The following is a 51912-nucleotide window of genomic DNA, read 5'->3' as shown; positions in this document are numbered from 1 at the left end:
GGCCAGACCCGCCCGGGTGCCCGCGTGCAGCCAGAGGCGCGGGCGCCCCGCCGGGGCCACCGGGTTGTCCAGCGCCCTGCGACGGTCCCCGGCGCCGGGCCACCGCGGCACCAGCCGGCGCAGCAGGCCGTAGGCTGCTTCGCAAAGGCGGGCGGTTACGGGCAGATTCGGCATGGGGTTCATGGGGCTCCTTTGAGCGCCGTGCAAGTAGGGTACAATGCGCGCCTCCGCCAAGCCTCGAGAAGCCCATGGAAGCCCAGAATCCACCCACCCTCCGCCATCGCCTGGAGGCCGCCGCCCTGGGCGGTCTGCTGCGCCTGCTTCGCTCTTTGCCGGTTCGGTTCCGCTACGCCCTGGCGGGACGTGTGGGCGAATGGGCCCGGTTCGTGGATCGCCGCCACGCCCGCATCGCCCGGGAGTCGCTGGCCCTGCGCTATGGGGAGGAGGGCGCAGCGGAAAAGGTGCGCGAGGTGTTCCGGGAGCTGGGCCACTTGGCCGGGGAGATCCCGCTTCTGGAGACCCTGTCCCTGGAGGGGCTGCAGGAGATGGTCCGGGCCGTGGAGGGCCGCGAGCATCTGGAGGCGGTCGCCGCCGATCCCAGGGGCGTGCTTTTGCTGAGCGTGCACGCGGGGAACTGGGAGCTCATGGGGCAGATCCTGCCCCAATACGGTCTGAACCCGCTTAACGGGGTCTACCGGCCCCTGGACAACCCCATCCTGGAGGAGCGCCTGCGCGCCGCCCGCGGTCGCCACGGGGTTCAGCCCATCGACCGACGCCGGGCCAGCCGACAGGTCATGGCCGCCCTGCGGCGGGGGGAGACGGTGGCCATGCTCGTGGACCAGCACCTGCGCGGCACCGAGCGCATCCCCCTGCCCTTCCTCGGCGAGGTAGCCCGCGTCCCCACCACTCTCGCCCGCTTCGCCAAGAAGTCCGGGGCCCCCATCCTGCCCGCCTTCCTGGTGCGGGAGGCCCCCGAGCGGTTCCGCATGGTGGTCCTGCCGCCCATCGAGCCGGGTGCCTTCGGCGACGACGAGGCGGGCATCCGCGACCTCACCGCCGAGACGGTGGCGGCCATGGAGGCCGGCATCGCTTTGGCCCCCGCCCAGTGGTTCTGGGTGCATCGCCGCTGGCGTCGGGAGCCCCGCGAGCTGGTGGCCGGCCTGCGTCCGCCCCCGTGGTCGGGGGCCATCCGACCCTGAGGGGGGCCGGGCTCAGCTGGCCTTTGACTCCCGCCGCTTGAGGTGGTAGAGGATCCCGCAGTACGGGCAGAGTGCCTCGCCGTCCTCGCTTTCCTCGATGGGCAGGAAGACCCGGGGATGGGAGTCCCAGGTGGTCATCTCGGGAGTGGGGCAATGCAGCGGCAGGTCGTCCTCGGTCACCTCGACGACGCGGTATTGATTGGCGGTCACGGTGAGTCCCCTTAGTCCTGGTAGACGAAATCGAGCCAGTCGGTGTGCCGGGCATCGCGGCCGGCAACCACGTCGAAGTAGCGGGCCTGCAGCCGCTGGGTAACCGGCCCTGCGCTGCCGGACCCGATGGTGCGGTTGTCCATCTCCCGGATGGGCACCACTTCCGCGGCCGTGCCGCAGAAGAAGGCCTCGTCGGCGATGTAGAAGGTGTCCCGGGACAGGGGCTTCTCCTGGACCTCGATGCCCTCCTCCCGGGCCAGCTCCAGCACCGTCTTGCGGGTGATGCCGTCCAGGGCCGTGGACAACGGCGGCGTGTAGAGGACGCCGTCGCGCACCATGAAGATGTTCTCGCCGGGCCCTTCCGCCACGAAGCCGTAGGGGTCGAGCAGCACCGCCTCGTCGAAGCCCGCCTCCTGGGCCTCCCGGTGGGCTAGCATGGAGTTGAAGTAGCCGCCGGTAAGCTTGGCCTCGGTCATGGTGATGTTTGGGTGGTGGCGGGTGTAGCTGCTGGTGACCGCCCGGATGCCGTGCTTGAGGCCCTCGTCGCCCAGGTAGGCCCCCCACGGCCAGGCGGCCACCACCACGTGCACCTGCAGGCCCTGGGCGTTCAGCCCCATGGCCTCGGAGCCGTAGAAGGCCAGCGGCCGGATGTAGCAGGAGTCCAGGCCGTTGGCCCGCACCACCTCGCGCTGGGCCGCGATGACGGTCTCCTCGGAGAACGGCATGGGCATCTGCATGATGTGGGCGGAGTTGAACAGCCGGCGGGTGTGCTCCCGGAGCCGGAAGATGGCCGCCCCGCGCTCGGTTCTGTAGGCCCGCACGCCCTCGAACACCCCCATGCCGTAGTGCAGGGTGTGGGTGAGGACATGGGTGGTGGCGTCCCGCCATTCGACGAGCTCGCCGTCCATCCAGATCTTGCCGTCGCGGTCGGCCATGGACATGTTGTTCGCGCTCCCGGTTCGCAAGCTAAGCGGAGATGGGGTTCGGGGATGGGTCGGCGGCGGCTCAGCCGGTGCGCACGGGCGGCCCCAGGATCGCCTCGAAGGCCGCGCGGACCCGGTCCCGGGTGGTTTCCAGGCGCGGCACCACGGGCCGCCAGTCGGAGTCCACCATGCGGTCGAGCTGCTCTCGCCAGGTAGGGTCGGCGGTTACCTCCACCTGGGCGCGGTCCTCGAAGAGCTTGACCCGGTTCTCCAGGGTCCGGAACAGCACGTAGGCCTCGTCGAGGTCCCGGGCGGTGTCCGGCTCGACGAGTCCGTGCCCAGCCAGGGCGCTCAGGGCGGCGCGGTTGCTGGTGGCGAGGATGGCGGGGGTGCGGTGGGCGTGGCGCAGGCACAGGTACTGGATCAGGAACTCGATGTCGATGAGCCCGCCCCGGTCCCGCTTGATGTTGAAGACCCCCGCAGGGGCGGCGTGCTCCGCCAGCATGCGCCCGCGCATGTCCCGGACCGCCTCCGCCAGCGCCTCCTCGTCCCGGGGTCGGGCCAGGATCTCTCTGCGCAGCTCCTGGAAGGTGGCCCCCAGGTCGGAGGACCCGGCCACCGTCCGCCCGCGCAGGAGGGCCTGGTGCTCCCAGACCCAGGCCTGCTCGAGCTGGTATTCCCGGAAATGGTCGATGGAGGCCACCAGCGCCCCGGACTTGCCCCCCGGGCGCAGCCGCATGTCGATGCTATACAGGGCCCCCTCGGCTGTCAACGTGGTCACGAAGTGGATCAGCCGCTGCCCCAGGCGGGCGAAGAAGCGGCCGTTGTCCATGGCCTCGCCCTTGCGCCCGCCCTCCGTGTGCTGGTCCGCGCCGCGGCTGTCGTGCAGGAACAGGAGGTCCAGGTCGGAGCCGTAGCCCAGCTCGGCGCCCCCCAGCTTGCCCAGCCCCGCCACCAGGAAGCCGGCCTCGCGCCGCTCGCCGCCGTCGGTGCACAGGGGTCGGCCGTAGCGCTCGGTGAGCTCGTTCCAGGCCATGGTCAGGGCGCGCTCCAGGGTGAGCTCGGCCACCTCCGTCAGCCCCCGGCTCACCTCGTCCAGCTCCGCCAGCCCCTGCAGGTCGCGGGCCGCCAGATGGAGCACCTCGATGTTCTTGAACCGGCGCAGGCCGTTGAGCCGGTCCTCCAGGTCGTCGGCGTCTTCCAGCTCCCGCTCCAGAGCGGCGGCCCGAGAGGCGCGCAGGCGGCAGGCGTACAGATCCTCGGGGTCGAGCACCTCGTCCAGGAGCATGGGGTGGCGCCCCAGGAAGCGCGCCAGGAAGGGGCTGCCGCCGCACAGCCGCACCACCTGGGCCAGGGCCACCGGGTTCTCGGCGAGCAGGGCGAAGTAGGTGGAGCGCCCGCCGATGGCCTCCAGCACCTCGGCCATGCGCGACAGGGCCACGGCGGGGGCCGGGGTCTTGCCGGCGGCGCCGATGAGCAGCGGCATGAGACGGTCCAGGCGCTCCCGGCCGGTGCGGGTAAGGCGCTGCAGGAAGGCCGCCCCGCGCAGCTGCTCCAGGGTGCCCAGGGCCGCCCCGGGGTGCAGGTAGCCGTGCTCCGCCAGGATGGACCGGGCCTCCTCGCCCTCGGCCTGGCCCTGCCACACCCGCTCCAGGGGCGGCTCCGCCTCCTCGTGTACGGTTTGCGGCGCGGCGAAGGTCTGCTCGAAGGCCTCCTGCACCCGGTCCCGGTGGCTTTCCAGGGCATCGAAGAAGGCCGGGGTGTCCGGGAAATCCAGGCTGCGGGCGAGGCCCTCCAGGGCCTCCGGCTCCTCGGGGAGACGGTGGGTCTGCTCGTCGGCGGCCATCTGGAGGTGGTTCTCCAGGCGCCGCAGGAACAGGTAGGCCGCCTCCAGGTGGTCCAGGTCCCAGGCGGGCAGCAGCTCCAGCTCGCGCAGGGCGGCCATGGTGGCCATGGTGCCGCGGCCCCGCAGCTCACGGTGGCGGCCGCCGTGCAGGAGCTGGAAGGCCTGGACGATGAACTCGATCTCGCGGATGCCGCCCCGGCCCAGCTTGAGGTCGTCGCGGTAGTGGCGGCTCTCCACCTGGCGCTGGATCTGGGTCTTGAGGTCCCGCACCGCCTCCACGGCGCCGAAGTCCAGATAGCGGCGGAAGATGAAGGGCTGCAGGTCGGCTAGCAGGCGCTCGCCCTGGTCCAGGTCCCCGGCGATGGGGCGGGCCTTCACCAGGGCGTAGCGCTCCCACTCGCGGCCGTGAACTTGGTAGTATTCCTCCATCCCATCAAGCGGCTGGGCAAGGGGCCCGCCGTCGCCGTGGGGGCGCAGCCGCATGTCCACCCGGAAGGCGAAGCCATCGGCGGTATGCTCGGAAAGCAGCTGGATGACCGCACGCCCCAGGCGCGTGAAGTAGGTGCTGTTGTCGAGGGCCCGCGGCCCGTCCGTTCCCCCGTCCGCGGTATAGGCGAAGATCAGATCGATATCCGAGGAGAAGTTCAGCTCGCCGCCCCCCAGCTTGCCCATGCCCAGGACGGTGAGGGTGGCCGGGGTGCCGTCCGGGGTACGGGGAGTGCCGAAGCGCGGTTGCAGCTCCTCGCTGGCGAAGCCCAGGGCCGCCTCCACCGCGGCCTCCGCCAGGGCGGTGCTCTCCCGGGCGGTGCGGGGGAAATCCACCCATCCCGCCAGGTCGCGGAAGGCGATGCGCGCCATGAGCCAGTTGCGGGCCCGGCGCAGGGCGGCCAGGAAGTCCGCGCGCTCGGTGCACCCGCGCACCGCCTCCCGGAGGTGGGCCCGCACCTCCTCGGGCGTCCAGTCCTCCCGCAGCCAGTGGGGGTCGGTGACCAGGTCGTGCACCAAGGCCGGATACCGGCGCAGCTCGCGGTGCACGAAGGCGCTGCTGGCCAGGACCCGAATCCAGGCCGCGCGCAGCCGGGGCTCCTCCAGCAGGGCCTCCGCCAGCCGGGCACCGGATGAGCCGCCCATGATCTCGCTGAGGCGCAGGCAGCCCACCGCCTCCAGGGGGCTGCGGCCGGATGGGGATGGGGCGGATGGGGTCATGGCGCCCATCTTGCCCCCCGGGGCCGGCACCGTAAAGCGGGCCCGGGGACCCCGCCGCCCATGACCGAGCCCCGCACCCCCCTGCCCCTCCCCTGGTGGCTGCGCCCGGGCTTCTGGCGCTGGGTGCTACGGGCCGTGGTGGGCCTGCTCCTGCTCCTGACCGCGCTGGTTGCCTGGATCCTCCTCTATCCCCCCTCCCTGGCTCCGGTCCGCGAGGAGCTGCAGGACTTGGCGAGCAGCCGGGTGGACCATCCCGTTGCCTTCGAGGATCTCAGCTGGACCTGGGCTGGGGGGCTGAAGGTCCGGGTCTCCGGGGTGGAGGTGGGCGGCCACAGCTTGCGCGTGGAAAGGGTGCGGGTGGGTGTGGAGCTATTGCCCTTGCTCCGGGGGGAGGTGCGCCTGCAGGAGCTGGAGCTGATAGGGCTGAATCTTGAGATGGAGCACAGTGGGGCGGGCCGGCTCTCGGTTGGCGGCCTTCGGATGGCCCCCGAGGAGAACCGGGTATTCGGTCTGTTGGACCGGTTCCAGCGGATCCGCATCGTGGACAGCCGCCTGCGCTGGAAAGATCAGGGTCCTGCGGAGCCGGTGCGTGTCACCTTGCGGGACTGGCAGGTGGACCTGGAGCGGGAGCCGGGTGGCCATCGCGTGGAGGCCCGCGGCTCCCTGGATCGTGGCGTGGTGGGCGCGCGGGGGCGTATCGGCCGTTTCGGGGCGGGACCGCCGGGATGGCAGCTGGACGCCCGGGTTTTTGGTTCCGCCCTGTCCCCCGAGCCCTTGCGGCCTTATCTGGGCAAGGCGGGGCCGGCGCGCCTCCGCGGGAGCCTCGCCTTCCAGGCGGAGGTGACCGGCAGCGTGGAGAAGGGCTTGCAGGCGGAGGGCAGCGCGCACCTTACGGAGGCCGGCCTCCGCTGGCCCGCCGCCCTGCGCCGCCCCGTAAACGCCCTGCATGCGGAAGGGGGCTTTCGCTACCGCTGGGACCGGGAAGGCCAGGAGGTCACCGTGCGCGACCTGGAACTGGGCCTGGGCGGAGTGCGCCTGGCCGGGGGTGGCGAGCTCCGCATGGACGCGGCTGGCGGGGCCCCGTGGGCAGACCTGGAGCTGGAGGGGGAGTCGGCTTCCCTGGAGGATCTGGCGCCGCTCTTTCGCATCCGCGCCCTGCCCCGCCCGGCCAGCGCTTGGCTGCAGCGGGCCCTGTCCGGGAGCCTGCGTTCCACCCGACTGGTGGTGCGGGGTCCCCTGGAGCGGTTCCCGTTCCCCGAGGGCGAGGGGCAGTTTCGGCTGGAGGCCGAGGTGGCCGAGGCGACCCTGGACTACCGGCCCGGATGGCCGGAGCTGCAGGATGTGGCGGGCACCCTGACCGTGGACGGCCCCCGGCTCGGGTTTGACGCCCACAGGGGGCGGGTCCTGGAGGCGGACCTCGGCGAGCTGGAGGTCTCCGTGCCCGACCTGACCGCCGCCCCACCCCGGCTGCGCCTGAGCGGGGATTTGGACCTGCGCCTCGCCGATGGCATCCGCTTCCTGGAGCGTTCCGGTCTTGCTCAGGCGGGGCTCCCGGAGCCGGGGGGGCTGGCGGGGAGGGGCCGCCTGGACCTAGGCATGGACTTCCCTCTGTCCAGCGGCTCGAAGCCGGAGGTGTTTGGCCAGGTGCGGCTGGATGAAGCCGCCTACCGGCCGGCCCCTGGCCTGCCGGCGCTGGTGGGGGTGGAAGGGCAGGTGGGCTTCCAGGGGCCGCACATCCGGGCTGATGGATTGCAGGGGCGCCTGCTGGGCGAACCGGTTCGTCTGGACCTGGCAAAGGGTCCCGAGGAGGCCCTCCGGGCGCGGGTGGAGGGGACGTTGCCCGCCCGGGCCCTGCAGGAGGCGGCGCGGCGTATCGACCACGGGCATCCCCTGCTCCGGCGGGTAACCGGCGACCTGGGGACCCGCGTGACGCTGGTGGCCGGGGAGGGTCGACGCCGTCTGCGCGCACGCCTGGACCTGGAGGAGGCCGCCCTCGCCTTCCCCGAGCCCCTGTTCAACGGCATCGGCGAGGGGGGATCCCTGGAGCTGTCCGGGGATCTGGGGGGCGTCCCGGAGCTGCGCATCCGCCTGCGCCATGGGGGCCGCGATTGGCGGGCGCGCTGGGTGCGGGACGGCGCCGAAGTGGCGATGGCCGTGGGCTTCGACCGCCCCGCGCCGGAGCCCGAGGAGGGGAGCCTGCGGCTCCGGGGGGAGCTGGGGACCGTGGCCCTGCAGCGCTGGATTCGGCTGGCCAGGGACCTTCACCCGGGCGCCGGGGGCGCCTGGGATCCGCCCCGGCTGGATGCGGACTTGCGGGTAGGGAAGGTCCGTTGGGGCGCCCGGGACCTGTACGCGGGCCGGGTGGAGGCGCGGGGGGATCCCGCTCCTGGTGGGTATCGCCTGCACGGCGCCCTGGAGGGGGACCGCGGGGCGGGCCGGTACTTGTGGCAGCACCGGAGGGAGGGTGTGGACCGGGCCGTGCTGCGGATCGGCCGTCTCACGCTGCCCGGCCTGGGGTCCTGGGGCGGCGGCGGTGGCGGGGGCCTGGGTCCCGCGGACATCCCGCCGGTGGACCTGCAGGTCACCGCCGATCGAATCGCTCTGGACGGTCCGGTGCTGAGGGACCTCCGGATGGAGGCAAGCCTTTCCGCGGAGCGGTGGATGCTTCCCGTGCTGCAGGCCCGTGTCGGCAAGACCGATCTGGGCCTGCAGGGGGCGTGGACGGCGGAGCGGGATCGGACCCTGCTGCAGATGGATCTGGAGACGCAGGACCTCGGCCGCTGGTTGCGGGACGTGGGGATCTATCCGAGCATGAAGGGGGGAGCGGGCGCCGTCGAGGCCGCCCTGGGCTGGCCGAGCCATCCCCTGGCCTACGGGGGCGGTCGTTTGGAGGGAGTGGTGGATGTGGCCGTGGGGGAGGGGGAGATCGAGGAGCTCCACTTCCTCAGCAAGGCCCTGTCCACCCTCAACGTCCTGGACTGGCCCCAGCAGGCGGTGCGCGGATTCCGGGACCTCGGCCGCAGCGGGCTGGTCTACCGGGATCTGGCCGGTGGGGCCGTCATCGACGATGGCGTCCTGACCATCCAGGAGCTGGCCCTGGAGAGCGCGGCCCTGCGGCTGGCGGTGCGGGGTGGCGTAAATCTTGGCGACCGCACCTACGATCTGGGCCTCCACCTCCAGCCCCTGCAGACCGTGGACCGGGTGGTCTCGGCGGTTCCCCTGGTTGGCTACCTCCTGACGGGCCGGGAGAAGGCCTTCGCCACCCTGGACTACCGGGTGGAGGGCCCCTGGGACGACCCCCGGGTGGGCGCCGTGAATCCCTCGGAGGGGCCGGACTTCATGGAGGTCCTCCTGGACCGGATCAAGGAGATGCAATGGGAGGATTTGGCCCCATGGCGCTGATGCGGATAGGGGTCCCGGCGACGCTGCTTCTGCTGGCCGCCCTGCCCGTTCGCGCAGAGGTGACCCTGGAGGAGGACGGCTGGACCGCCCCCGAGGGGCCTGTGGCCGCCGCCCGCCACCCCGCCCTGAACGCCGTGCTGAGCGAATACGCCGCAGCCTCCGAGGCCCGGGTGGAGTTGGCCCACGACGGGGAGTCCGGCGGCACGACCTGGGCCCGCGAGGTCCGGGACTGGCTGGTGGTGCTGGGGATCCCCGGTAGCCGCATCTGGATGGAGGCGGACGCCGCCGAGGGGGGCACCCTGCGCTTGGCGGTCCGGCCGGGGAGCTCGGCACAATGAGCGTGCCCCGCGCGGCCGCGGTTCAGATGGTGTCCACCGACGATGTGGAGGCCAACCTCCGGCGGAGCCGCGCCCTGTTGGAGGACGCTCGGGAGGCGGGGGCGGCCCTGGCCGTCCTGCCCGAGAACTTCCCCCTGATGGCCAAAGATGAACGGGCCAAGCTGGACCACGCCGAACCGGAGGCCGGCGGCCCCCTCACTGCCTTCCTGCGTGAGGAGGCGGCGCGGCTGGGCCTCTGGCTGGTGGGCGGGACGGTTCCCTACGCCGCCGGTTCCGACCGGGTGCGGGCGGCCTGCCTGCTGGTGGACGACCGGGGGGAGGTCCGGGCCCGCTACGACAAAATCCACCTGTTCGATGTCCAACTGGAGAGCGGCGAAAGGTACCGGGAATCGGCCACCATCGTGCCGGGAGACCGTCCCGTGGTGGCAGAAACTCCCTGCGGGCCGGTGGGCCTGGCCGTGTGCTACGATCTCCGCTTTCCCGAGCTGTTCCGTGCCCTGGTGGACGCCGGGGCCGAATGGCTCGCCGTCCCCGCGGCCTTCACCCGCACCACCGGGGCCGCCCACTGGGAGGTTCTGGTGCGGGCGCGGGCCATCGAGGCGCAGGTGACGGTGGTGGCCGCCGACCAGGGTGGTGTGCATCCCGGCGCACGGGAAACCTACGGCCACAGCATGGTGGTGGATCCCTGGGGGGCGGTGCTGGATCGGGTGGAGACCGGCGAAGGCCTCGCCCTGGCCCCCGTGGATCGGGACCACATCGCCCGGGTCCGCCGTCAGCTTCCCGCCCTCGCCCATCGCCGCCTCGGCTGAAGACTCCGTGAATCGCCGCGGGATCCCGGGAGCGGCAGCCCCGCTCTTGCCGTGGCCTCCCAGCGGCAGAAGCGCCCTGAACCTTTCCAGCCTCCCCGCGCGAGGTATCCGCATATGACCGACCAGTGGCAGGTGGCCGAGGAGCTGCTCCTTAGGCCCGCCGACATGGACATGAGCCAGATCCAGTCCGCCCTGGGCCAGATGATGGCCCGGCAGGTGGACTACGCCGACCTGTACTTCGAATACACCCGCCGCGAGGGCTTCAGCCTGGAGGATGGCCGCATCCAGGGGGGCTCCTACGGCATCGACTCCGGGGTGGGGGTGCGCGCGGTGAGCGGTGAGAAGACCGGCTTCGCCTACTCCGACGAGATCGTGCCCGGCGCCCTGCTGGAGTCCGCCAAGGCGGCGCGCGCCATCGCCTCCTCCGGGGGCGAGGGGGGCGCCCCCGCCCTGAGCCGCGGTCAGGGGTCGGCCCCACTGTACACGGCCGTCGACCCCCTGGCCTCCCTCTCCGACGAGGCCAAGGTGAAGATGCTGGAGACCGTGGACGCCGAGGCTCGGGGGGCGGATCCCCGGGTACGGGAGGTGATGGCCAGCCTGTCCGGTGAGTTCAAGACGGTGCTCATCGCCCGCGCCGACGGCCGGCTGGCCACCGATGTGCGTCCCCTGGTCCGGCTCAACGTGCAGGTGCTCGTGGAGCAGGACGGCCGGCGCGAGCAGGGCATGACCGGCGGCGGGGCGCGCACCGGCTACGGCTGGTTCGACGACGCCACCGTGCGCGGCTACGCCCGCGAGGCGGTGCGCCAGGCCCTGGTGAACCTGGAGGCGGTGGAGGCCCCCGCCGGGGCCATGGACGTGGTGCTCGGCCCCGGCTGGCCGGGCATCCTGCTGCACGAGGCCATCGGCCACGGTCTGGAGGGCGACTTCAACCGCAAGGGCACCTCGGCCTTCAGCGGCCGCATTGGCGAACAGGTGGCCTCGGAGCAGTGCACGGTGGTGGACGACGGCACCCTGGCCGACCGGCGCGGCTCGCTCACCGTGGACGACGAGGGGGAGCCCACCCAGCGGACGGTGCTCATCGAGAACGGCATCCTCAAGGGCTACATGCAGGACGCCACCAACGCCCGTCTCATGGGGATGGCGCCCACCGGCAACGGGCGGCGCGAGTCCTACGCCCACCGGCCCATGCCGCGCATGACCAACACCTACATGGAGAACGGCAGCTACGACCCGGCCGAGATCATCGCCTCGGTGGACAAGGGGGTATACGCCACCCAGTTCTCGGGCGGGCAGGTGGACATCACCTCCGGCAAGTTCGTGTTCTCCGCCTCCGAGGCCTACCTCATCGAGAACGGCGAGATCACCCGGCCGGTGAAGGGCGCCACCCTCATCGGCAATGGCCCGGACGTGCTCACCCGGGTGGCCATGGTGGGCAACGACAAGGAGCTCGACACCGGCATCGGCACCTGCGGCAAGGAGGGCCAGTCGGTGCCCGTGGGGGTGGGCCAGCCCACCCTGAAGATCCATGACCTGACCGTGGGAGGCACCCAATGACCGCCGGCATCGATCACGAGGCCCTCGCCGAGCGCATCCTGGAGCGGGCCCGCAGCCACGGGGCCGACCAGGCGGAGGTGGGTGTCCAGACCGCCTCCGGCCTGTCCGCCGAGGTGCGCCTGGGTGAGGTGGACGCCCTGGAGTACCACCGCGACAAGGGCTGCTCGGTGACCGTGTACCTGAACGGAGCCCGCGGCAGTGCCTCCACCTCCGACTTCTCCGACGAGGCGGTGGACAGCACGGTGGCCAAGGCCTGCACGCTGGCCCGCCGGACCTCCCCCGACCCCGCCAACGGCCTGGCGGATCCGGACAAGCTCGCCACCGAGATCCCCGATCTGGACCTCGACCACCCGGCGGAGATGGAGCCCGAGGAGGCCATCGAGCGGGCCCGCGCCTGCGAGGCGGCGGCCCGGGCGGTGGACGGCCGCATCAGCAACTCCGAGGGCGGCGAGTTCTCCTGGAGCCGGGGCACGGTGGTCTACGCCAACAGCCACGGCTTCCTCGGGGGCTACTCCGGCACCCGCTTCGGCGTCTCCGCGGCCGTGGTGGCCGAGGAGGGCGGCTCCATGCAGCGGGACTTCTGGTACGCCACCGCCCGTGACCTCGCGGAGCTGGAGGACGGCGAGGCGGTGGGCCGCCGCGCCGGCGAGCGCACCGCCCGCCGCCTGGGGGCCCGGCGCATCAGCACCGCCCGGGTGCCGGTGCTGTTCGAGGCGCCGGTGGCCTCCAGCCTCCTTGGCCACCTGGTGGGGGCGGTGCGGGGCTCCAACCTCTATCGGCGCAGCTCCTTCCTGGTGGACGCCGCCGGTGAGCAGGTCTTCACTCCCGGCATCACCATCCGCGAGGAGCCCCACCGGCCCAAGGGCCTGGGCTCCGCCCCCTTCGACGGCGAGGGGGTGGGCACCCGGCAGCGCGATCTGGTGGCCGACGGCGTGCTCACCGGCTACTGCCTCGATTCCTACTCCGCCCGCAAGCTCGGCATGGAGACCACCGGCCACGCCGGCGGCGTGCACAACCTCTACCTGCTGCCCGGCGAGCACGATCCGCAGGCGCTCCTGCGGGAGATGGGCACTGGCCTGCTGGTGACCGAGCTCATCGGCATGGGCGTCAACAACGTCACCGGCGACTACTCCCGGGGGGCGGCGGGCTTCTGGGTGGAGGACGGCGAGATCGCCTACCCCGTGGAGGAGATCACCATCGCCGGCAACCTCAAGGACATGTTCAAGGACATCGCCGGGGTGGGCAACGACCTCGAGCTGCGGGGCAACGTCAGCGCGCCCTCCGTGCTCATCGGCGGGATGACCGTGGCCGGCCAGTAAAGGATCGAACCGCCAAGTACGCCAAGTACGCCAAGAGCGCCAAGGAACGGCGGGAAAAAACGCCAAAAAGCCAAGAAGAAGCTAAATACTACTTGGCTATCCGGTTGGCTCAGGAAGACGGCAATTGTGGGAGCGGCTATCAGCCGCGACCTGCCTGAGGGGCTCCATTTGTCGCGGCCAATGGCGCTCCCACAGAAGCCCGGGTCGGATTTCCACTAGCTTCCTGAGCCGGTGTCTGTTTCTTCGATCTTAGTTGGCTTCCTTGGCGGTTCATAATTCTTTTTTTCGGTTTTCTTGGTGCCTTGGCTTCCTTGGCGTTTTCTTGAACTTTTCGAGGAGTGGATTTTGGACGAAGCACAGCTGCCGCAGTTGCTGGAGGACGTGAAGGAGGCGGTGCGCGCCGCCGGCCGCGAGGTGATGCAGTACCAGGGCGGGGCCAACGAGCAGTGGGAAAAGGGGGTGGACGACCCCGTCACCAAGGCGGACCTGGCCTCCGACAAGCTCCTCCGCGAGCGGCTGCTGGGCCTCTGCCCGGAATGCGGCTGGCAGTCCGAGGAGACCGTGGACGACCAGTCCCGGCTGGACAAGGAATGGGTCTGGGTGGTGGACCCCCTGGACGGCACCAAGGAGTTCCTGGAGCAGGTGCCCGAATTCTCCATCGCAGCGGCCCTGGTGCACCACGGCAAGCCCAAGCTCGGCGTGGTGTTCAACCCCGCCACCATGGAGATGATCGCCGGCGCCGAAGGGGCCGGGGTGAGCTACATGGGCGGTCCGGCGCAGGTGAGCGAGGAGCGCTTCCGCGCGGCTGCCTCTGTGGCTGTGAGCCGCAGCGAGTACAAGCGCGGCGAGTTCGACGAGGTGGCGGCCACCATGCACCTGCGGCCCATCGGCTCGGTGGCCTACAAGCTCGCCCTGGTGGCCGCCGGCCAGGTGGATGTCTTCTACACCCTGACCCCCCGCTGCGAGTGGGACATCTGCGCCGGGGTCTACCTGGTGCAGGCGGCCGGCGGGCTGGCCACGGAGAAGGACGGCGCCGAGGTGGTCTTCAACAAGCCCGAGGGCAAGACCCGCAGCCTGGTGGCGGCCAACCCGGCCCTGCACGCCGACCTGCTGGAGGCCCTCAAGGACACGCCGCTGGCCCCCGACCTGCGCGCCTGAGCGAAGCGAACCGCATAGGACGCCTAGCGCGCCAAGGTGCAGCGGGAGAAAACGCCAAGGCACCAAGAAGCCAAGGTGACCCGAGGAAACCGGTTCATTACGGAAATCGGTTGATTCTGTTTTTCCGCGGTTTCTCTCTTGGCGTCCTTGGCGACTAGATTTTTTCCGTTTTTTCTAATTGCCTTGGCTTCTTGGCGTTTTCGGCTCCGTCCGTCGTCTTTTCCACCAGCCGCGGGAAGAAGCCCATGGAGGCCCATTGGCCGCCCCTGATCCGCACCCTGCTGGATCCCGCCCGCTATCCCCACCCCGTGGAGCGGGTGGAGGTGGTGGAGACGCACATCTCCTATGTCCTGCTTACCGGCGATTACGCCTATAAGATCAAGAAGCCCCTCGACCTGGGCTTCCTGGACTTCTCCACCCTCGACAAGCGCCTTCATGCCTGTAGGGAGGAGCTGCGCCTCAACCGGCGTACGGCCCCGGACCTGTACCTGGAAGTGGTCGCCCTTACCGGGAGCCCTGAGAAGCCGGAGCTCGGCGGCGCCGGGGAGCCCTTCGAGTACGCGGTGCGCATGGTGCAGTTCGACCCCGCCCTGCGGGCCGACCGCTGCCTGGAGCGGGGGGAGCTGGGGCCCGCGGAGATGGCGGATCTGGGCAAACGGGTGGCCGACCTCCATGAGGGGGCCCGCCAGCCGGGGCCCGACCAGGGGTACGGCACCCGGGAAGCGGTGGCGCGGGACCAGCGGGAGAACCTGGACCAGATGCGCGCGGAGCTCGGGGGGCTGGGCCTGGGGGAGCAGCGCTTCGAGGGCGTGGCCGCCTGGGTGGAGGGGTTCCTGGAAACCCACGGGGACCTGTTCGCGGAGCGCCGCCGCAGCGGGCGGGTCCGGGAGGGGCACGGCGACCTCCACCTGGCCAACCTGGCCCGCCTGGACGGGGTCCTCACACCCTTCGACGCCATCGAGTTCGACCCCGCCCTGCGCTTCACGGACGTCATGGCGGACGTGGCCTTCACCTGGATGGACCTGCGGTTCCGGGAGCGGCGGGACCTGGCGGTGCCCTTCCTGAACGCCTACCTGGAGACGGGGGGCGATTATCCGGGTCTGCGCCTCCTGCCCTTCTACACCGTCTACCGCGCGCTGGTGCGCGCCAAGGTGGCCGCCCTTCAGGCCCGGGAAACGGAGGACGGGGAGCGGCGGGCGGCCCTGCGGGAGGTGGCCCTGCGCTATTTCGCCCTCGCCGAGCTCACCGCCGGGGAGGACGCCGCCCTGCTCATCGTCGCCCGCGGTGTGACGGGGGTGGGCAAGAGCCTGGTCTCGGTCCCCCTCCTGGCCCGCCTGGGCGGGGTGCGGATCCGCTCGGACGTGGAGCGCAAGCGCCTGGCGGGCCTGGAGCCCGAGGCGGCCAGCGGCTCGGCGGTGGGCGGCGGCATCTACGCCGAGGAGCTGACGGAGCGGACCTATGGGCGCCTGCTGGAGCTCGCCCGCCCCTCGCTGGCGGCCGGCTTTCCGGTCTACCTGGACGCCACCTACCTCGCCGCCGAGCGGCGGCAGGCGGCGCGCGCCCTGGCCGCCGAGCTGGAGGCGCCCTTCGTCATCCTGGACCTGCACGCCCCGGAAAGGGTCATTCGGGGCTGGCTGCGCGAGCGCGCCGGGCAGCAGGGGGTGGTCTCGGAGGGCAACGAGGCGGTCCTGGAGCATCAGTTGGCCCGCCAGGACCCCTTGGACGCCGAGGAGCGGGCGCACGCGGTGCCGGTGGATACCAGCCAGGAGCTGGACTTCGACGCCTTGGCCGCGGAGGTGCGGCGGCGGGCGGCCCTTCCCCCCGGCGGGGCCTAGCGGGCCCGAAGGCCGGCGCGCGGGGTTAGAAGAGGTCGTCCATCATTTCGGAGGATCCGGAGTCCCGGGCTTCCCTGCCCCCGCGTTCACGCTCCCTCTCCTCCTCCTGCCGGGATTCCTCCTGCCGGGATTCGTCGTCGGAAGCCACGGAGGAGGGCCGGGGCGTTGTCTCGGTGGGCGCATTGCCCTCCCGGAAGTACTCGAAGAGGGTCTCCTCGCTCCAGGGGGCGGCCAACTTGCCGGTTTCCGCGTCGATGCGGACGTTCACCACCCCTTCAGGCTGCTCGAATTCCGGCACCTCGCGGCCCTTCAGGGCCTGACGCATGAAGTCCACCCAGATGGGGGCCGCCGCGCGGGAGCCCGTCTCATGACCGCCCAGAGTCTCGGGCTGGTCGTAGCCCACGTATACCCCGCCCACCAGATTGCTGGAGAAACCGAGGAACCACGCATCCCGCTGGTCGTTGCTGGTTCCGGTCTTGCCGGCGAGGGGCAGCCCCAGGCGCTTGGCGCGCCAGCCCGTGCCCCGCTCCACCACGCCGCGCAGCATGCTAACCATCTGGTAGTTTACCTGCGGAGACAGGACCCGCTCAGGCTGGATGGAGGAATGGAAGCGCATCTCCGGATTTTCAACCTGGACCTCGGGGTCTAGCTCCTCCGTGCTGCCGGCGCGGTGGCATTGGGTGCATCCCGAGCGGGCGATGTTCCGAGTGACCGGCTGGCCGTGGCGGTCCTCGATCCGTTCGATGAGGATGGGGTCCACCTGCAGTCCGCCGTTGGCGAATACCGCGTAGCCCCGCACAACGTCCAGTGGCGCGACCGAGGCCGACCCAAGGGAGAGGGACAGGTTCCGCGGCAGGGCATCCCGGTCGAAGCCGAACTGGGAGGCGAAATCCAGGGCGTAATCTGTCCCGAGGTTGCGCATCAGCCGGATGGTCACCAGGTTGCGGGAATGCTCCAGGCCCTGACGCAGGCGCGTGGGGCCGTAGAACTTCTGTGAGAAGTTCTCCGGCCGCCACCGGGTCTCCAGGGCCTCGTCCTCGAAGACGATGGGCGCGTCGTTGATGAGAGTGGCCGGGGTCATGCCCTTGGAAAGGCCGGCGGCATACAGGAAGGGTTTGAAGGAGGAGCCCGGCTGCCGGCGGGCCTGGGTCGCCCGGTTGTACTGGGAGCGCCATTCATCAAAGCCGCCGATCATGGCCCGGATCTGCCCGGAAGGGGGATCCATGGCCACGAACGCCCCCTGTACCTGGGGGACCTGGCTCAGCAACCACGGTCCGTCGGGGCGCTTCTCCACGCGAATCACATCGCCGGGGGAGAGGACGTCTGACGCTGTCTCCGGCTCCGGCCCGACCTCGTTGGGCGCCTTATAGGGTCGTGCCCAGCGCATGCCGTCCCAGGGGATTGTGATCTCGCGGCCATCCGCCAAAAGGATGCGAGCGCTGCGGGGATCCTCTTTCCTGTCGCCTTGCCCTTCCTCCCCTTCCCCGAGATACAGGACCACCCCGGCGCGGAGGGGGCCGATGGGCCGGAATTCGGTCAGGCGCTCAAGCAGCGTCTCGCGGAGCCCCAGGCCGCCGCTGCCGGGAGCGAACGTTAAGGGAGCCTCCCCGTCCCCATCATTGTTGGGGGAATCGGGGAGCGCGGTCTCCCGGACCAGTTCCTCGAGGTCCCAGTGGTCTTCGGGGCCCCGGTAGCCGTGGCGGTAGGTGTAGTCCAAGAGGCCTTTCTGCACGGCTTTGCGTGCCTGTTCCTGCATGTCCGGGTCCACCGTGGTGAATACCCGGAGGCCTTCCGTGTAGGCTCGATCCTCCCCGAAGCGATCCACCATCCGCCGGCGCACCTCCTCGGCCACCTGGGGCATGGGATTGCTAACCGGATTGTGTCGCCGGGCGTGGATGGGGGTGGCCAGGGCCTCTTCCACGGCCTCGGGGCTGGCCTTGCCGGTATCCCGCAGGCGCCTTAGCACGTAGTCCCGACGCTTGCGGGCCCGCTCCGGGTTGTTGATCGGGTTGAAGGCGGAAGGGGCCTTGGGCAGGCCGCTGATCATGGCCCGTTCGGCCAGGGACAGCTCGTGGACGGACTTCCCGTAGTAGTTCTGGGCGGCGGCCTCCACCCCGTAGGCCCCGTTGCCCAGGTAGATCTGGTTCAGGTAGAGGTGCAGGATCTCAGCCTTGGTAAGGCGCTCCTCGATGCGGAAGGCGAGCAGCATCTCCTTGAGCTTCCGCATGATCTTGCGATCGCGAGTCAGCAGAAAGGTCCGGGCCACCTGCTGTGTGATGGTGGAGGCCCCCTGCACCGGGGCCCCCGCCTTGATGTCCGCGATCAGGGCGCGAATGATCCCCGGTACATCGATGCCGGGATGGTCGAAGAAGCTGGAATCCTCCGCCGCAAGGAATGCGTCCTTGAGCTGCTCGGGAATGGCCTCGGGGGGGAGAGGCAGGCGACGCTGGTTGCCGAATTCGCCTATGAGCTGGCCGTCCCGGGCGAAGACCCGCATGGGCGTCTGGGGCTCGTAGTTGGTCAGCTTGGTGATGGGCGGGAGCTGGGAGCTCAGCCAGAGATACCCCCCAAACCCGCTTACCGCCACGATGAGGAGGAAAACCCCTGAAGCGATCAGGATGCGTCTGACGAAAGTGGGCATTATGCGCCTGCGGTTTGATTGTTAATACAAAATAAGTTTGGCTTAGACGCCCATGAGCGGTCCGGGTTCCGGGGTGTGGGTTGTTTCCCTTAAGGGTCTTCCCTGATATAAAGGGCAGGTCCGAATAATACCAAAACGTATTCTCCGGGAAAGCGGCCCGCCCATGGCCAAGCTGTACAACAAACCCCTGTTCGGGCTCGACCTCTCCACCACCGGCGTCAAGGCCGTGGACCTGGAGCGGCGGGGCAGTACCTACCGCCTTCGGGGTTTTGCCGTCGAGCCCCTGCCCTCCGGGGCCATCAGCGACCACGCGGTGGTGGACCCCGAAGCGGTGTCCGCAGCCATCGCCCGGGCACGCAAGGGGGTCAAGGCACGCACCAAGTTCGTTGCGGCCAGCGTAGCGGGTGCGGCCGTTATCACCAAGAAGATTTCCATCCCGGCCGGGCTGGAGGAGTCCGAGCAACAGTCCCAGGTGGAGCTGGAGGCCGACTATCACCTGCCGGCGGGCATCGAATCCATGTACCTGGACTTCCAGGTTCTCGGTCCGGATCCCGACGATGAGGCCAACCAGCTCGAGGTGCTGCTGGTGGCCTGCAAGCGGGACGTGGTGGACGGCCATCTGGAGGCCATCGAGAAGGCGGGCCTGAAGGCCTCCGTCGTCGATGTGGACCCCTTCGCCGTGGAGAACGCCTTCGAGCTGGGCGCCACCGAGGACTACCTGGAGCAGACCGTAGCACTGCTCAACATCGGGGCCCAGGTAACCAACATCAACGTGCTCCAACGCGGCCAGTCCATCTTCACGCGCGACCATTACTTCGGCGGCCAGCAGCTCGTGGAGTCCATCGCCGAGTCCTACGGCTGGCAGGAAAATCAGGCCGAGCAGCGGTTGGCCAGGGGGGACCTGCCCGAGGACTACCCCCAGCGAGTACTGGACCCCTTCCTCCAGAACCTGGCCATGGAGATCGGCCGTAGCCTGGACTTCTACGCCTCCAACCAGCCCGACTATCCGGTGGACCGGGTGGTGGTATCCGGGGGGTGCGCCCTCCTGCCCGGGGTAGCAGAGAGCCTGGAGGGGCAGCTCGACGTCGGGGTGACCGTCGCCAACCCCTTCGCGGACATGAAGGTGGGGGGCGGGCTCAAGCGCAACGGGCTGGAGCAAGTGGCGCCCCGATTGATGGTGGCAACCGGCCTCGCCCTGCGGAGCTTTGACCCGTGATCCGCATCAACCTTCTCCCCCATCGCGAACAGCGCCGCAAGCTCCAGCTGATGCGGGACGGCCTGGGCGCCGGGATCTTCCTGCTGATCGTTCTGGGCCTCCTGGCGGCCGCCTACCTCCACCTGCAGAAGGTGGAGAAGCGGCATCAGGCCCGGGTGGAGTACATGGAGGCGGCTCTGGCCGATATCCGAAACAAGCTGGATGAGGTGGACCAGCTGAAGGAGAAGCGCAAGGACCTGATGAACAAGCTGGAGCAGATCCGCAAGCTCCAGCATGGCCGGGACCTGTCCGTGAGGATTTTCGAGAATCTGGGCGGGGCCGTTCCCGAGGATGTGTCGCTGGACTCCGTAAGCCAGACGGACGAAGGGCTGCAGCTGGAAGGGGCCGCCCGCACCAACAACGATGTTTCCAGCTTCATGCGACGCCTGGAGGCCTCCGCTCTCTTCACCGAGCCCGACCTGGAGGTGATCACCGGCGGAAATCAGGACCAGGGCTCCGTCAAGAGCTTCAAGATGGGCGTGAAGCTGGTGGATCCGGAAGATGGCGAATCGGACGGGGACGAGGGCTAAGGGGGGCACATGGACGTCCAGGACCTGAATCTCGATACCGCCTTGAACGCCCCCGATTGGGTCAAGGCGGTGGTCCTTCTGGTGCTGACCGCTCTTATCGGTGGCGCCTTCTGGTGGTTCGTGTACCTCCCCCACCAGAAGGAAGTGGCGAAGATGGAGAAGCGGGTGGAGAACCTCACTGCCCAGTACCAGAAAAAGAAGCGCCAGGTGGCCAACCTCCCCGTCCTGCGCGAGCAGTACGAAAAGCTGGAGGAACGGATGGAGGGCGCCCTCGAGCAGCTCCCCGACCGTACCGAGGTGGCCGACCTGCTGGACGCCGTGAACGATGTGGGCGTTGCGGAGGGGCTGGACTTCAAGCTGTTCCGCCCCGCGGAAGAGGTTCCGAAGGAATCCTACGCCGCCCTTCCGGTGGAGCTGGAGGTGCGCGGCTCCTTCAACGCCATGGGACGCTTCCTGGCGGCCACCGCCTCCCTGCCCCGGATCGTGAACGTCGAGGACCTGCAACTGAGCGGGGCCAAAGACGGGGAGCTCACCCTGAAGGGTCAGGCCCGGACCTACCGGTTCCTGGGTGAGGATGAGCAGGACGAGGAAAAGAATTGAGCGCGCGCATCGCCCGAGCGGCTGTACTGGGGACGGCCGTCCTGCTGGTGGGCTGTGGCGGCCAGGAAGATCCGGTCGAGGACCTGCGACAGATGGTGGAGAAGCCCCCGCCGTCCCCGGACGAAGAGGAGGTGGCCAAGCCTCTGCCGGATCCGGTGGAGCCCACCGACGTGGCCTTCCAGGAGCCCGATCGTTCCCCCTTCGAAACGCTCCGCCAGGAGCGGGAGGCGCAGGAACAGGAACAGGAACAGGAGAGCCAGGGGCCCCAGCCGGATACTGACCGGCAGCGGGAGCCGCTGGAGGACTTCGACTTGGGCAACCTGCGCGTGGTGGGAGCCATGAAGGTTCCCGGCGAGGGCTGGCAGGCCTATGTGCGCGACCCGGAGGGAATCGTCCATACGGTTACGGTGGGTGACTACATGGGCAAGCAGTACGGAGAGGTGCGAGAGATAGGCCCGGAGAGCCTGACCCTCCGGGAGCTCGTGTCACGCGGTAAGGGCCGCTGGGAACCGCGCACGCGCACCGTGGAGATCGAGTCAAGAGGGGGATGACATAGTGGCTGGGCGGATTTCATGGCGGACCGCCGCGTTTCTGGTGCTCCTGGCGCAGGCCCTGGTCTCCACGGCTGTCGTGGCCGACGTGCGAGTGGGCAAGGTGGAGCTGTATGAGGAAGAGGAAGAAACCGGCCTGCTTCTCACCGGAGACGGTTCCCTTACCTACCGGCTCCTGTCACAGGAGGAGCCCCCCCGGGTACTCGTCCAGCTCCCGGACGCCGCCATCGAGGAATCGGCCCTTCCCGAAACCACCTCCAAGGGGCTGGTGGAAGACCTGAAGGTCCACACCTCCGAGGGCCAGCCTCCGCGTCTGGAGCTCCAGCTGAGCCGGGTGGCGGAGGCCTCGGCCACCCGGGAGGGCTCGGCCCTTGCCGTGACCCTGTCCCCCACCAAGAAGGCCGAGGCGTCCTCCGAGGAGGAGGGCGGGGAGCCGCAGCCGGTTCCGGAGCCCGAGCCCCTGCGGCCCCAGAAGGAATCCGAGGAGGACGAGGGACCGCTTACGCTCCAGGACTTCGAGCTCGAGGAGGACGAGCGAGGGGCCGCCCTGATCCTGAAGACCAGCCGGGAACCTCGGGAGTTCCAATCCTTCCTGTTGGACGATCCACAGCGGCTGGTGGTGGACATGCAGGACGCCAAGCTGGACGTGGGGGAGAAGCGCCAGGCGCAGGACCATCCCCTAATCGAGCGGATCCGCTTCGGCGAGGGCGGTGACCACGCCCGGACTGTCCTGGACCTGAAAGGCCAGGTGACCCACAACCTGGAGCCCACCCCGGAAGGGCTGCGAGTGTCCCTGCGGCCGCCGAGCACAAACAAGGACGGCCGGGAGGTGAAGGATGTGGACTTCACCGTCGGCCCTGAGTCGAATGTGGGCCAGGTGGAGCTGTCGCTGGATAGCACCGGGGCCGAAGCCCAGGTCCAGCGGGAGGAAGGCCGGGTGGTAATGGATCTGCCCAAGACCCAACTGCCCGAGGACCTGGAAAAGCGCCTGCAGGTCACCGATTTTGGGACGGTGGTGGAGAGCGTCGATCTCTACCAGCGGGAGGACGACGTCCGGGTAGTTGCCTCCGGCAAGGGTCCCCTGGAGCCCACTACCTACCAGCTGGACGACAAGCTGGTACTGAACGTCGGCAAGCGCGAATCCCAGGAGGCCAAGAAGGGTCCCGAGGCCACCGGCGAGCCCTACGAGGGCGAGAAGCTGAGCCTCAACTTCCAGAACCTCGAGGTGCGCCAGGCGCTGAACATCCTGGCCGACTTCGCGGACCTCAACATTGTTGCCAGCGACAGCGTGGGCGGCCAGCTTACCCTGCGCCTCAACGACGTGCCCTGGGACCAAGCCCTGGATATCATCCTGAACAGCCAGGGCCTGGGCATGGAGCGCGAGGGCAATGTGATCCGCGTGGCCCCTCAGTCGGAGCTCCAGGAACAGGCCCAGCAGGAGCTGGAAGCCGACCAGAAGCGCCGCGACCTGGTTCCCCTCCAGACCGAGATCCTGCAGATCAACTACGCCAAGGCCGAGGAGGTGAAGACCCTCCTGGAAACCCAGGGCGAGGGCGAGGGCGGCATGCTCTCCGAACGCGGCAGCATCAGCGTGGACAGCCGCACCAACAGCCTTCTGGTGCGGGAGACCCCCGAGCAGCTGCGGGCCGTGCGGCAGATGGTGGAAAAGCTGGACCGGCCCACCCGCCAGGTAATGATCGAGGCCCGCATCGTCAAGGTGAACACCTCCTTCGAGCGGCAGCTGGGCGTGCGCTGGGGCGGCTTCCACACCGACACCACCGGCGTCGAGTTCCCCAACCAGATGGATTTCTCCGGCAGTCTGAGCGGAGCCCAGAACGCCGAGCCGGACCTGGCGGTGGATTTGCCCGCATCCGGTGTGAGTGGGGGATCCGCCGGCAGCCTGGGGATGCGGTTGGGGCATATTGCCAACAACACCACCCTCGATCTGGAGCTGTCGGCCATCGAGGCGGAGGGCAACGGCAAGATCATCTCCAGTCCCCGGGTGGTGACCTCCAATCAGCAGGAGGCCACCATCAAGCAAGGCACGGAGATCCCCTACCAGGAGGCCACATCCTCCGGGGCCACCAACGTCAGCTTCCAGGAGGCGGTGCTGAGCCTCGGGGTCACGCCCCAGATCACGCCCGACGGCAGCCTCATCATGGACGTCGAAGCCAGCAACGACAGCGTGGCGGAGAACACTGCCGCCGGTCCGGCTATCGACACCGAGGAGGTGGAGACCAAGGTGCTGGTGGACGACGGCGAGACCCTTGTGATCGGAGGCATCTACGCCAAGGCGGAGCGGGATGACGAGACCGGGGTGCCCTTCCTGCGGTCGATCCCCCTCATCGGGGCCCTGTTCCGCACCCAAACCACTACCACCCAGAAGGACGAGCTGCTTATTTTCCTGACGCCCCGCGTCGTCGAGGACGAGGCCACGGGCGGCCGCCAGGAACAGCTGGAGCAGGACTGAGCAGGATCGTTTCCAAGTAACCGATTGAAAAAGGGGGGGAACTATGAGATTACGGGGACCACCAGGAACATTTAAAGGGGATCACCATGCGCTTACGGGGAGGCGCCAAGCCCGCTATGGCCGGGGCGGTTGTTAGCGTTCTTATGGGGGCAGGGCTTACGGGCTGCGGGGATGCAGAGGAGACTTCCGGGGATCCTGCGTACATTGTAATGAGCTCCGGAACCAGCGTGGTGAAGGAAGGGTCGGAGGAGAACCTCCGGTACAAGGATCCCTGAAGGATCCCTGGACGGTGCTGGTTACCTCCACGGACGGGCAGCCTGTGGAGGGGGCGGTGATCAATCTGCGCGTGGTCACCACAAGCTATACGAAGGGGATAAGAGAGTGGGACACAGACAAAGGTTTTTGGGCTATTGAGCCAACCGCCGGCCCCTGTGCCAACGAGGACCAGAACCTCAATGGGAAGCTGGATCCCGGGGAGGACGAAAACAAAAACGGAGACCTCGATCCTCGCAATGTGGCCACTTTCTCCGGAAATGTGGAGACGACGGAGGAGAGCAACGATTCGGTGACGGTCGGCCGAATTACCACCGATGAGCGGGGTTATGCGGACTTCTACGTGGTGTACGGCACCGAATTCGGCCACTGGGCCAGCGTGAGCCTGACGGCGGAGACGCAGACCACCGGCACCGAGGGATCGCAGAGCCGGAGCTTTGGGCTTCCGGTGGCGCAGGAAGACGTGGATACCAAGGACGAAACACCGGTTGGAGCTACAAGTCCCTTCGGGGATGGGGCCAGTTGCTGAACCTTTCCCATGGGTGAGTCCGGAAGAGGCAAGGCAATCCTGGTGGGCCCCATGGGCTCGGGCAAGTCCACCGTGGGTCGAGCCCTGGCGCAACGGCTGGGCGCCGAGCTGGTGGACCTGGACGCCGTCATCGTGGAGCGGGCCGGGCGCGCCATCCCGGAGATCTTCGCCGCCGAGGGCGAGGCGGGCTTCCGCGACCGGGAGCAGGCGGCGCTGGAGGAGGTGGCCGCCCGCCCCGGGCCTTTGGTGGTGGCCACCGGCGGCGGCGTGGTGCTGCGGGAGGCCAACCGTCGGACCATGGCGGCGAACGGCACCGTGGTCTACCTGCGCGCCGACGTGGAGACCCTGCTGGAGCGAACCGCCGGGGACGCCAACCGGCCCCTGCTGCAGGTGAACGACCCCCGGGCCAAGCTGGAGGCCCTGCAGGCCGAGCGCGAGCCCCTCTACCGCCAGGCCCACCTGATTGTGGACACCCCCGGCCGCACCGCCCAGGAGGTGGCCGAGGAGATCCTCGCCCGCCTGGATTCCGCCGATCCGGGCGCGGTAGACTAGGCCTCAAACCGGGACATTTCCGGAGGCCGGCCCCTTGGTCGGCCACGGTCCTCCCGACGGGACCGGCCCCGCGGTTCCGGCCACGACGAACCCCCACCCAATCCCTGGTGCCCATGAAGACCCTCACCGTCGACCTCGGCGAGCGCAGCTACCCCATCCACATCGGCCCCGCCCTCCTCGGCGCGGGAGAGCTGATCGCGGCCGCCCTGCCGGCCCCACGAACGGTGATCGTCACCAACGAGACGGTGGGGCCCCTGTACGCGCAGCGGCTGGCCGAGGGGCTGGAGGCCGCCGGGATCGAGGTGGTTACCCGGACGGACCTGCCCGACGGGGAGCGGCACAAGACCCTGGCGACCCTGGAGACCGTGTACGACCGGCTCCTGGAGGGCCGGGCCGACCGGCAGACCGCCATCACCGCCCTGGGCGGCGGCGTGGTGGGCGATTTGGCCGGCTTCGCCGCCGCCACCTACCAGCGCGGGGTACCATTCGTGCAGGTCCCCACCACCCTGCTGGCCCAGGTGGACGCCGCGGTCGGCGGCAAGACGGCGGTGAACCACCCCCGGGGCAAGAACATGATCGGAGCCTTCTATCAGCCCAGGGTGGTGGTGGCCGACACGGACACTTTAAACACCCTGCCGGACCGTGAGCTGCGCGCCGGGTTTGCCGAGGTGGTCAAATACGGCCTGATCCGTGATCCCGCCTTCTTCGCCTATCTGGAGGAGGCGGCCCCCGCCATCCTGGAGCGGGAGCCCGAGGCCCTGACGGAGGCCGTCTACCGCTCCTGCCGCAACAAGGCGGAGGTGGTGGCCGGCGACGAGCGGGAGGCCGGCCAACGGGCCCTGCTCAACCTGGGCCACACCTTCGCCCACGCCATCGAGACGGGGACGGGCTACACCGACTGGCTGCACGGCGAGGCGGTGGCGGCGGGCATGGTAATGGCCGCCGAGACCTCCCGGCGCCTGGGCTTCTTGTCCGGGGAGGCCGTGGACCGCACCCGCGCCCTGCTGGAGCGCTCCGGCCTGCCGGTGACCGGCCCCACCGGACTGGCCACCGACCGCTACCTGGAGATCATGGGGGTAGACAAGAAGGCGGCCGCCGGCAAGGTGCGCTATGTCCTCCTGGAGGACATCGGACGGGCCTTCGTCACGGGGGAGGTCCCCGAGGCCACCGTGCGCGAGGCCATCGAGGCCTGCCGCTGACCATCCGTTCCCGCCTGCCGTGCCTTGACCGCCATCAACGCCCCCCGGCAGAGCAGTGGTAGCCTGGGATTGCGGGCGGTGGAGGAGCGTTGACACCCACCCCCGCTGACCGTAGGTTGAATCGCAAATGATCCAGGAATTCTTTCAAGGCGTCGGCAATGGACTCCTGCTGCTGATCGGCATCGCCCTGACGGCGCTGTTCATCCTCTGGGTGACCCTGCCGTTTCTGGTGCTGCAGCTGGTGCGCTCCAACCGCGCCTTGACCGAGGAGGTTCGCCGCCTGCGCCTCCTGCAGGAAAAAGACGGAGAGGAGGCGGAAGACGGCCCCCAGAGCCACCAATAAGGAGGGTCTAATGGCGACCGAGGTGGACCACCTGGACGAAGAGCTGGCCCGGCAGAACGGGCACTTCCAGAACCTGCTGGAACGCCACCGTAGCCTCGACGATCGGATCGACGAGCTCGAGGATGGGCGCGGGCACGTGGACGACCTGGAGCTGAGCCGCCTCAAGCGCGAACGGTTGTACGTGAAGCAGCAGCTGGAGTTCATGCGAAGTAGGCTGCGGGCACAGGCCCAGTAAAGGCACGAATCCGGAGGAAAAAGGGCGCGTAAAGCGCCCTTTTTTTGTACACTCGGATCCTCGCGGGAGCCTCCCGAGCGATCCGATCACCATGTTTTCGGCAGGGGTGAGCCATGCTGGCGCGCGACGTGATGAGCACCGATTTCTTCATCCTGACTCCGGACGCCCTCGTCCACCAGGCGCTGGAACCGGTATGGGAAAACCGCCGCCGGGAGCTTCCGGTGGTGGAGGAGGGGCGATTTATCGGGGTCCTTACCATGCGCGAGCTGATCCATCGGGCGCTGCCCTCCTACATCCGGAACGACCGCCATTTCGCCAACCTTACCTACGCCCCGGATCTCCACCAGGTGAGCGATCGTCTTCAGGAGATGGGCCAGCGGCCAGTGCGCGAGGTGATGAGCCGGGAGGTGCGAAAGGTGAGCCCCGACACGGCCCTGCTCGCGGTGGCTACGGCCCTCATCCGCGATGAGGACAAGGAGGCGCGCAACGTCTGGGTGGTGGACGACGGCCACAAGCTGGTAGGCCAGATCTCCGAGTGGGAGGTGCTGCGCCACATCTTCGGGAGGCTGGACTTCAGCGGCTAGGGGCCACTGCCCGGCAGGGCGCCCACCAGGAACCACAGAGCTAGGGAATCACCGGCAATGCAAACCAGCCACGGGGGAAGTAACGACGCAACTTCCCAGGTCCTTTTCGGCCTGGATCCGTTCTGGATGGCCACCGCCGTCTTCGTGCTCAGCTACGTGGTCATCATGACCGAGCGCATCAACCGGGCGGTGGTGGCCCTCATCGGCGCGGGACTGTTGATCGTCCTTGGCATCCTGCCGCAGAGCACGGCGGTGGCCGGCATCGACTTCAACACCATCGGCCTGCTCACGGGCATGATGGTGATCGTGGCCATCAGCCGGCAGAGCGGGGTGTTCCAGTACCTCGCCATCAAGTCGGCGAAGTGGGCCCGGGGACGCCCTTGGGGCATCCTGGTGATGCTCTCCATCGTCACGGCGGTCCTGTCGGCCCTGCTCGACAACGTAACCACCGTGCTGCTGATCGTGCCCGTGGCCCTGCTGATCTGCGACGAGCTGGAGATCAACCCCTACCCCATCCTGCTGGCCCTGATCATGGCCTCCAACGTGGGCGGCACCGCCACCCTCATCGGCGATCCGCCCAACATCATGATCGGCACCCAGACCGACCTGACCTTCAACGACTTCCTGTTTAATTTGGCTCCCATCGTGCCACTGATCTTCGTGGCCACCCTGGTTCCCCTGTACCTGATCTACGGGCGCTACATGGGCGCCAGCGAGGAGGGCATGCAGCGGGTCATGGCCTTCCGCGAGCGGGACGCCATCACCGACCCCGGCCTGCTCAAGCGCTCCCTGTTCGTGGTGGGGCTGGTGGTGCTCGGCTTCATCATGCACCACAGCCTGGGCCTGCAGCCCGCCACGGTGGCCATGTTCGGCGCCGCCCTCCTGCTGCTGCTGTACACCGTGGACCTGAGCCCCGACGAGGCCAGCGAGCGGGTGCACAACATCTTCGCCGAGGTGGAATGGGTCACCATCTTCTTCTTCGTGGGCCTGTTCATGCTGGTGGCCGGCATCGAGCACGTGGGCCTGCTGGAGATGCTGGCGGACGAGGTGATGGCCGCCACCGGCGGCGATTTCCAGGCCACCAGCTTCGCCATCATGTGGGTCTCGGCGGTAGCCTCGGCCATCGTCGACAACATCCCCTTCGTGGCCACCCTGATCCCCATGATCAAGTCCATGCTGCCCGCCTTCCAGGAGGCCGGGCTGGAGGGGGCCTCGGTGAACGCCATCTGGTGGTCCCTGGCCCTGGGGGCCTGTTTGGGCGGCAACGGCTCCCTGATCGGGGCCTCGGCGAACCTCATCACCGCGGGCTTCGCGGAGCGGGCGGGCCACCCCATCCGCTTCTTGCCCTTCCTGGCCATCGCCTTCCCCATGATGCTCCTGCAGGTGGCGATCGCCAGCGTCTACGTCTGGTACCGTTACTTCTAGATCTCGGCGCCGGCCGCGGGCCGGTGCCCCTTTCCCGTCCAGGATGCAGCGAATGACGCGCCCCGAGAACGACACCTTCCTGCGCGCCTGCCGGCGCGAGCCCACCCCCTACACCCCGGTCTGGCTCATGCGCCAAGCGGGCCGCTACCTGCCCGAGTACCGACGGGTGCGCGAGCAGGCCGGGGACTTCATGAGCCTGTGCCGCAGCCCGGAGCTGGCCACCGAGGTGACCCTGCAGCCCGTGGACCGGCTGGGGGTGGACGCCGCCATCCTGTTCTCGGACATCCTCACCATCCCCGCCGCCATGGACAGGGGCCTGCGCTTCGCCCCCGGCGAAGGGCCGGTGATCGACCACCCCGTTCGCTCCGCGGCCGATGTGGATGCCCTGCCCATTCCCGACCCCGGCGGGGAGCTACGCTACGTCCCGGATGCGGTGGCCGCCATCCGCAAGGCCCTGAACAACCGCGTGCCGCTCATCGGCTTCGCCGGCTCGCCGTGGACCCTGGCCACCTACATGGTGGAGGGCGGCTCCTCCAAGACCTACGGCACCATCAAGCGGCTCGCCTACGACGAGCCCGCGGTGCTGCACCGCCTGCTCGACAAGCTGGCGGTGGCGGTCACCGACTACCTGAACGCCCAGATCGAGGCCGGCGCCCAGGCGGTGCAGATCTTCGACACCTGGGGCGGCGTGCTCACCCCGCCCGCCTACCGGGAGTTCAGCCTTACCTACATGCAGCGCATCGTGAACGGCTTGCGGGCGGTCAACGACGGCGAGCGGGTGCCCGTGATCCTCTTCACCAAGGGAGGCGGGCCCTGGCTGGAGGACCTGGCCGCCACCGGGGCCGACGTCCTGGGCCTGGACTGGCAGACCGACCCCGCCGACGCCCGCCGCCGGGTGGGGGCCCGGGTGGCCCTGCAGGGCAACCTGGACCCCACGGTGCTCTACGCCCGCCCGGAGCGCATCGAGCGCGAGGTGTCGCGCACCCTGGACGCCTTCGGCCCGGAGCCGGGCCACGTCTTCAACCTGGGCCACGGCGTGAACCCCGACGTGCCGCCGGAGCACGCCGAGGCCTTCGTGGCGGCGGTCCACGAGCTCAGCCGGCGCGACTAGGCGGGCCGCGCGGACGAACCGACGGGGAACGCCCGGCCGCCGCCCGGGTCCATACAGGCGGGTCCCGCACCGCGCAGCGCAGGAGACACGGCCATGGCCGACCAGCAGGTGGAATTCGCCCTCGATCTGATCCGCAAGTACGACAAGAGCGGCCCCCGCTACACCTCCTACCCCACCGCGCCGCAGTTCCACGAGGGGTTCGGCCCGGCGGCCTACACGGAGGTGGCCCGGGCTACCAACGCGGAGACGCCCAAGCGCCCGCTGTCGCTGTACTTCCACATCCCCTTCTGCGACACGCTGTGCTTCTACTGCGCCTGCAACAAGATCGCCACCAAGGACCGCTCCAAGGCGGTGACCTACCTGGACTACCTGTTCCGGGAGATCGAGCTGCAGGGGGCGCTGTTCGACGATGACCGGACGGTGGACCAGCTGCACTGGGGCGGTGGAACGCCTACCTTCCTGAATTCCGACCAGATGCGGGCCCTCATGGCCAAGACCGCCGAGCACTTCCGTCTGCGCGACGACGACAGCGGCGAGTACGGCATTGAGGTGGATCCGCGCGCCGCGGGCTCCGACACCATCGCCGCCCTGCGCGAGGTGGGCTTCAACCGCCTGTCGGTGGGGGTGCAGGACTTCGACCCTCGGGTGCAGGAGGCGGTGAACCGCATCCAGCCGGCGGAGCAGACCTTCGCCGTCATTGACGCCGCCCGGCGGGAAGGCTTCCACTCCCTGTCCCTGGACCTCATGTACGGCCTGCCCTTCCAGTCGCGGGCGACCTTCGCCCACACCCTGGAGCGGGTCATCGAGGCCCGACCGGATCGGCTGGCGGTGTTCAACTACGCCCACCTGCCGGACCTGTTCCCACCCCAGCGCCGCATCCGCGACGAGGACCTGCCGGCGCCGGAGGAGAAGCTGGCCATCCTTGCCGACACCATCGAGCGCCTCACCGCGGCGGGCTACGTCTACATCGGCATGGACCACTTCGCCTTGCCCGACGACGAGCTGACCCGTGCCCAGCAGCAGGGCCAGCTGCACCGCAACTTCCAGGGCTACTCCACCCACGCGGACTGCGACCTGGTGGCCCTGGGCGCCACCGCCATCGGCAGCGTGGGCGCCACCTACAGCCAGAACGTGCGCACCCTGGAGCCCTACTACGAAGCCCTGGATTCCGGCGAGCTGCCGGTGTTCCGCGGCTACGAGCTCACCGCCGAGGACTGCCTGCGCCGCGCGGTGATTACCCGCCTCATGTGCGATTTCGCCCTGGACTTCGACCGGGTCGAGGCGGACTGGGGGGTGGACTTCGCCGAGCACTTCGCCGCCGAGCTGGCGGACCTGGAGGAGATGGCCGCCGACGGGCTCATCGAGCTGGGGGAGCGGGGCCTGACGGTTACGCCGCGCGGCCGGCTGCTGATCCGCAACATCGCCATGGTCTTCGACGCCTACCTGCGCGCCAAGGAAGGCGCCCAGCGCTACTCCAAGGTCATCTGAGCGGACCCTTGGTTCCGCCGATCCCCCGCTCCGTTGGGCGGACCGGGGGTTGCTTCGCCCTTTCCCTTCCCATGCCGAGCGAGCGCGCCTATGGACCTTCCCCTGCAGGCCTTCGTCTTCGATTTCGACGGGGTGATCGTGGACAGCGAGCCGGCCCACTACCGGGCCTTCCAGGCGGTGCTGGAGCCGCTCGGCCTGGGCTACGGCTGGGACGAGTACCTGGCGCACTACATCGGCTTCGACGACCGGGACGGGTTCCGGGAGGCCTTCCGCCGGGGCGGCCGGGAGCTGGCCGAGGCGGATCTGGAAGGGCTGATCGCGGCCAAGAGCGCGGCCTTCGGCCGCGAGCTGGCCGCCGGCCTGGAGCCCATCCCGGGGGCGGTGGAGTGCGTGCGGCGGCTGGGGGCGCTCCTGCCCTTGGCCGTATGCAGCGGGGCGCTGCGCCAGGAGATCGAGCCCACCCTGGCGGCGCTGGGCCTCGCCGAGGAGTTCCGGGTGGTGGTGTCCGCCGAGGACGTGGCCCACAGCAAGCCCGATCCGGCCAGCTACCGTCTGGCCGTGGAGCGCCTGGGGGGGAGCCTGGGACAAACCCTGGAGCCGGCCGCCTGCGCGGCCATCGAGGACACCCCCACGGGGGTGGCCAGCGCCCGGGGCGCCGGCCTGTGGGTGGTGGGCCTGGACCGCGCGGGGGACGCGGGGCTGGAGCAAGCCCACTGCGTGGTGCGGGACCCGGCCGAGGTGGACGCCGCCCTGCTCGCCGCCCTCGTCCGGGGCGGGGAGGCCTAGCCTTCCCCCTCCCCGTGCTCGCGGGGGGCGACCACTAGGTGAAGGGCCTCCAGCTGGCGCTCGGGGCCCTGCTCGTCGGCCACGCCGAAGGGGCGATGCTCCACCTCCTGGTAGATGGCGGCCACCCGGTCACCCGGGCGGATGTCCTCCAGGTGCACGGGGCGGCCATCGGGCTTGCGGATGTCGGCGTTGCTCGGCACGTAAAGGTGGGTGCCGCCCATACCCAGGATCCCCCCGACGGTCAGTTCGTGGGTCAGCGGCCGGATCGTGTGGACCTCCGCGGAACAGGCTTCCACCTTGCCGGTGGCCCGGGTCCAGGTGGTGTCCTCCCCGGCCACCGCATCCCGCCGTACCCCGGCGTTGGGATCGCGGTTCACCTCGAAGCCGGTGCCCCAATGCTCGTTGATGGCCATGCCAGTCCTCCCTGTAGGGTCGGAATCGTCCGAGCTCCGTTGCCGTTCTTGAATTAGACACCGGTTCCAGGGGGAAGCTCCGGGCGGTGCCCCCGCCCGTGCAGGGATAGTACAATCGCCCCAGCAATCCGGAGCCGGGTCAGCGGAGGGAGCCCTTTGAGCGAAGGAGTGGACGTGGCGGTGGTGGGCGGCGGCATGGCCGGCGCGACGCTGGCCTGGGCCCTGCGCCAGCGCGGTCTGGAGGTGGCCCTGGTGGAGCCCGGCGAGCCGCCCGAGCCCGGGCCGGAACCGGCCCCCCTGCGGGCGAGCGCCATCAACGCCGGCTCGCGGGCCATCCTGGAGGAGCTGGGCCTGTGGGCCGGCATCGTGGGCCAGGGGGGCGCCCCCATCGAGCGCATCGAGGTCACCGACGGCGGACGGGGCGGCCGCGCCGTCCTCGACCGGCACGAGGCCGGTGTGGAGGCCCTGGGCCACGTGGTGCCCAACCGCGCGGTGGTGGCCGCCGCCTGGCAGCGCCTGCGACAGGACGGGGGCGTCCGCCTGCTCCAGCCCGGCTCGGTGCGCGGTCTGGAGCGGGACGCCGCCGGAGCCCGGCTCCGGGTGGAGCGCGACGACGGGACGGAGGACCTGGAGGCCCGCCTGGTGGTGGGGGCCGACGGCGAGCACTCCCGCGTCCGGCGCGCCGCCGGCATCGGCACCCATGGTTGGCACCACAACCGCCATGCCCTGGTGGCGGTGGTGGACTGCGGGCGGGACCTGGACGGCTGGGCCTTCGAGCGCTTCCTGCCCGAGGGCCCGTTGGCCTTCCTGCCCCTGGGGGGGCGGCGGGCCTCCATCGTCTGGACCCTGACCCCTTCGGCGGCGGCCGAGGTGGCCGCCCTGGACGATGCGGCCCTCCTGGCCCGGCTGCGCGAGCGCTTCGGGCCGGCCCTCGGGGCCTTGGAGGGGGTGGGCGAGCGGGCCCTGTTCCCCCTGGAGCTGCGCCTCGCCGAGCGCTTCACCGCCCAGCGAACGGCCCTGGTGGCCAACGCCGCCCACCTGGTGCACCCGGTGGCGGGCCAGGGCTTCAACCTCGGCCTGCGCGACCTGGCGGCCCTCGCCGAGGAGCTGGGCAACGCCCGTGCGCGGGGCTGGGACCCCGGCAACCCCGGCGTCCTGCAGCGCTACGAGCGCCGCCGCCGCGGGGACACGGCGCGGGTGGTGGCCTTCACCGAGGGGCTCAACCGCCTGTTCGCCAACGAGGCGGCGCCCCTGGCCCTGGGCCGGCAGCTGGGCCTGCGCCTCCTGGACCGGGTGGGCCCCCTGAAGCGGCTGTTGATGGACCAGGCCCTGGGCCGCAGGCCGGCTGCCCCCGCCCGCCTTCCCCTTCCCCCCTTCATCGAGGAGGCCCGGCCATGAGCGGTAATCCTTCCGGCGGCGACCCCCGTCCCTACGATCTGATCGTCATCGGCGGCGGCATGGTGGGCGCCGCGCTGGCCGCCGCCCTGGCGCCCACGCCGCTGCGGGTGGCGGTGGTGGAGGCCCGTCCGCCGGAGGGCCAGCCCTCCAGCGATGGTCGCCGGGTGAGCGCCCTCACGGCAGGCTCCGTGCGCATCCTGCGCGCCCTGGGGGTCTGGGAGCAGGTGAACGGGGGGGATACCGAGGCCATCCGGGGCATGGTGGTGTGGGACGGCGACCACGCCGGCACCATCGCCTTCTCCGCCGAGGAGGTGGGCCTGGAGTCCCTGGGGGCCATGGCCCCCAACGCCGCCATCGCCGGGGCCCTGCAGGCGGCCACCGCCGAGGCGGAGAACGTGGACTGGTACTGCCCCGCCGCCTGGCAGGCCCTGGAGCGTGAGGGGGACCGGGCGGTGCTCACCCTGACCATGGCCGGGGCAACCCGCCGCCTGAGCGCGCCGTTGGTGGTGGGCGCCGACGGCCGTGACAGCGCCCTGCGGGACGAGGCGGGCATCCCCACGGTGGGGTGGAGCTACGGGCAGAGCGCCGTGGTGGCGGAGTTCCATCCCGAGCGCCCCCACCACGGCCGGGCCTTCCAGCGCTTTCTGCGCGGCGGGCCGGTGGCCCTTCTGCCCCTTTCCGGGGGCCGCAGCTCCCTGGTGTGGTCCGTGCCGCGGGCGCGGGCGGAGGGCCTGCTGGACCTGGACGATGACGCCTTCGCGGACCGCCTGCAGCGGGCCTTCGGCCCGGACCTGGGCCGCCTGGCGGTGGGCGGTCCGCGTGGCGCCTTCCCGCTGCGCCTGGAGCACGCCCGGCGCTACGTGGACCGCCGCCTGGCCCTGGTGGGCGATGCCGCCCACGCCGTCCATCCCCTCGCGGGGCTGGGCCTCAACCTGGGCCTGCGGGACGCCGCCCAGCTCGCCGAAGTCCTCGCCGAGGCCCATCTGGCCGGCGAGGACCTGGGGGGCGAGGCGGTCTTGGGACGCTACCAGCGGGCGCGGCGGCCGGACAACTGGCTGGTCTCCGCCTACACCGATGGCTTCCACCGCCTGTTCGCCAACGACAGCCGGGTCCTGGGCGACCTGCGCAGCCTGGGCCTGGGGCTGGTGGACCGTGCCGGGCCCCTGAAGAAGCTGCTCATGCGCCAGGGCATGGGGGTGCTCGGCGCCCCCAACCGCCTGACGCGGGGCGAGCCGCTCGGGGCCGGCTAGAGGGCGCCCTACGAACAGGGTCCCTAGGCGCCCCCGGCGAAGCCCTGCTGGCGCCAGGCCTCGAACAGGGCGATGGCGATGGAGTTGGACAGGTTCACGCTGCGGTTGCCCGGCACCATGGGGATGCGCAGGCGCTGCTCCGGGGGAAAGGCGTCGCGGGTCGCCGCCGGCAGGCCGCGGGTCTCGGGACCGAACAGCAGGGCGTCGCCGCCCGCGAACCCCGCCTCCGTGTAGCGCCGCCCGGCGTGGGAGCTGAACACCCAGATCCGCTCGGTGCCGAGCGTCTCCAGGCAGCTCTCCAGGTCCGGGTGCTCGTGGACGTGGGCCAGCTCGTGGTAGTCGAGGCCGGCGCGCTTGAGGCGGGTGCTGTCCATGGAGAAGCCTAGCGGGTGCACCAGGTGCAGGCGGGCCCCGGTGTTGGCGGCCAGGCGGATGGCGTTGCCGGTATTTCCGGGGATCTCGGGCTGGTAGAGGACGATATGGAACATGCGTACGATTCTGGAGCGGACAACGTGGTGACCGGAGGGATTCCGAGGCGCCCCCTCGATCGGGGCAGGCGCGAGCAGCCATGACGGCCGGGGCGCAGCACGGCGACGCCCTGCGGGTGCGGTTCGCCGGGATGGACATGGCCAGCCCGGTGGTGCTGCTCTCCGGCTGCGTCGGCTTCGGCGAAGAGTACACCCGGGTGGCGGGCTTTTCCAACGCCGACGTGGGCGGCGTCTGCCTGAAGGGCACCACCCTGGAGCCGCGCCTGGGCAACGCCCCGCACCGGGTCTACGAGACCCCCGCTGGCATGCTCAACGCCATCGGCCTGCAGAACCCCGGGGCGCGGGCGGTGGTGAACGACATCCTGCCGGAGCTGGACCTGGAGGAGACGCGCTACATCGCCAACATCTCCGGCTCCACGCTGGAGGAATACGTGGAAGTGGCGCGCGTCTTCGACACCTCCCCCATCCATGCGGTGGAGATCAACATCTCCTGCCCCAACGTGAAGGCTGGCGGGGCCGCCTTCGGCAACTATCCGGACATGTCGGCGCGGGTGGTGGAGGCGGTGCGGGCGGTCACCGACAAGCCCCTGATCACCAAGCTCTCCCCCAACCAGACCGACATCGCCGAGAACGCCCGGCGCTGCATCGAGGCGGGCAGCGACGCCCTGTCGGTGATCAACACCCTCATGGGCATGGCCGTGGACCTGGAGCGCCGCGTCCCGGTGCTGGGCAACCGCCAGGGCGGGCTCTCCGGGCCGGCCATCAAGCCCCTGGCCCTGCTCAAGGTGCACCAGGTCCATCAGGTGGCCGCCCCGCACGGCGTCCCCATCCTCGGCCAGGGGGGGATCGCCTCGGCGGAAGACGCCCTGGAGTTCCTCGTTGCCGGTGCCACCGCCGTGGGGGTGGGCACCGCCCTGTTCTACGATCCCCTGGTGGTGCCGGACATCAACGCGGGCATCGCCGACTACCTGGCCCGCCACGGCTTCGCCTCGGTCCACGACCTGGTGGGCACCCTCGCCCCGGCGGAATAGGCCCCGAACCTTCAGGCCCGCGCCACCGCCACCACCCCCACCCGCTCCGCCCCCGCCTCGAGCAGCGCCCGCGCCGCCGCGTCGGCGGTGGCGCCGGTGGTGACCACGTCGTCCACCAAGGCCACCCGGCGATCCGCCACCGCCCACGGCCGGGCGTGGAAGGCATCGCGCACGTTGGCGGTGCGGTGCCGGTCGGCGAGCCCCACCTGAGTGGCGGTGGGCCGGGTCCGGGCCAGGCCGCGGGCGCGCACGGGCAGGCGATGGCGGGCGCCGAGGAGCCGGGCGAGCAACAGCGCCTGGTTGAAGCCCCGGTCCGCCAGCCGGTGCCGATGCAACGGCACGGGCACCAGCAGGTCGATACGGTGCAGGTGGAGCCAGTCCGCCAGGCCCTGATCCGCCACCGCAGCCAGCGTTGGAGCCAGGCCCAGGTGCTGCCCGTACTTCAACTCCCGGACCCAGCCCGCCAGGGGCTCCCGGTACGCCCCCGGGGCGTGCACGGCGTGGAAAGCGGGTGGCCGGCGCTGGCAGCGCCCGCAGGGGCGTTCGGGGTCCACGCCGGGGTGCGCGCAGCGGGGGCAGCGGCGCTCCGGGGTCTGCGGCAGCCCGCCCCGGCAGGCCGGGCACAGCCGGACCGGCCCGGGCACCCCCTCCCCGCAGACCAAGCAGTGCACCGGGTAGAGCAGGTCCACAAGATCGCGAAGGCGGGGCGGGAGACCGGAACCGGGAACTTTAAGTTGCATTAAAATTCCAACTTTATTAACGTTAGAAATCCGTTATACTCTTGATCGCCTTTTACTGCTTGGGGGTAGTCCGATGGACCAGGCGAGTCGCGACGATGTCCAGTTCATGTCCTCCTCCCGGATTCGCTTCCGGGCGGCCCTGTTCCACATTGGCAACCTGGTCTGCATGGTGGCGGCCGTCGGCGCCGGGGTGGCCTACTTCGTGGATTCCGGGCTGCTGAGCACCGTGCTCTCGGTGGCCCTGATCCTGCCCTCCATCCTCTGGTTCGGCGCCTCCATGGCCCTGTACTCCTTCTTTGCCGAGGATCCCCACAGTCTGGTGGCCCGCCATACCCGACGGGCTGGCTACCAGTTCTACGGCGCCGCTGGCGCGGGCCTGATGACGGTGGGCTTCCTGCAGAAGGTTAGCATGGCCTACCTGCTGCCCATCCCCGCCCTGGTGGTGGGGATCATCATGGTGATGGGCATCCGGGACCTGTGGGAGATCTGGCAGGCCGACCTGGATAGCGAGACTGTCTCCCTGGATACCGAGGCCGCCTGACGACCCCGGTCGGCGAATCAGCCTCGGTGGAGGGCCCGGCGGCAGCCGGGCCCTTGGCGTTCCGGGGGTTGAACGGGCCATTGGGGGCCCCCATCTATATCCCGTAATGGCCCGAGACGCGCTTATGCCCCCTACCTCAACCGCCGACGCGGAACCCATGCTCGCGGTGGACCCTGCGGCGCTGCGCCGCGCCCTGCGTCGCGCCGCCCCCACCTTTGACCGGGCCGCCCTGCTGGCCCACGAGGTGGAGGGGCGGCTGCTGGAGCGCCTGCAGCTCATGCGGGTGGATCCCGCCCGCATCCTCGTGGTGGACGCCCGCGGCGGGGCCGGGGGGCGGGCGCTTTCCAAGCGCTTTCCCAAGGCGGAAAAGGTGCAAGTGGACCCCGCCCCCGCCATGGTCCGGCAGGCACGCAAGCGCCGCGGCTGGCACCGGCGCCAGCGCTTCTGCGCCGCCTGGAGCGGGGCCCTGCCCTTTCCCGCCGGAACCTTCGATCTGGTCTGGTCCAACCTCGGCCTGCCCTGGGCCAACGATCTGGACGCCGTGCTCGGCGAGCTGCATCGGGTCCTGGCGCCCGAAGGCCTGGTGCTGTTCTCCTCCCTGGGCCCCGACACCCTCGCCGAGCTGCGCGCCGCCCTGCCCGCCGGCTACTCCCGCGCCCCAGACATGCCGGTGTTCCTGGACATGCACGATGTGGGCGATGCCCTATCGCGGACCGGCTTCGAGGGGGTGGTGATGGAGAACGAGACCCTCACCGTTACCTACCCGGACCTCCGGACCCTGCTGGCCGACGGCCGCGCCACCGCCAGCGGGGCGCTCCTGGCCAACCGGCCGCGTGGCCTGCTCACGCCCCGGCGGCTGGCCGCACTGGAGGCGGCGCTCCCCCGGGAGGACGGTCTTTTGCCCGCGCGCTTCGAGGTGGTGTACGGCCACGCCTGGCGCCCGGAGCGCGCCGGGGTGGCCGCCGATGCCTCCGGCACCGCCCGCATCGGCCTGGACCAGATCGGACGGGCGTCGGGAACGCGGTAGGCACGGGTGTAAGGGAATGCTACAAGGATAGGAGGTTCGCGAGCCCACCGCCAACCAGGGGGAGGTAATGAAGGCAGTGATCATGGCGGGCGGACAGGGGTCCCGCCTCCGCCCGCTCACCGAAGGCATGCCCAAGCCGATGATCCCGATCCTGGGCCGGCCCATGATGGAGTACATCCTGGAGGCCGTACGCGACGCCGGGATCACCGACATCCTCGTCACCCTCCACTACCGGCCCAACCTCATCCAGGACTACTTCGGCGACGGCGCCGACTGGGGCGTGAACATCGAGTACGCCATCGAGGAGCAGCCGCTGGGCACCGCCGGCTCGGTAAAGAACGGCGCCCACTTCCTCGACGAGCCCTTCCTGATCATCAGCGGCGATGCCCTGATGGACTACGATCTGCCCGCCCTCATGGACTTCCACCGGCGCAGCGAGGCGCTGGTTACCTTCTGCCTGGCCCGCGTCCAGGATCCCAGCGAGTTCGGCATTGTGGTGACCGACGAGGACGGCCGGGTGCAGCGCTTCCAGGAGAAGCCCGGACCCTCGGAGGTGTTCACCGACACGGTGAACACCGGGATCTACGTGATGGATCCCCGCGTCCTGGAGGACATCCCCGCCGGCGCCGAGTTCGATTTCTCCCACGACCTCTTCCCCGCCCTGCTGGAGCGAGGCGAGCCCCTGTGGGGCCACGTGGCCAAGGGCTACTGGAACGACATCGGCAACGTGGACCAGCTCGCCCAGTCCACCTGGGACCTGCTGGAGGGCCTGGTGGACCTGCCCATCCCCGGCGAGGAGATCCGGCCCAAGGTCTACGTGGAGGGCACCGCCCACGTGGAGGACGGCTGCACCCTGCAGGGGCCCGCGTGGATTGGCCGGGACGCCATCCTTCGCGGCGGCTCGGTGGTGGGCCCCTACGCCGTGGTGGGGCGTCACTCGGAGGTGGACTCGGGGGCGCGGATCCGCCGCTCCATCCTGCTGGATTCCTCCTACGTGGGCGAGCACGCGGAGGTGCGCGGCTCCTTCTGCGGCAATCGCGTCCTTCTGGAGCAGGAAGTGGAGGTGGAGCAGGGCGCCGTGCTCGGCGACGACGTCCACCTGGGCCGGCGGGTCTCCATCGAGGCGGACGTGCGGGTCTGGCCGCACCTGGAGGTGGAGGCCGACAGCCTCATCGACCAGAACGTGGTCTGGGAGTCCGTGGGCCGCCCCGCCCTGTTCAGCGAGTACGGCGTGGCCGGCCTGGCCAACCTCCGCCTGACCCCGGAGACCGCCGCCCGCATCGGCAAGGCCTTCGGCAGCTGGCTGGGGCGCAGCCAGCGCGTGGTGGTGGGCCACGGCTCCCACGCCTTCTCCCACGTGCTGGAGAAGGCGTTCGTCTCCGGGCTGCTCTCCGTGGGCATCGAGGTGGAGCCGCTGGGGGTCTCCAGCCACGCCATCACCCGCTTCGCCGTGGCCCGCAACATCGAGTTCGAGGGCGGGGCCTTCGTGCGCCAGGGCCCGGAGCACGCCCAGGTGGCGGTGATCGAGCTCTACGACCGCAACGGCCATCCCCTGCCCCGCAAGGCCCGGCGCAAGGTGGAGGCCACCTACCGGCGGGCCGACTTCCCCAAGGTGGACGCCGACCACGTGGGCCGGCTGCTCTCCACCGGCGACCACGAGGCCCGCTACGTCAGCGAGCTCATGGCCGAGCTGGATCGCCAGGCCCTGGTGGCCATGGAGCCCAAGCTCGCGGTGCTGTCCCGCAACCGCTGGAGCACCCGGGTCCTCGACATCCTGCTCGACGAGATCCAGACCGAGGCGGTCACCGTCTCCGGGGAGACCGGCCCCCAGGGGCGGGATACCGAGGATCCCGGCCAGCGCCTGCGGGAGATCTACGCCCTGGGCGGCGAGCACCGCCGCATCGGCCTCTACCTCTCCGCCGACGCCCGCAGCATGTGGCTGCTGGACGAGTACGGCCACCTCTACGACCCCAACGCCGCCAACCACCTCCTCACCCTGGCCTACCTCCTCGACGGCCCGCCCCCGGAACAGGAGCGGGGCACGGTCTTCCTGCCGCCGCAGGCCCCCGACGCCATCCGGGACCTGGCCGCGGCTCAGGGCTTCGAGGTGCGCGAGCGCCGGCTGGGCCTGGCCGAGACCATCACGGAGAACCGGGGGCCGCGCCCCTACCGCTGGCTGGACTTCGAGCACTTCTACCTGGGCATGGCGGCGGTGCCGGCCTTCTTCCGCCTGCTCGACTTCCTCGCCCGCCACACCACCGACCTGGCGGACCTGGCCGCCTACCTTCACGACAGCCACACGGGCGCCATCGACGTGGAGTGTCCCTGGCGGGACATGGGCTGGGTCATGCGCCACCTCACCGAAGAATACGCCGACCACCTGGAGGGGGTCTCCGACGGCGTGAAAGTGCGCCACCCCGAAGGCGGCTGGACCTATGTGGTGCCCGCCAGCAGCGAGCCCGTGCTGCGGGTGTACGTGGAGGGGGACAACGAGGCGGAGGTCCAGGAGCGCCTGGAGCGCACTCGGCGCAACCTGGTGCGCATGATCCGGGAGGCTGGATGAGCGCGGCTGGCGATCCCCGCTCCGGGATCTCCGCCGGTGGGGTCCCCAACCCCAAAAGGACGGAGGGCTAGCCCATGGCGGTCGGCCTGCTGGCCACGGACATGGACCGCACTTTGCTTCCCAACGGGCTCCAGGAGGCGGAGCCGGGGGCCCTGGACCGGTTCCGGGACTGGGCCGCCGCCCGCCATCCCCGCCAGCTCGCCTACGTCACCGGACGGCACCACGCCCTGGCTCGGGAGGTGATGGCCGGCTTCCGGCTCTCCGAGCCGGACTGGCTGGTGTGCAACGTGGGCACCGAGATCTACGCCGCGGGGCAGGCCCATCCCCTGCCCGCCTGGGAGAAGGCCCTGGAGCGGGGCTTCGACGCCGGGGCGGTGCGGGACTGGGCCCTGGAAGCCCTGCCCGGGGCCCGGTTGCAGGAGGCCGCCAAGCAGTCGCCGCTCAAGGTGAGCTTCTACCTGGACCGGGAGCCCGATGCCACGGCCCTGCAGGGGCGGCTGGAGGCGGGGCTGCGGGAGGAAAGCCTGGCGGCCCGGGTGGTGGTCTCCTACGACGAGACGGAGGGGCTGGGGCTGGTGGACTTCCTGGCCCCCGGCTCCGGCAAGGCCAACGCCCTGGACTTCCTGCGCCGCCACCTGGAGCTGGACCGCGACCGGACCCTGTTCGCCGGGGACAGCGGCAACGACGCCGACGCCCTCCTCTCTGGGGTGTGCGGGATCCTGGTGGGCAACGCCACGGAGGCGGTGCGCGCGCACCTGCGCGCCGAGCAGGCCCGCCATCCGGGGGCGCGCATCTACTTCGCCCGGCGCCCCTATACCGCCGGCATCCTGGAGGGCATGGCCCACTACGGCTGGAAGGAGCCCTGAGCCCATGAAGATCGCCTTCGTAAGCCCGCACAGCGACCCCCTGGCCGAGCCGGGGGAGCCGGACTCCGGCGGCCAGTGCGTCTACGAGCACCGCCTGGCGGCCACCCTGGGGGAGGCCGGGGATGCAGTGCGGGTCTACACCCGGCGCTGGGGCGGAAAGGAGCCCCGGCGGGAGATCGCGGCCAACGCCGAGGCCCTGCGCGTCGACGCCCACGGCGGGGAGTTCGTGCGCAAGGAGGACATGGCTCCGGTGCTCCCCGCCTTCCTGGAGGAGATGTGGCGGCGCGACGGAGGCTGGCTGGATGGTGCCAAGGTCTTTCACGGGCACTACTGGGACGGCGGGGCTGCCGCGCTCATGGCAAGCCTGCGCACGGGGCGTCCCCTGATCTTCACCTCCCACTCCCTGGGCCGGGAGAAGCGCGACCGGGTGCCGGAGGACGGGAGCCTCAACTACGCCCTGCGCATCGCCAATGAGCACCGCGTCATGGCCGCCGCCGACCGCATCATCGCCCTCACCGAGATGGAGAAGGGCGTCCTGGAGCGGCGCTACGGCGTGGACCCCGCCAAGGTGGCGGTGGTGCCCGCCGGCGTGAATACCGAGGCCTACCGGCCCACCGGGGACCCGGCGGCCCTGCGCAAGAGGCTGGGGCTCGCCGAGGACGAGCGTCTGGTGTTCACCACCGGACGGCTGGACCCGCGCAAGGGCTACGAGCTCCTCCTGGACGCCATCCCCGAGGCCACCCGGCGGCTGGCGGAGCGCGGCATCCGGGCCCGCTTCCTCCTGCCCGCCGGGGGCGAGGAGCTGGACGACAACGAGCGCGCTGTGCGGGCGACCATGGAGGAGCGGATCGCCCGCCACGGCCTGGCGGACCGCGTGATCCTTTTCCCGCACCTGTCCTTCGACGAGCTCCTGGCCCACTACACCGCCGCCGACCTCTTCGTCCTGCCCTCCCCCTACGAGCCCTTCGGCCTGGTGGCGGTGGAGGCCATGGCCTGCGGCACCCCGGTGCTGGCCACGCGCAACGGCGGGCCCCCGGAGATCATCGACCCGGGCCAGGAGGGGGACCTGGTGGATCCCTCCGACGCCGAGGAGTTCGGGCGCGCCCTGGGCGAACTGCTCGGGGACGGGCAACGTCTGGCCCGGATGGGGGAGCAGGCCCGGCGCAAGGCCCGCGAGGTGTTCGACTGGCGGGCCGTTGCCGCCGCCATTCGCGGGGTCTATGCCCAGGCGCTGGAGAACGCCCCGGGCTGATTCCGGCCCGCCAGGGCCGGGCATCGCGCCCGGCCGCATCCCTCCCTCCCGAACCGGGCGCCTCCACCACCGCCTTGCCGTACTTGGTCAGTCATCCCTCCCTCCTGCCCGCCTAGACCGGGAACCGGGCCGGGTACGCTCACCCGGTCCCGTGCGCGGTACCTTCCGACCCCCTTTCGGCTCCGGAAAGGGCCGGCTCCGACCTCCCCTCCTTTTTTTGAACAAAAGCGGACCGTGCTTTGCATTGCCGGACTTTATTAGGGAAAACCCTTACATTGTCCCCCTGAAAAACCGTCAATACAGTTAATCCCTATTTGCTCGTACGATTTGTAGATGTGGCGATTTGAAAAACCGCACGCATTTGGGAGCGGACAGGCGGTATCAGGAAAGTTAGTTGTTTCTAATATTCAAATCGCGTTAATTTACTCTTTAGCTTTTGACTAATTAAAAGTTTTATTATTGTTTTGTTTTGTGTGGACAGCTGAGTTAGGATCGTTTCAAATGAAGGGGAAGAGGGCCTCCGCAATGCCGGGAACGGGAGAACCTCCGTGGGCGAAGGCGAGCATAGTTCGGGACCCGAGGCCCAGCGATTCGTCATTCGACCCAACCGTTCCCTCTCCTGGCGGGGCGCCAAGCGGTATTTCGGGCTTCAGGCCCTGGCCAGCGCCGCGGTGGCGCTTCCTCTTGCCTGGCTCGGGGCGTGGCTGATCCTGCCTTTCACGGCAGTGGCGCTGGTGGCGGTAGGGGTCTGTTTCTACCTGGTGCTGCTGCGGACCAACCGGATCGAGGTGGTCTGGCTGACGGAGGACCAGGTGGCCGTGGAGCGGGGACGGCGGGGCCCCGAGGAGCGCACCGAGTTCCCGCGCAGCTGGGTGCAGGTGGTCCTCGAGCCCGCGGAGAAAAGGCTGGGAACCAATCACCTATTCCTGCGGGCCTACGGGCGGCAAACGGAGATCGGGGCCTTTCTTACCGATGAGGAGCGGGAGCGCCTGGCGCGGGATCTTGTCCGGGCGATCCGGTCGGACCCGAAAGACAGGGGCCCACGGTAGCGGTAAGGAAGGGGAAGCCGCGCAGGAATAGCATCCATCGGAGTGGGGAGGACGCATGTTCAAGATACGCGGAATCGGACGGCTGGGGATCCGGCTGGCGGCGGCCCTGCCGCTGCTGGCCTCCGGACCGGCGACGGCCGGGTGGGACGCCCTCAACATGCCGACGGGGGTCACCCCCCTGAGTGGCGAGGTCTACAACCTGCACATGCTGATCCTGTGGATCTGCGTGGCCATTGGCATCGTGGTCTTCGGGACCATGATCTATTCGATCATCCGCTTTCGGAAGCGGAAGGGGGCCGAGGCCGCCCAGTTCCACGAGAGCACAACGGTGGAGATCATCTGGACGATCATTCCCTTCCTCATCCTCGTGGGCATGGCCATCCCCGCCACCGGGACTCTCATCGATATGGAGGACGCCTCCGGCTCGGACATGACGGTGAAGGTCACGGGCTACCAGTGGAACTGGCACTACGAGTACATGGACGAGGGGGTGGACTTCTACAGCAACCTCACCACCCCGGTGGACGAGATCCAGAACGAGGCCACCAAGTCCGAGGATTATCTCCTGGAGGTGGACAACCGGCTGGTGGTGCCCACCGACACCAAGATTCACTTCCTGATCACCGCCGAGGACGTGATCCACTCCTGGTGGGTGCCGGACCTGGGCATGAAGAAGGACGCCATTCCCGGCTTCGTCAACGAGATGTGGACCCGGATCGACGAGCCCGGCGTCTACCGGGGACAGTGCACCGAGCTATGCGGGCGGGGCCACGCCTTCATGCCGGTGGTGATAGAGGCCAAGACGCCGGAGGAGTACCGGCAGTGGCTGGAGGAGCGGAAGCAGGAAAGCGACCAGGCCAAGGCCGGTTCCCAGGAGCAGGTGGCCCAGGCGGAGAACTGATCACAGGCGGATGAACGTGGCCGGAAGCGGCTGCGCAGGGAGGTTTTCGATCATGAGCGAGGCAGTGGAGCACGGAACCCATCACGGTCCACCGAGCGGGATCCTGCGGTGGGTGTTCACCACCAACCACAAGGACATTGGCACCCTTTACCTGGTGACCTCCTTCCTCATGCTGCTGGTGGGCGGCGTGATGGCCCTGGTGATCCGCACCGAGCTGTTCCAGCCGGGCATGCAGGTGGTGGATCCCATGTTCTTCAACCAGATGACCACCATGCACGGGCTGATCATGATCTTCGGGGCGATCATGCCGGCCTTCGTGGGCCTGGCCAACTGGCAGGTTCCCCTGATGGTGGGGGCGCCCGACATGGCCCTGCCGCGCATGAACAACCTGTCCTTCTGGATCCTGCCCTTCGCCTTCCTGCTGCTGCTGGCCACGCTGTTCATGGAAGGCGGGGCGCCGGCCTCGGGCTGGACCATCTACCCGCCCCTGGTGCTGCAGACCGGAGACGCCTTCCCCTTCCTGATCCTGTCCATCCATCTGATGGGGCTGTCGTCGATCATGGGGGCGATCAATATCATCGCCACCATCCTCAACCTGCGCGCCCCCGGCATGACCCTGATGAAGATGCCGCTGTTCGTCTGGACCTGGCTGATCACCGCCTTCCTGCTGATCGCGGCCATGCCGGTGCTGGCGGGAGCGGTGACCATGCTGCTCACCGACAAGTTCTTCGGCACCAGCTTCTTCAACGCCGCGGGCGGCGGGGACCCGGTGATGTACCAGCACATCTTCTGGTTCTTCGGGCATCCCGAGGTCTACATCATGATCCTGCCGGCCTTCGGCATCGTGTCGCAGATCATCCCCACCTTCGCCCGCAAGCCGCTGTTCGGCTACACCTCCATGGTGTATGCCACGGCGTCCATCGCCTTCCTCTCCTTCATCGTCTGGGCCCACCACATGTTCACGGTGGGCATGCCGCTAGCGGGCCAGCTGTTCTTCATGTACGCCACCATGCTCATCGCCGTGCCCACGGGCGTGAAGGTGTTCAACTGGGTGGCCACCATGTACCGGGGCTCCATGACCTTCGAGACCCCCATGCTGTTCGCCGTGGCCTTCGTGATCCTGTTTACCATCGGCGGCTTCTCCGGGCTCATGCTCGCCATCACGCCGGCGGACTTCCAGTACCACGACACCTACTTCGTGGTAGCCCACTTCCACTACGTGCTGGTGCCGGGCGCCCTGTTCGCCATCATCGGCGGGGTCTACTACTGGCTGCCCAAGTGGACCGGCCACATGTACAACGAAACCCTCGGCAAGTGGCACTTCTGGCTGTCGGCCATCTTCGTCAACCTGCTCTTCTTCCCGCAGCACTTCGTGGGCCTGGCCGGTATGCCGCGGCGGATCCCGGATTACGCCATGCAGTTCACGGAGTGGAACCAGGTTTCCACCATCGGCGCCTTCGGCTTCGGCCTCTCCCAGGTGCTGTTCGGGTACATCGTCTGGCGCACCGTGCGCGGCGGTGAGCAGGCGAAGGCCAAGGTCTGGGAAGGCGCGCGCGGTTTGGAATGGACCGTGCCCTCCCCGGCGCCCTACCACACCTTCGAGGAAGCGCCGGAAGTGAAGTGAATCCGGCAATCGATAAGGACGACCCCATGAGCGCAAGCATGGCCCACAACGACGAAGAGCTCCGGAAGCGCAAACGGGCCGCCGTCCGCACCGCCCTGGTGCTGGCGGGCCTGGCCCTGGCCATCTACGTGGCCTTCTTTCTGAGCATGGGGCTGGATTGAGCTGGGAACGGCCCCGGCCCCCAGCCAAACCGGGCAGGCTCCAGGAAAGGGATGGCTAATGAGTGAAGCACACGGCGGGTACTACGTTCCGCATCAGAGCCACTGGCCGATCGTCGGCTCCATAGGACTGTTCGTGCTGATGGCCGGATTCGCCTCGCTCCTCAACGGGGCGAGCTTCGGTCCCACCCTCATGGTGGCGGGCGGGCTGATCACCGTCCTGATGATGGTGGGATGGTTCGGCACCGTGATCCGGGAGAACCAGCAGGGTATGTACCACGCGCGGGAGGACATGTCCTTCCGCTGGGGCATGGGCTGGTTCATCTTCTCGGAGGTGATGTTCTTCGCCGCCTTCTTCGGCGCCCTGTTCTACGCCCGGGTGCTGTCGGTGCCCTGGCTGGGCGGAGCGGAGCCGGAGCAATGGACCCACCAGCTGCTCTGGCAGGGATTCGAGGCGGGCTGGCCCACGAACGGGCCCGCCGGCGTGGGCGGCGAATTCCAGCCCATGGCGGCCTGGGGGATCCCGGCCCTGAACACCCTCATACTGCTCTCCTCGGGCGTCACGGTCACCTGGGCCCACTGGGGGATCAAGGAAGGCAACCGGCGGAAGCAGATCGGTGGGCTGGCAGCCACGGTGGCCCTGGGCTTCCTCTTCATGGCCTTTCAGGTCTACGAGTACGGCGAGGCCTACTCCCACCTCAACCTGACCCTGCAAAGCGGCATCTACGGCTCCACCTTCTTCATGCTGACCGGATTCCACGGTCTGCATGTGACGGTGGGGGCCATCATGCTCCTGGTTATGCTGGGGCGGGCCATCGCCGGCCACTTCACCGAGGACAACCACTTCGCCTTCGAGGCGGCGGCCTGGTACTGGCACTTCGTGGATGTGGTGTGGCTGGGGCTGTTCGTCTTCGTCTACTGGCTCTAGGGCCGTACGGCCCCGGCCTTACTGGGGCGGAACCGCGGGATGGGGCGAGATGACGCCTGTGGCGAACCCCAGCATGAGCAGGAGGAACAGCGCCACGGAGAGCCCCACCCGCAGGGTCAGGGCACGGACGGTGCGGTCGGACCGGCCATTGTCCCGGAGCAGGTGGAACAGCCCGGAGCCGAGGCTGGCCACGATGAGGAGCAGGATGGCGATGATAAATCCCTTGACCAGCATGGGGCCTCCTGGGCGGGCGCTTGAAGGTGGTTCCAGTATACCCCTGCACCCCAGGGAGACCACACCGGGGGAGCCCCGTGCGCCTCGGGCGGCTTGAATTCCGCCCGCGCCCGGTCCCGGCGCTGGCGACCCTGGTTCTCCTGCCTATTCTTCTGGCCCTCGGTGTCTGGCAGCTGGACCGGGCGGAGCAGAAGCGGGATCTGCTGGCCAGCTGGGAAACGGCCAAAGAGGGAGCCCCCCGCCCACTTTCCCGGGCCCAGGAGGGCAAGGATTCGGCAGGGTTCTCCCGGGTGGCCGCGGAGGGGCGATACGACGGCTCGCGGCAGTTCCTCCTCGACAACCGGATCCGGGACGGCCGGCCCGGGTTCCAGGTCCTGACCCCCCTCCGGCTGGAAGATCGGGAGGGGGCGGTACTGGTCAACCGGGGCTGGGTGCCCATGGGCAAGGACCGGCAGCCCCTTCGGGATCTTACCGTGCCCCAGGAGCCGCAGCGGGTGCAGGGCCTCCTGGCGGATGCTCCCGGGGTGGGACTCCGTCTGGGTCCACCGGACACCGGCAGCGGGGATTGGCCCCGCGTGGTGCAGTACGTGGCCCCGGAGCGCATGGCGGACCAGCTCGGTTATCCGGTAATGGGCAGGGTCCTCCAGCTGGGAGAGGGCCAGCCCAACGGCTACCGGCGGGACTGGGAAGCCCCGGTGTCCTTCGGGCCCCAGCGGCATGTGGGATACGCCGTCCAGTGGTTCGCCCTGGCGGCGGCCCTGGTCACGATCTTTCTGGTGGTGAACACGAAATGGAGCACGTCCCGTGATGCAGACCCAGTCGCCAACCGGGACCACCCCGGCGCCTGAGGGCAGGAACCGTGCGCAGCTCTGGCTGCTGCTGCTGGTCTTCGTCGGCCCGGTGATCGCCGCGGGGGTCCTCTACGCCAACGCCGATCACTGGTTCAATGGCAACGCCACAGGCCACCACGGCCAGCTCGTGGATCCGGCCCGGCCCCTGCAGGGGCTGCCGGTCCTGGATGCCGAGGGCAACCGCCTGGGCCTGGAGGCGGTCCGGGGCAAGTGGACCCTGGTCTACATCGGTTCCGGCCAATGCGGAGCGGACTGCCGGTCGGATCTCTACGGCATGCGCCAGGCCCACAAGGCCCAAGGCAAGAACATCGGCCGGGTCCAGCGCCTCTTCATCGCGCGGGACGGCATCCTCCCGGAAGGGGCCTTCTTGGCCGAGGAGCATCCCAACCTGAAGGTAGGGCGCTTGGCGCCGGGGGCCTCCCTGGAAGCCTTCGACGCCGGCGACAGGGAAAAGCCCCCGGCCGGGATCTACATGGTGGACCCCAACGCCAACCTGGTGCTGCGCTACGAGCCCGGGGCGCCGCCCAAGGGGATCCTCAAGGACCTGGAATCCCTCCTCAAGCACTCCACCATCGGATAGCCATGACCCCGCGATCCCGATTCGCCCTCCTCGCTTTCCTCACCGCCGGCCTGGCCTTCGTGGTGGTTGTGCTTGGCGGGTACGTCCGCCTATCCAACGCCGGCCTGGGATGCCCGGATTGGCCGGGGTGCTACGGCAAGCTCGGGGTGCCTGAGGCGGTGGGTCCGGGGAGCGGCTTCGAGCGGCCCCTGGAGCCGGGCAAGGCCTGGAAGGAGATGGTCCACCGCTATTTCGCCGGGGCGCTGGGCCTTGCGATCGCGGGCCTGGGGCTGCTGGCCTGGCGGCGCCGCCGCGAGCCCGGACAGGCGGTGGGCCTGCCGGCGGCGCTGGTGGCCCTGGTGGTCTTCCAGGCCCTACTGGGCATGTGGACGGTGACTTGGCTGCTCAAGCCGCTGGTGGTGACCGCCCACCTGCTGGGGGGCATGGCCACCCTCGCCTTGCTGGTGTGGCTGGCCCTCCGCCAGGGGAATGTCCCGGCTCCCGTCGAGGAGCCCGGGCCCTGGCGGAAATGGGCCCTGGCGGCCCTCGGAGTGGTGGCCGTCCAGATCGCTCTGGGGGGGTGGACCAGCGCCAATTACGCGGCCCTGGCCTGTCCGGACTTCCCCACCTGCCAGGGGCGGTGGTGGCCGGAGACCGATTTCGGCACCGCCTTCACCCTGTGGCACGGCCTGGGGGTCGACTACGAGGGGGGCATCCTCGACAACACGGCCCGCATGACCGTCCATCTGGTCCATCGGATCGGGGCGGTGGTGACCCTGGTGGCCGTGGGGGGCCTGGTGGTCGCCCTGCTGCGGCGGACCCGCTCCCCGCGGGTGCGCAAGGCCGCCCTCGGGGTGGGGCTGTTGCTCCTGGGCCAGGTGGGGCTGGGGGTGGCCAACGTGGTCCTCGGGCTACCGCTGGCGGTGGCGGTGGCGCACAACGCGGGGGCCGCGGGTCTGCTGCTTTCCGTGGTGGTGCTGAACCACGTCCTGCGTCCGGCGGCCCGCGCCGTTCCCGACAACGCCCCGGCGCCCGCGGCGCATACGGGGCTGGAATCCGCGTAGGGAGGGGAAGAGATGCCGCAAGCGCCGACGAAAATGGCCCTGGTGGGCGGGCAGGTCCGGGCCCACTGGCGGGATTACTATGAGCTCTGCAAGCCCCGAGTAGTGGCCCTGATCGTGTTCACTGCCATGGTGGGCATGTTCCTGGCTTCCCCGGGTGCCGTGGCGCTGGGGACCTTCCTGTTCGGGACCCTGGGCATCGCCCTGTGCGCAGCTTCCGGCGCGGCCATCAACCACGTGGTGGACGAGGAAGTGGACGCGCGCATGGCGCGCACCAAGCGGCGGCCGCTGCCCACCGGCCATCTGAACCGGACGGGGGCCCTCGGCTTCGCCTTCGCGCTGGGCTTGGCCGGAATGGCCCTGCTGATCTGGCTGGTGAACCCCCTGACGGCCTGGCTGACCTTTGCCTCCCTGGTGGGCTACGCGGTGGTCTATACCGTGTTCCTGAAGCGGGCCACGCCCCAGAACATCGTCATCGGCGGCGCGGCGGGCGCGGCGCCCCCGGTGCTGGGCTGGGCGGCGGTGACGGGGGAGGTCCACCCCCACGCCCTGCTGCTGTTCCTGATCATCTTCGCCTGGACCCCGCCCCACTTCTGGGCTCTGGCCA

The 51912-nt window shown here is 69.8% G+C and carries 49 protein-coding genes (1 of these 49 cut by a window edge); 40 read left to right on the top strand and 9 right to left on the bottom strand.

Annotation, left to right across the window (positions count from 1 at the left end):
• Positions 1-183: hypothetical protein (locus ACLFRB_RS01300; protein WP_411067187.1), on the bottom strand; the 183-nt coding region annotated here is incomplete at its 3' end.
• A gap of 65 nt (positions 184-248) precedes the next feature.
• Between ACLFRB_RS01300 and ACLFRB_RS01295 the strand changes: the two genes are divergently transcribed.
• Positions 249-1199 carry a lysophospholipid acyltransferase family protein gene (locus ACLFRB_RS01295; protein WP_411067186.1) on the top strand — a complete coding sequence of 317 codons (951 nt, stop codon included), beginning with the start codon at positions 249-251 and terminating at the stop codon, positions 1197-1199.
• A 12-nt stretch (positions 1200-1211) separates the two neighbouring features.
• Here ACLFRB_RS01295 and ACLFRB_RS01290 read toward each other — a convergent pair whose 3' ends face one another.
• From ACLFRB_RS01290 to glnE, 3 genes are all read right to left on the bottom strand, one after another.
• Complete coding sequence (locus tag ACLFRB_RS01290) at positions 1212-1409, bottom strand: zinc-finger domain-containing protein (RefSeq protein ID WP_411067185.1); 198 nt, start codon at positions 1407-1409, stop codon at positions 1212-1214.
• Between the two features lie 11 nt (positions 1410-1420).
• A complete protein-coding gene (locus ACLFRB_RS01285) occupies positions 1421-2350 on the bottom strand; it encodes a branched-chain amino acid transaminase (protein WP_411067184.1) in 930 nt (309 codons plus the stop codon).
• 64 nt (positions 2351-2414) lie between these two features.
• Positions 2415-5384, bottom strand: coding sequence for a bifunctional [glutamate--ammonia ligase]-adenylyl-L-tyrosine phosphorylase/[glutamate--ammonia-ligase] adenylyltransferase (gene glnE, locus ACLFRB_RS01280; RefSeq protein WP_411067183.1), 2970 nt, complete (start codon positions 5382-5384; stop codon positions 2415-2417).
• 60 nt (positions 5385-5444) lie between these two features.
• Here glnE and ACLFRB_RS01275 point away from each other — a divergent pair, with 60 nt between their 5' ends.
• From ACLFRB_RS01275 to ACLFRB_RS01245, 7 genes are all read left to right on the top strand, one after another.
• Positions 5445-8786, top strand: a complete 3342-nt coding sequence (locus ACLFRB_RS01275) for a YhdP family protein (protein ID WP_411067182.1) — start codon at positions 5445-5447, stop codon at positions 8784-8786.
• A complete protein-coding gene (locus ACLFRB_RS01270) occupies positions 8777-9124 on the top strand; it encodes a hypothetical protein (protein WP_411067181.1) in 348 nt (115 codons plus the stop codon). The genes ACLFRB_RS01275 and ACLFRB_RS01270 overlap by 10 nt, the downstream gene beginning before the upstream one ends.
• Before the next feature lie 2 nt (positions 9125-9126).
• Positions 9127-9933 (top strand): carbon-nitrogen hydrolase family protein, encoded by an 807-nt coding sequence (locus tag ACLFRB_RS01265; protein WP_411067189.1) that lies wholly within the window; start codon positions 9127-9129, stop codon positions 9931-9933.
• 114 nt (positions 9934-10047) lie between these two features.
• Positions 10048-11487, top strand: a complete 1440-nt coding sequence (gene tldD, locus ACLFRB_RS01260) for a metalloprotease TldD (RefSeq protein ID WP_411067180.1) — start codon at positions 10048-10050, stop codon at positions 11485-11487.
• Entirely contained in the window at positions 11484-12806 is a 1323-nt protein-coding gene (pmbA, locus tag ACLFRB_RS01255; RefSeq protein ID WP_411067179.1) for a metalloprotease PmbA, read from the top strand. The genes tldD and pmbA overlap by 4 nt, the downstream gene beginning before the upstream one ends.
• Positions 12807-13151: 345 nt before the next feature.
• Positions 13152-13964, top strand: a complete 813-nt coding sequence (locus ACLFRB_RS01250) for a 3'(2'),5'-bisphosphate nucleotidase CysQ (RefSeq protein WP_411067178.1) — start codon at positions 13152-13154, stop codon at positions 13962-13964.
• Between the two features lie 245 nt (positions 13965-14209).
• The gene (locus ACLFRB_RS01245; protein ID WP_411067177.1) at positions 14210-15799 is read left to right on the top strand and encodes an AAA family ATPase; all 1590 of its coding nucleotides are present in this window, start codon (positions 14210-14212) and stop codon (positions 15797-15799) included.
• A gap of 25 nt (positions 15800-15824) precedes the next feature.
• On the opposite strand, the gene ACLFRB_RS01240 is transcribed toward ACLFRB_RS01245, so the two are convergent.
• Positions 15825-18440, bottom strand: coding sequence for a penicillin-binding protein 1A (locus tag ACLFRB_RS01240; RefSeq protein WP_411067176.1), 2616 nt, complete (start codon positions 18438-18440; stop codon positions 15825-15827).
• A 163-nt stretch (positions 18441-18603) separates the two neighbouring features.
• Between ACLFRB_RS01240 and pilM the strand changes: the two genes are divergently transcribed.
• The 15 genes from pilM (at position 18604) to ACLFRB_RS01165 (ending at position 32371) form a co-directional block, all read left to right on the top strand.
• On the top strand, positions 18604-19656 hold the full coding sequence (gene pilM / locus ACLFRB_RS01235) for a type IV pilus assembly protein PilM (RefSeq protein WP_411067175.1): 1053 nt from the start codon (positions 18604-18606) through the stop codon (positions 19654-19656).
• Positions 19653-20225, top strand: coding sequence for a PilN domain-containing protein (locus tag ACLFRB_RS01230; RefSeq protein ID WP_411067174.1), 573 nt, complete (start codon positions 19653-19655; stop codon positions 20223-20225). Before pilM ends, ACLFRB_RS01230 begins: the two co-directional genes overlap by 4 nt.
• 9 nt (positions 20226-20234) lie before the next feature.
• Complete coding sequence (locus ACLFRB_RS01225) at positions 20235-20825, top strand: type 4a pilus biogenesis protein PilO (protein ID WP_411067173.1); 591 nt, start codon at positions 20235-20237, stop codon at positions 20823-20825.
• Positions 20822-21376 (top strand): pilus assembly protein PilP, encoded by a 555-nt coding sequence (locus tag ACLFRB_RS01220; RefSeq protein ID WP_411067172.1) that lies wholly within the window; start codon positions 20822-20824, stop codon positions 21374-21376. The genes ACLFRB_RS01225 and ACLFRB_RS01220 overlap by 4 nt, the downstream gene beginning before the upstream one ends.
• Before the next feature lie 4 nt (positions 21377-21380).
• Entirely contained in the window at positions 21381-23846 is a 2466-nt protein-coding gene (gene pilQ / locus ACLFRB_RS01215) for a type IV pilus secretin PilQ (protein ID WP_411067171.1), read from the top strand.
• A 331-nt stretch (positions 23847-24177) separates the two neighbouring features.
• Positions 24178-24648 (top strand): hypothetical protein, encoded by a 471-nt coding sequence (locus tag ACLFRB_RS01210; RefSeq protein ID WP_411067170.1) that lies wholly within the window; start codon positions 24178-24180, stop codon positions 24646-24648.
• Between the two features lie 9 nt (positions 24649-24657).
• Positions 24658-25200 carry a shikimate kinase gene (locus ACLFRB_RS01205; protein WP_411067169.1) on the top strand — a complete coding sequence of 181 codons (543 nt, stop codon included), beginning with the start codon at positions 24658-24660 and terminating at the stop codon, positions 25198-25200.
• Positions 25201-25313: 113 nt separating this feature from the next.
• Complete coding sequence (gene aroB, locus ACLFRB_RS01200; protein ID WP_411067168.1) at positions 25314-26399, top strand: 3-dehydroquinate synthase; 1086 nt, start codon at positions 25314-25316, stop codon at positions 26397-26399.
• 127 nt (positions 26400-26526) lie between these two features.
• On the top strand, positions 26527-26742 hold the full coding sequence (locus ACLFRB_RS01195; protein ID WP_411067167.1) for a hypothetical protein: 216 nt from the start codon (positions 26527-26529) through the stop codon (positions 26740-26742).
• A gap of 10 nt (positions 26743-26752) precedes the next feature.
• On the top strand, positions 26753-26977 hold the full coding sequence (locus ACLFRB_RS01190; RefSeq protein WP_411067166.1) for a YdcH family protein: 225 nt from the start codon (positions 26753-26755) through the stop codon (positions 26975-26977).
• 113 nt (positions 26978-27090) lie between these two features.
• Entirely contained in the window at positions 27091-27561 is a 471-nt protein-coding gene (locus ACLFRB_RS01185; protein ID WP_411067165.1) for an HPP family protein, read from the top strand.
• Between the two features lie 57 nt (positions 27562-27618).
• The gene (locus tag ACLFRB_RS01180) at positions 27619-28986 is read left to right on the top strand and encodes an SLC13 family permease (protein WP_411067164.1); all 1368 of its coding nucleotides are present in this window, start codon (positions 27619-27621) and stop codon (positions 28984-28986) included.
• A 52-nt stretch (positions 28987-29038) separates the two neighbouring features.
• Positions 29039-30097: a uroporphyrinogen decarboxylase gene (hemE, locus tag ACLFRB_RS01175; RefSeq protein WP_411067163.1), complete on the top strand. Its 1059-nt coding sequence runs from the start codon at positions 29039-29041 to the stop codon at positions 30095-30097.
• A gap of 93 nt (positions 30098-30190) precedes the next feature.
• Positions 30191-31585, top strand: coding sequence for an oxygen-independent coproporphyrinogen III oxidase (gene hemN, locus ACLFRB_RS01170; protein WP_411067162.1), 1395 nt, complete (start codon positions 30191-30193; stop codon positions 31583-31585).
• A 90-nt stretch (positions 31586-31675) separates the two neighbouring features.
• On the top strand, positions 31676-32371 hold the full coding sequence (locus tag ACLFRB_RS01165; protein ID WP_411067161.1) for an HAD family hydrolase: 696 nt from the start codon (positions 31676-31678) through the stop codon (positions 32369-32371).
• Here the strand turns inward: ACLFRB_RS01165 and ACLFRB_RS01160 are convergent.
• Positions 32368-32784: a hypothetical protein gene (locus tag ACLFRB_RS01160; RefSeq protein WP_411067160.1), complete on the bottom strand. Its 417-nt coding sequence runs from the start codon at positions 32782-32784 to the stop codon at positions 32368-32370. The two genes, ACLFRB_RS01165 and ACLFRB_RS01160, sit on opposite strands and share 4 nt — an antisense overlap.
• Positions 32785-32940: 156 nt before the next feature.
• Here ACLFRB_RS01160 and ACLFRB_RS01155 point away from each other — a divergent pair, with 156 nt between their 5' ends.
• The gene (locus tag ACLFRB_RS01155) at positions 32941-34182 is read left to right on the top strand and encodes an FAD-dependent oxidoreductase (RefSeq protein WP_411067159.1); all 1242 of its coding nucleotides are present in this window, start codon (positions 32941-32943) and stop codon (positions 34180-34182) included.
• Positions 34179-35432, top strand: coding sequence for a UbiH/UbiF/VisC/COQ6 family ubiquinone biosynthesis hydroxylase (locus ACLFRB_RS01150; RefSeq protein ID WP_411067158.1), 1254 nt, complete (start codon positions 34179-34181; stop codon positions 35430-35432). The genes ACLFRB_RS01155 and ACLFRB_RS01150 overlap by 4 nt, the downstream gene beginning before the upstream one ends.
• A gap of 23 nt (positions 35433-35455) precedes the next feature.
• On the opposite strand, the gene ACLFRB_RS01145 is transcribed toward ACLFRB_RS01150, so the two are convergent.
• On the bottom strand, positions 35456-35920 hold the full coding sequence (locus ACLFRB_RS01145; RefSeq protein WP_411067157.1) for a tRNA (cytidine(34)-2'-O)-methyltransferase: 465 nt from the start codon (positions 35918-35920) through the stop codon (positions 35456-35458).
• Positions 35921-36000: 80 nt separating this feature from the next.
• Between ACLFRB_RS01145 and ACLFRB_RS01140 the strand changes: the two genes are divergently transcribed.
• Positions 36001-36951: a dihydroorotate dehydrogenase gene (locus tag ACLFRB_RS01140; RefSeq protein ID WP_411067156.1), complete on the top strand. Its 951-nt coding sequence runs from the start codon at positions 36001-36003 to the stop codon at positions 36949-36951.
• Between the two features lie 11 nt (positions 36952-36962).
• Here ACLFRB_RS01140 and ACLFRB_RS01135 read toward each other — a convergent pair whose 3' ends face one another.
• Positions 36963-37691 carry a ComF family protein gene (locus tag ACLFRB_RS01135; RefSeq protein ID WP_411067155.1) on the bottom strand — a complete coding sequence of 243 codons (729 nt, stop codon included), beginning with the start codon at positions 37689-37691 and terminating at the stop codon, positions 36963-36965.
• Between the two features lie 73 nt (positions 37692-37764).
• Here ACLFRB_RS01135 and ACLFRB_RS01130 point away from each other — a divergent pair, with 73 nt between their 5' ends.
• From ACLFRB_RS01130 to ACLFRB_RS01085, 10 genes are all read left to right on the top strand, one after another.
• Positions 37765-38232 carry a hypothetical protein gene (locus tag ACLFRB_RS01130; RefSeq protein ID WP_411067154.1) on the top strand — a complete coding sequence of 156 codons (468 nt, stop codon included), beginning with the start codon at positions 37765-37767 and terminating at the stop codon, positions 38230-38232.
• A gap of 124 nt (positions 38233-38356) precedes the next feature.
• On the top strand, positions 38357-39259 hold the full coding sequence (locus ACLFRB_RS01125; RefSeq protein ID WP_411067153.1) for a methyltransferase domain-containing protein: 903 nt from the start codon (positions 38357-38359) through the stop codon (positions 39257-39259).
• Between the two features lie 67 nt (positions 39260-39326).
• Complete coding sequence (locus tag ACLFRB_RS01120; RefSeq protein ID WP_411067152.1) at positions 39327-41822, top strand: sugar phosphate nucleotidyltransferase; 2496 nt, start codon at positions 39327-39329, stop codon at positions 41820-41822.
• A 74-nt stretch (positions 41823-41896) separates the two neighbouring features.
• Positions 41897-42688 (top strand): HAD-IIB family hydrolase, encoded by a 792-nt coding sequence (locus ACLFRB_RS01115; RefSeq protein WP_411067151.1) that lies wholly within the window; start codon positions 41897-41899, stop codon positions 42686-42688.
• Between the two features lie 4 nt (positions 42689-42692).
• Positions 42693-43940, top strand: a complete 1248-nt coding sequence (locus ACLFRB_RS01110; protein WP_411067150.1) for a glycosyltransferase — start codon at positions 42693-42695, stop codon at positions 43938-43940.
• Positions 43941-44488: 548 nt separating this feature from the next.
• Positions 44489-44989 (top strand): DUF2244 domain-containing protein, encoded by a 501-nt coding sequence (locus ACLFRB_RS01105; RefSeq protein WP_411067149.1) that lies wholly within the window; start codon positions 44489-44491, stop codon positions 44987-44989.
• A gap of 55 nt (positions 44990-45044) precedes the next feature.
• Positions 45045-45890, top strand: coding sequence for a cytochrome c oxidase subunit II (gene coxB, locus ACLFRB_RS01100; protein WP_411067148.1), 846 nt, complete (start codon positions 45045-45047; stop codon positions 45888-45890).
• 52 nt (positions 45891-45942) lie between these two features.
• Positions 45943-47514, top strand: a complete 1572-nt coding sequence (gene ctaD, locus ACLFRB_RS01095) for a cytochrome c oxidase subunit I (RefSeq protein ID WP_411067147.1) — start codon at positions 45943-45945, stop codon at positions 47512-47514.
• 26 nt (positions 47515-47540) lie between these two features.
• A complete protein-coding gene (locus ACLFRB_RS01090) occupies positions 47541-47675 on the top strand; it encodes a hypothetical protein (protein WP_411067146.1) in 135 nt (44 codons plus the stop codon).
• A 58-nt stretch (positions 47676-47733) separates the two neighbouring features.
• A complete protein-coding gene (locus tag ACLFRB_RS01085; protein WP_411067145.1) occupies positions 47734-48600 on the top strand; it encodes a cytochrome c oxidase subunit 3 in 867 nt (288 codons plus the stop codon).
• A gap of 18 nt (positions 48601-48618) precedes the next feature.
• Here the strand turns inward: ACLFRB_RS01085 and ACLFRB_RS01080 are convergent, their stop codons facing one another.
• Positions 48619-48834: a twin transmembrane helix small protein gene (locus tag ACLFRB_RS01080; protein ID WP_411067144.1), complete on the bottom strand. Its 216-nt coding sequence runs from the start codon at positions 48832-48834 to the stop codon at positions 48619-48621.
• A 77-nt stretch (positions 48835-48911) separates the two neighbouring features.
• On the opposite strand from ACLFRB_RS01080, the gene ACLFRB_RS01075 reads away from it, so the two are divergent.
• The 4 genes in view from ACLFRB_RS01075 to cyoE are tightly spaced (at most 12 nt apart) and all read left to right on the top strand, a layout consistent with a single transcriptional unit that may run on beyond the window.
• A complete protein-coding gene (locus tag ACLFRB_RS01075; protein ID WP_411067143.1) occupies positions 48912-49682 on the top strand; it encodes an SURF1 family protein in 771 nt (256 codons plus the stop codon).
• Positions 49642-50265 (top strand): SCO family protein, encoded by a 624-nt coding sequence (locus ACLFRB_RS01070; RefSeq protein WP_411067142.1) that lies wholly within the window; start codon positions 49642-49644, stop codon positions 50263-50265. Before ACLFRB_RS01075 ends, ACLFRB_RS01070 begins: the two co-directional genes overlap by 41 nt.
• 2 nt (positions 50266-50267) lie before the next feature.
• Positions 50268-51308, top strand: coding sequence for a COX15/CtaA family protein (locus tag ACLFRB_RS01065; RefSeq protein WP_411067141.1), 1041 nt, complete (start codon positions 50268-50270; stop codon positions 51306-51308).
• A gap of 12 nt (positions 51309-51320) precedes the next feature.
• On the top strand, positions 51321-51912 hold the 5' portion of the coding sequence (gene cyoE / locus ACLFRB_RS01060) for a heme o synthase (RefSeq protein WP_411067140.1). It continues 338 nt past the right edge of the window; only the first 592 of its 930 coding nucleotides appear in the window; the start codon lies at positions 51321-51323; its stop codon lies beyond the right edge, outside the window.

This window comes from Thiohalorhabdus sp., from assembly GCF_046545655.1.
GTDB lineage: Bacteria > Pseudomonadota > Gammaproteobacteria > Thiohalorhabdales > Thiohalorhabdaceae > Thiohalorhabdus.
The sequence above is the reverse complement of the archived record's forward strand: the minus strand, read 5'-3'. Positions and strand labels throughout refer to the sequence as shown.

Excerpts from the sequence above, each read along its gene's own strand:
- ACLFRB_RS01295 (WP_411067186.1), top strand. The coding sequence starts at position 249 with ATGGAAGCCCAGAATCCACCCACCCTCCGCCATCGCCTGGAGGCCGCC.
- ACLFRB_RS01285 (WP_411067184.1), bottom strand. The coding sequence starts at position 2,350 with ATGTCCATGGCCGACCGCGACGGCAAGATCTGGATGGACGGCGAGCTC.
- glnE (WP_411067183.1), bottom strand. The coding sequence starts at position 5,384 with ATGACCCCATCCGCCCCATCCCCATCCGGCCGCAGCCCCCTGGAGGCG.
- ACLFRB_RS01275 (WP_411067182.1), top strand. The coding sequence starts at position 5,445 with ATGACCGAGCCCCGCACCCCCCTGCCCCTCCCCTGGTGGCTGCGCCCG.
- ACLFRB_RS01270 (WP_411067181.1), top strand. The coding sequence starts at position 8,777 with ATGGCGCTGATGCGGATAGGGGTCCCGGCGACGCTGCTTCTGCTGGCC.
- tldD (WP_411067180.1), top strand. The coding sequence starts at position 10,048 with ATGACCGACCAGTGGCAGGTGGCCGAGGAGCTGCTCCTTAGGCCCGCC.
- pmbA (WP_411067179.1), top strand. The coding sequence starts at position 11,484 with ATGACCGCCGGCATCGATCACGAGGCCCTCGCCGAGCGCATCCTGGAG.
- ACLFRB_RS01245 (WP_411067177.1), top strand. The coding sequence starts at position 14,210 with ATGGAGGCCCATTGGCCGCCCCTGATCCGCACCCTGCTGGATCCCGCC.
- ACLFRB_RS01240 (WP_411067176.1), bottom strand. The coding sequence starts at position 18,440 with ATGCCCACTTTCGTCAGACGCATCCTGATCGCTTCAGGGGTTTTCCTC.
- pilM (WP_411067175.1), top strand. The coding sequence starts at position 18,604 with ATGGCCAAGCTGTACAACAAACCCCTGTTCGGGCTCGACCTCTCCACC.
- ACLFRB_RS01225 (WP_411067173.1), top strand. The coding sequence starts at position 20,235 with ATGGACGTCCAGGACCTGAATCTCGATACCGCCTTGAACGCCCCCGAT.
- ACLFRB_RS01205 (WP_411067169.1), top strand. The coding sequence starts at position 24,658 with ATGGGTGAGTCCGGAAGAGGCAAGGCAATCCTGGTGGGCCCCATGGGC.
- aroB (WP_411067168.1), top strand. The coding sequence starts at position 25,314 with ATGAAGACCCTCACCGTCGACCTCGGCGAGCGCAGCTACCCCATCCAC.
- ACLFRB_RS01195 (WP_411067167.1), top strand. The coding sequence starts at position 26,527 with ATGATCCAGGAATTCTTTCAAGGCGTCGGCAATGGACTCCTGCTGCTG.
- ACLFRB_RS01190 (WP_411067166.1), top strand. The coding sequence starts at position 26,753 with ATGGCGACCGAGGTGGACCACCTGGACGAAGAGCTGGCCCGGCAGAAC.
- ACLFRB_RS01185 (WP_411067165.1), top strand. The coding sequence starts at position 27,091 with ATGCTGGCGCGCGACGTGATGAGCACCGATTTCTTCATCCTGACTCCG.
- ACLFRB_RS01180 (WP_411067164.1), top strand. The coding sequence starts at position 27,619 with ATGCAAACCAGCCACGGGGGAAGTAACGACGCAACTTCCCAGGTCCTT.
- hemE (WP_411067163.1), top strand. The coding sequence starts at position 29,039 with ATGACGCGCCCCGAGAACGACACCTTCCTGCGCGCCTGCCGGCGCGAG.
- hemN (WP_411067162.1), top strand. The coding sequence starts at position 30,191 with ATGGCCGACCAGCAGGTGGAATTCGCCCTCGATCTGATCCGCAAGTAC.
- ACLFRB_RS01165 (WP_411067161.1), top strand. The coding sequence starts at position 31,676 with ATGGACCTTCCCCTGCAGGCCTTCGTCTTCGATTTCGACGGGGTGATC.
- ACLFRB_RS01160 (WP_411067160.1), bottom strand. The coding sequence starts at position 32,784 with ATGGCCATCAACGAGCATTGGGGCACCGGCTTCGAGGTGAACCGCGAT.
- ACLFRB_RS01150 (WP_411067158.1), top strand. The coding sequence starts at position 34,179 with ATGAGCGGTAATCCTTCCGGCGGCGACCCCCGTCCCTACGATCTGATC.
- ACLFRB_RS01145 (WP_411067157.1), bottom strand. The coding sequence starts at position 35,920 with ATGTTCCATATCGTCCTCTACCAGCCCGAGATCCCCGGAAATACCGGC.
- ACLFRB_RS01140 (WP_411067156.1), top strand. The coding sequence starts at position 36,001 with ATGACGGCCGGGGCGCAGCACGGCGACGCCCTGCGGGTGCGGTTCGCC.
- ACLFRB_RS01135 (WP_411067155.1), bottom strand. The coding sequence starts at position 37,691 with ATGCAACTTAAAGTTCCCGGTTCCGGTCTCCCGCCCCGCCTTCGCGAT.
- ACLFRB_RS01130 (WP_411067154.1), top strand. The coding sequence starts at position 37,765 with ATGGACCAGGCGAGTCGCGACGATGTCCAGTTCATGTCCTCCTCCCGG.
- ACLFRB_RS01125 (WP_411067153.1), top strand. The coding sequence starts at position 38,357 with ATGCCCCCTACCTCAACCGCCGACGCGGAACCCATGCTCGCGGTGGAC.
- ACLFRB_RS01120 (WP_411067152.1), top strand. The coding sequence starts at position 39,327 with ATGAAGGCAGTGATCATGGCGGGCGGACAGGGGTCCCGCCTCCGCCCG.
- ACLFRB_RS01115 (WP_411067151.1), top strand. The coding sequence starts at position 41,897 with ATGGCGGTCGGCCTGCTGGCCACGGACATGGACCGCACTTTGCTTCCC.
- ACLFRB_RS01110 (WP_411067150.1), top strand. The coding sequence starts at position 42,693 with ATGAAGATCGCCTTCGTAAGCCCGCACAGCGACCCCCTGGCCGAGCCG.
- coxB (WP_411067148.1), top strand. The coding sequence starts at position 45,045 with ATGTTCAAGATACGCGGAATCGGACGGCTGGGGATCCGGCTGGCGGCG.
- ctaD (WP_411067147.1), top strand. The coding sequence starts at position 45,943 with ATGAGCGAGGCAGTGGAGCACGGAACCCATCACGGTCCACCGAGCGGG.
- ACLFRB_RS01090 (WP_411067146.1), top strand. The coding sequence starts at position 47,541 with ATGAGCGCAAGCATGGCCCACAACGACGAAGAGCTCCGGAAGCGCAAA.
- ACLFRB_RS01085 (WP_411067145.1), top strand. The coding sequence starts at position 47,734 with ATGAGTGAAGCACACGGCGGGTACTACGTTCCGCATCAGAGCCACTGG.
- ACLFRB_RS01080 (WP_411067144.1), bottom strand. The coding sequence starts at position 48,834 with ATGCTGGTCAAGGGATTTATCATCGCCATCCTGCTCCTCATCGTGGCC.
- ACLFRB_RS01070 (WP_411067142.1), top strand. The coding sequence starts at position 49,642 with ATGCAGACCCAGTCGCCAACCGGGACCACCCCGGCGCCTGAGGGCAGG.
- ACLFRB_RS01065 (WP_411067141.1), top strand. The coding sequence starts at position 50,268 with ATGACCCCGCGATCCCGATTCGCCCTCCTCGCTTTCCTCACCGCCGGC.